Source organism: Lentilactobacillus otakiensis DSM 19908 = JCM 15040 (genome assembly GCF_001434145.1).
GTDB lineage: Bacteria > Bacillota > Bacilli > Lactobacillales > Lactobacillaceae > Lentilactobacillus > Lentilactobacillus otakiensis.
Genome location: NZ_AZED01000008.1, coordinates 57,672 through 114,806, shown reverse-complemented (window position 1 = coordinate 114,806; position 57,135 = coordinate 57,672). Strand labels below are relative to the sequence as shown.

The 57,135-nt window shown below is 42.8% G+C and carries 60 protein-coding genes and 1 riboswitch (2 of these 61 running past the window's edge); of the genes, 27 read left to right on the top strand and 33 right to left on the bottom strand.

Going from position 1 to position 57,135, the window contains the following annotated elements; translation table 11 throughout:
* The 6 genes from FD05_RS03375 to FD05_RS03350 form a co-directional block, all read right to left on the bottom strand.
* Positions 1 to 1,186, bottom strand: partial view of a D-serine ammonia-lyase gene (locus tag FD05_RS03375; RefSeq protein ID WP_039933167.1) — the 5' portion only. It extends 110 nt beyond the left edge of the window; 1,186 of the gene's 1,296 nt are visible here — the first part of the coding sequence; it begins with the start codon at positions 1,184 to 1,186; the stop codon falls past the left edge of the window.
* Between the two features lie 157 nt (positions 1,187 to 1,343).
* On the bottom strand, positions 1,344 to 2,126 hold the full coding sequence (locus FD05_RS03370; protein ID WP_020281744.1) for a DUF6612 family protein: 783 nt from the start codon (positions 2,124 to 2,126) through the stop codon (positions 1,344 to 1,346).
* Positions 2,127 to 2,145: 19 nt separating this feature from the next.
* A complete protein-coding gene (locus FD05_RS03365; protein ID WP_039933166.1) occupies positions 2,146 to 2,670 on the bottom strand; it encodes a hypothetical protein in 525 nt (174 codons plus the stop codon).
* Between the two features lie 31 nt (positions 2,671 to 2,701).
* Positions 2,702 to 3,574, bottom strand: a complete 873-nt coding sequence (locus FD05_RS03360) for a hypothetical protein (protein WP_020281742.1) — start codon at positions 3,572 to 3,574, stop codon at positions 2,702 to 2,704.
* A gap of 176 nt (positions 3,575 to 3,750) precedes the next feature.
* Entirely contained in the window at positions 3,751 to 4,974 is a 1,224-nt protein-coding gene (locus FD05_RS03355; protein WP_039933164.1) for an ABC transporter permease, read from the bottom strand.
* Positions 4,967 to 5,863 carry an ABC transporter ATP-binding protein gene (locus FD05_RS03350; RefSeq protein ID WP_039933162.1) on the bottom strand — a complete coding sequence of 299 codons (897 nt, stop codon included), beginning with the start codon at positions 5,861 to 5,863 and terminating at the stop codon, positions 4,967 to 4,969. Before FD05_RS03350 ends, FD05_RS03355 begins: the two co-directional genes overlap by 8 nt.
* 233 nt (positions 5,864 to 6,096) lie before the next feature.
* Between FD05_RS03350 and FD05_RS03345 the strand changes: the two genes are divergently transcribed.
* Positions 6,097 to 9,348 (top strand): fibro-slime domain-containing protein, encoded by a 3,252-nt coding sequence (locus FD05_RS03345; RefSeq protein ID WP_020281739.1) that lies wholly within the window; start codon positions 6,097 to 6,099, stop codon positions 9,346 to 9,348.
* A 41-nt stretch (positions 9,349 to 9,389) separates the two neighbouring features.
* Here the strand turns inward: FD05_RS03345 and tenA are convergent, their stop codons facing one another.
* Positions 9,390 to 10,088, bottom strand: a complete 699-nt coding sequence (gene tenA / locus FD05_RS03340; RefSeq protein ID WP_020281738.1) for a thiaminase II — start codon at positions 10,086 to 10,088, stop codon at positions 9,390 to 9,392.
* Between the two features lie 60 nt (positions 10,089 to 10,148).
* Positions 10,149 to 10,247: riboswitch (TPP riboswitch) on the bottom strand.
* A gap of 118 nt (positions 10,248 to 10,365) precedes the next feature.
* Here tenA and FD05_RS03335 point away from each other — a divergent pair.
* Entirely contained in the window at positions 10,366 to 10,743 is a 378-nt protein-coding gene (locus tag FD05_RS03335; protein WP_020281737.1) for a hypothetical protein, read from the top strand.
* Positions 10,740 to 11,102 carry a hypothetical protein gene (locus FD05_RS03330; protein WP_020281736.1) on the top strand — a complete coding sequence of 121 codons (363 nt, stop codon included), beginning with the start codon at positions 10,740 to 10,742 and terminating at the stop codon, positions 11,100 to 11,102. Before FD05_RS03335 ends, FD05_RS03330 begins: the two co-directional genes overlap by 4 nt.
* 85 nt (positions 11,103 to 11,187) lie before the next feature.
* Here FD05_RS03330 and FD05_RS03325 read toward each other — a convergent pair whose 3' ends face one another.
* The gene (locus FD05_RS03325) at positions 11,188 to 11,742 is read right to left on the bottom strand and encodes a phosphoribosyltransferase family protein (protein ID WP_020281735.1); all 555 of its coding nucleotides are present in this window, start codon (positions 11,740 to 11,742) and stop codon (positions 11,188 to 11,190) included.
* 532 nt (positions 11,743 to 12,274) lie between these two features.
* Between FD05_RS03325 and nrdJ the strand changes: the two genes are divergently transcribed.
* The 6 genes from nrdJ to FD05_RS03295 all read left to right on the top strand — a co-directional run bounded on the left by nrdJ (position 12,275) and on the right by FD05_RS03295 (position 19,484).
* Positions 12,275 to 14,524 (top strand): ribonucleoside-triphosphate reductase, adenosylcobalamin-dependent, encoded by a 2,250-nt coding sequence (gene nrdJ, locus FD05_RS03320; RefSeq protein ID WP_020281734.1) that lies wholly within the window; start codon positions 12,275 to 12,277, stop codon positions 14,522 to 14,524.
* A gap of 322 nt (positions 14,525 to 14,846) precedes the next feature.
* Positions 14,847 to 15,386 carry a cob(I)yrinic acid a,c-diamide adenosyltransferase gene (locus FD05_RS03315; RefSeq protein ID WP_020281733.1) on the top strand — a complete coding sequence of 180 codons (540 nt, stop codon included), beginning with the start codon at positions 14,847 to 14,849 and terminating at the stop codon, positions 15,384 to 15,386.
* Positions 15,387 to 15,508: 122 nt separating this feature from the next.
* Positions 15,509 to 17,128 carry a malolactic enzyme gene (locus FD05_RS03310; RefSeq protein ID WP_020281732.1) on the top strand — a complete coding sequence of 540 codons (1,620 nt, stop codon included), beginning with the start codon at positions 15,509 to 15,511 and terminating at the stop codon, positions 17,126 to 17,128.
* Between the two features lie 13 nt (positions 17,129 to 17,141).
* Positions 17,142 to 18,524 (top strand): class II fumarate hydratase, encoded by a 1,383-nt coding sequence (locus FD05_RS03305; RefSeq protein WP_020281731.1) that lies wholly within the window; start codon positions 17,142 to 17,144, stop codon positions 18,522 to 18,524.
* A 128-nt stretch (positions 18,525 to 18,652) separates the two neighbouring features.
* Positions 18,653 to 19,036, top strand: coding sequence for a DUF805 domain-containing protein (locus FD05_RS03300; RefSeq protein ID WP_020281730.1), 384 nt, complete (start codon positions 18,653 to 18,655; stop codon positions 19,034 to 19,036).
* A gap of 184 nt (positions 19,037 to 19,220) precedes the next feature.
* Complete coding sequence (locus FD05_RS03295) at positions 19,221 to 19,484, top strand: hypothetical protein (protein ID WP_039933160.1); 264 nt, start codon at positions 19,221 to 19,223, stop codon at positions 19,482 to 19,484.
* Between the two features lie 12 nt (positions 19,485 to 19,496).
* Here FD05_RS03295 and FD05_RS03290 read toward each other — a convergent pair whose 3' ends face one another.
* Positions 19,497 to 19,853, bottom strand: a complete 357-nt coding sequence (locus FD05_RS03290) for a DUF6483 family protein (protein WP_020281728.1) — start codon at positions 19,851 to 19,853, stop codon at positions 19,497 to 19,499.
* 161 nt (positions 19,854 to 20,014) lie between these two features.
* On the opposite strand from FD05_RS03290, the gene FD05_RS03285 reads away from it, so the two are divergent.
* Positions 20,015 to 20,590, top strand: coding sequence for a helix-turn-helix transcriptional regulator (locus FD05_RS03285; protein WP_020281727.1), 576 nt, complete (start codon positions 20,015 to 20,017; stop codon positions 20,588 to 20,590).
* A 26-nt stretch (positions 20,591 to 20,616) separates the two neighbouring features.
* Here the strand turns inward: FD05_RS03285 and FD05_RS03280 are convergent, their stop codons facing one another.
* The 10 genes from FD05_RS03280 to FD05_RS03240 form a co-directional block, all read right to left on the bottom strand.
* The gene (locus FD05_RS03280) at positions 20,617 to 21,246 is read right to left on the bottom strand and encodes an SAP domain-containing protein (RefSeq protein WP_020281726.1); all 630 of its coding nucleotides are present in this window, start codon (positions 21,244 to 21,246) and stop codon (positions 20,617 to 20,619) included.
* 14 nt (positions 21,247 to 21,260) lie between these two features.
* On the bottom strand, positions 21,261 to 21,797 hold the full coding sequence (locus FD05_RS03275) for a hypothetical protein (RefSeq protein ID WP_039933158.1): 537 nt from the start codon (positions 21,795 to 21,797) through the stop codon (positions 21,261 to 21,263).
* A gap of 105 nt (positions 21,798 to 21,902) precedes the next feature.
* Positions 21,903 to 22,019, bottom strand: a complete 117-nt coding sequence (locus FD05_RS11705; protein WP_020281723.1) for a putative metal homeostasis protein — start codon at positions 22,017 to 22,019, stop codon at positions 21,903 to 21,905.
* A gap of 27 nt (positions 22,020 to 22,046) precedes the next feature.
* Positions 22,047 to 22,316, bottom strand: coding sequence for a 30S ribosomal protein S14 (gene rpsN / locus FD05_RS03270; RefSeq protein WP_020281722.1), 270 nt, complete (start codon positions 22,314 to 22,316; stop codon positions 22,047 to 22,049).
* Positions 22,317 to 22,434: 118 nt separating this feature from the next.
* On the bottom strand, positions 22,435 to 23,091 hold the full coding sequence (locus FD05_RS03265) for a CPBP family intramembrane glutamic endopeptidase (RefSeq protein ID WP_039933156.1): 657 nt from the start codon (positions 23,089 to 23,091) through the stop codon (positions 22,435 to 22,437).
* Positions 23,092 to 23,383: 292 nt separating this feature from the next.
* Positions 23,384 to 24,166: a hypothetical protein gene (locus tag FD05_RS03260; protein ID WP_020281720.1), complete on the bottom strand. Its 783-nt coding sequence runs from the start codon at positions 24,164 to 24,166 to the stop codon at positions 23,384 to 23,386.
* Positions 24,159 to 24,872, bottom strand: coding sequence for an ATP-binding cassette domain-containing protein (locus tag FD05_RS03255; protein WP_020281719.1), 714 nt, complete (start codon positions 24,870 to 24,872; stop codon positions 24,159 to 24,161). The genes FD05_RS03260 and FD05_RS03255 overlap by 8 nt, the downstream gene beginning before the upstream one ends.
* On the bottom strand, positions 24,869 to 25,243 hold the full coding sequence (locus FD05_RS03250) for a GntR family transcriptional regulator (protein ID WP_020281718.1): 375 nt from the start codon (positions 25,241 to 25,243) through the stop codon (positions 24,869 to 24,871). Before FD05_RS03250 ends, FD05_RS03255 begins: the two co-directional genes overlap by 4 nt.
* 137 nt (positions 25,244 to 25,380) lie before the next feature.
* The gene (locus tag FD05_RS03245; RefSeq protein ID WP_020281717.1) at positions 25,381 to 26,016 is read right to left on the bottom strand and encodes an ABC transporter ATP-binding protein; all 636 of its coding nucleotides are present in this window, start codon (positions 26,014 to 26,016) and stop codon (positions 25,381 to 25,383) included.
* A 28-nt stretch (positions 26,017 to 26,044) separates the two neighbouring features.
* Positions 26,045 to 26,860 carry a hypothetical protein gene (locus FD05_RS03240; protein ID WP_039933154.1) on the bottom strand — a complete coding sequence of 272 codons (816 nt, stop codon included), beginning with the start codon at positions 26,858 to 26,860 and terminating at the stop codon, positions 26,045 to 26,047.
* A gap of 167 nt (positions 26,861 to 27,027) precedes the next feature.
* On the opposite strand from FD05_RS03240, the gene FD05_RS03235 reads away from it, so the two are divergent.
* On the top strand, positions 27,028 to 27,222 hold the full coding sequence (locus FD05_RS03235) for a helix-turn-helix domain-containing protein (protein ID WP_020281715.1): 195 nt from the start codon (positions 27,028 to 27,030) through the stop codon (positions 27,220 to 27,222).
* 101 nt (positions 27,223 to 27,323) lie between these two features.
* Here FD05_RS03235 and FD05_RS03230 read toward each other — a convergent pair whose 3' ends face one another.
* The gene (locus FD05_RS03230) at positions 27,324 to 27,941 is read right to left on the bottom strand and encodes a hypothetical protein (RefSeq protein WP_020281714.1); all 618 of its coding nucleotides are present in this window, start codon (positions 27,939 to 27,941) and stop codon (positions 27,324 to 27,326) included.
* Positions 27,942 to 28,098: 157 nt separating this feature from the next.
* On the opposite strand from FD05_RS03230, the gene FD05_RS03225 reads away from it, so the two are divergent.
* From FD05_RS03225 to FD05_RS03210, 4 genes are all read left to right on the top strand, one after another.
* Positions 28,099 to 28,995: a 3-hydroxyacyl-CoA dehydrogenase gene (locus FD05_RS03225; protein ID WP_020281713.1), complete on the top strand. Its 897-nt coding sequence runs from the start codon at positions 28,099 to 28,101 to the stop codon at positions 28,993 to 28,995.
* Between the two features lie 149 nt (positions 28,996 to 29,144).
* Complete coding sequence (locus FD05_RS03220) at positions 29,145 to 29,687, top strand: hypothetical protein (RefSeq protein WP_020281712.1); 543 nt, start codon at positions 29,145 to 29,147, stop codon at positions 29,685 to 29,687.
* Between the two features lie 12 nt (positions 29,688 to 29,699).
* Positions 29,700 to 29,918 carry a helix-turn-helix domain-containing protein gene (locus FD05_RS03215; RefSeq protein WP_039933151.1) on the top strand — a complete coding sequence of 73 codons (219 nt, stop codon included), beginning with the start codon at positions 29,700 to 29,702 and terminating at the stop codon, positions 29,916 to 29,918.
* 39 nt (positions 29,919 to 29,957) lie between these two features.
* Positions 29,958 to 31,145 (top strand): CPBP family intramembrane glutamic endopeptidase, encoded by a 1,188-nt coding sequence (locus FD05_RS03210; protein WP_223602615.1) that lies wholly within the window; start codon positions 29,958 to 29,960, stop codon positions 31,143 to 31,145.
* Positions 31,146 to 31,324: 179 nt separating this feature from the next.
* Here FD05_RS03210 and FD05_RS03205 read toward each other — a convergent pair whose 3' ends face one another.
* From FD05_RS03205 to FD05_RS03185, 5 genes are all read right to left on the bottom strand, one after another.
* Positions 31,325 to 31,825, bottom strand: coding sequence for a hypothetical protein (locus FD05_RS03205; RefSeq protein WP_020281709.1), 501 nt, complete (start codon positions 31,823 to 31,825; stop codon positions 31,325 to 31,327).
* A 32-nt stretch (positions 31,826 to 31,857) separates the two neighbouring features.
* Positions 31,858 to 33,255, bottom strand: coding sequence for an MFS transporter (locus FD05_RS03200; RefSeq protein WP_039933148.1), 1,398 nt, complete (start codon positions 33,253 to 33,255; stop codon positions 31,858 to 31,860).
* Between the two features lie 81 nt (positions 33,256 to 33,336).
* A complete protein-coding gene (locus tag FD05_RS03195) occupies positions 33,337 to 33,804 on the bottom strand; it encodes an ASCH domain-containing protein (protein ID WP_020281707.1) in 468 nt (155 codons plus the stop codon).
* Positions 33,805 to 34,053: 249 nt separating this feature from the next.
* Entirely contained in the window at positions 34,054 to 35,268 is a 1,215-nt protein-coding gene (locus tag FD05_RS03190) for an aminotransferase-like domain-containing protein (RefSeq protein WP_020281706.1), read from the bottom strand.
* The gene (locus FD05_RS03185) at positions 35,265 to 36,281 is read right to left on the bottom strand and encodes a ketopantoate reductase family protein (protein WP_020281705.1); all 1,017 of its coding nucleotides are present in this window, start codon (positions 36,279 to 36,281) and stop codon (positions 35,265 to 35,267) included. The genes FD05_RS03190 and FD05_RS03185 overlap by 4 nt, the downstream gene beginning before the upstream one ends.
* 501 nt (positions 36,282 to 36,782) lie before the next feature.
* Between FD05_RS03185 and FD05_RS03180 the strand changes: the two genes are divergently transcribed.
* Positions 36,783 to 36,962 (top strand): hypothetical protein, encoded by a 180-nt coding sequence (locus FD05_RS03180; protein ID WP_020281704.1) that lies wholly within the window; start codon positions 36,783 to 36,785, stop codon positions 36,960 to 36,962.
* 42 nt (positions 36,963 to 37,004) lie between these two features.
* Entirely contained in the window at positions 37,005 to 37,532 is a 528-nt protein-coding gene (locus FD05_RS03175; RefSeq protein WP_020281703.1) for a GNAT family N-acetyltransferase, read from the top strand.
* Between the two features lie 45 nt (positions 37,533 to 37,577).
* On the opposite strand, the gene FD05_RS03170 is transcribed toward FD05_RS03175, so the two are convergent.
* Entirely contained in the window at positions 37,578 to 38,561 is a 984-nt protein-coding gene (locus FD05_RS03170; protein ID WP_020281702.1) for a TDT family transporter, read from the bottom strand.
* Between the two features lie 109 nt (positions 38,562 to 38,670).
* Here FD05_RS03170 and FD05_RS03165 point away from each other — a divergent pair, with 109 nt between their 5' ends.
* A complete protein-coding gene (locus FD05_RS03165; RefSeq protein ID WP_020281701.1) occupies positions 38,671 to 39,477 on the top strand; it encodes a LysR family transcriptional regulator in 807 nt (268 codons plus the stop codon).
* A 149-nt stretch (positions 39,478 to 39,626) separates the two neighbouring features.
* Here the strand turns inward: FD05_RS03165 and FD05_RS03160 are convergent, their stop codons facing one another.
* Together FD05_RS03160 and FD05_RS03155 are read right to left on the bottom strand one after the other, a co-directional pair.
* On the bottom strand, positions 39,627 to 40,955 hold the full coding sequence (locus FD05_RS03160; protein WP_020281700.1) for an aspartate kinase: 1,329 nt from the start codon (positions 40,953 to 40,955) through the stop codon (positions 39,627 to 39,629).
* Positions 40,952 to 42,133, bottom strand: coding sequence for a homoserine dehydrogenase (locus tag FD05_RS03155; RefSeq protein ID WP_039933146.1), 1,182 nt, complete (start codon positions 42,131 to 42,133; stop codon positions 40,952 to 40,954). Before FD05_RS03155 ends, FD05_RS03160 begins: the two co-directional genes overlap by 4 nt.
* 103 nt (positions 42,134 to 42,236) lie before the next feature.
* On the opposite strand from FD05_RS03155, the gene thrC reads away from it, so the two are divergent.
* The 4 genes from thrC (at position 42,237) to FD05_RS03135 (ending at position 46,685) form a co-directional block, all read left to right on the top strand.
* Positions 42,237 to 43,742, top strand: coding sequence for a threonine synthase (gene thrC, locus FD05_RS03150; protein WP_020281698.1), 1,506 nt, complete (start codon positions 42,237 to 42,239; stop codon positions 43,740 to 43,742).
* A complete protein-coding gene (gene thrB, locus FD05_RS03145; RefSeq protein ID WP_039933145.1) occupies positions 43,714 to 44,619 on the top strand; it encodes a homoserine kinase in 906 nt (301 codons plus the stop codon). The genes thrC and thrB overlap by 29 nt, the downstream gene beginning before the upstream one ends.
* Positions 44,597 to 45,031 carry an ACT domain-containing protein gene (locus tag FD05_RS03140; protein ID WP_020281696.1) on the top strand — a complete coding sequence of 145 codons (435 nt, stop codon included), beginning with the start codon at positions 44,597 to 44,599 and terminating at the stop codon, positions 45,029 to 45,031. Before thrB ends, FD05_RS03140 begins: the two co-directional genes overlap by 23 nt.
* Before the next feature lie 298 nt (positions 45,032 to 45,329).
* Positions 45,330 to 46,685, top strand: coding sequence for a threonine/serine exporter family protein (locus tag FD05_RS03135; RefSeq protein WP_020281695.1), 1,356 nt, complete (start codon positions 45,330 to 45,332; stop codon positions 46,683 to 46,685).
* 219 nt (positions 46,686 to 46,904) lie between these two features.
* Here the strand turns inward: FD05_RS03135 and FD05_RS03130 are convergent, their stop codons facing one another.
* Positions 46,905 to 47,819, bottom strand: coding sequence for an NADP-dependent oxidoreductase (locus FD05_RS03130; protein ID WP_020281694.1), 915 nt, complete (start codon positions 47,817 to 47,819; stop codon positions 46,905 to 46,907).
* Between the two features lie 192 nt (positions 47,820 to 48,011).
* Between FD05_RS03130 and FD05_RS03125 the strand changes: the two genes are divergently transcribed.
* Positions 48,012 to 48,842 (top strand): undecaprenyl-diphosphate phosphatase, encoded by an 831-nt coding sequence (locus tag FD05_RS03125; protein ID WP_039933143.1) that lies wholly within the window; start codon positions 48,012 to 48,014, stop codon positions 48,840 to 48,842.
* 39 nt (positions 48,843 to 48,881) lie between these two features.
* Here FD05_RS03125 and FD05_RS03120 read toward each other — a convergent pair whose 3' ends face one another.
* Positions 48,882 to 49,634 (bottom strand): alpha/beta hydrolase, encoded by a 753-nt coding sequence (locus tag FD05_RS03120; RefSeq protein ID WP_020281692.1) that lies wholly within the window; start codon positions 49,632 to 49,634, stop codon positions 48,882 to 48,884.
* An 18-nt stretch (positions 49,635 to 49,652) separates the two neighbouring features.
* Complete coding sequence (locus FD05_RS03115; RefSeq protein ID WP_020281691.1) at positions 49,653 to 50,429, bottom strand: CHAD domain-containing protein; 777 nt, start codon at positions 50,427 to 50,429, stop codon at positions 49,653 to 49,655.
* A gap of 348 nt (positions 50,430 to 50,777) precedes the next feature.
* Between FD05_RS03115 and FD05_RS03110 the strand changes: the two genes are divergently transcribed.
* Positions 50,778 to 51,242, top strand: coding sequence for a hypothetical protein (locus FD05_RS03110; RefSeq protein ID WP_020281689.1), 465 nt, complete (start codon positions 50,778 to 50,780; stop codon positions 51,240 to 51,242).
* Between the two features lie 150 nt (positions 51,243 to 51,392).
* Here the strand turns inward: FD05_RS03110 and FD05_RS03105 are convergent, their stop codons facing one another.
* Positions 51,393 to 51,926 carry an HTH domain-containing protein gene (locus tag FD05_RS03105; protein ID WP_020281688.1) on the bottom strand — a complete coding sequence of 178 codons (534 nt, stop codon included), beginning with the start codon at positions 51,924 to 51,926 and terminating at the stop codon, positions 51,393 to 51,395.
* A gap of 387 nt (positions 51,927 to 52,313) precedes the next feature.
* On the opposite strand from FD05_RS03105, the gene FD05_RS03100 reads away from it, so the two are divergent.
* Together FD05_RS03100 and FD05_RS03095 are read left to right on the top strand one after the other, a co-directional pair.
* Positions 52,314 to 53,774 carry an APC family permease gene (locus FD05_RS03100; RefSeq protein WP_020281687.1) on the top strand — a complete coding sequence of 487 codons (1,461 nt, stop codon included), beginning with the start codon at positions 52,314 to 52,316 and terminating at the stop codon, positions 53,772 to 53,774.
* Between the two features lie 17 nt (positions 53,775 to 53,791).
* Positions 53,792 to 55,144, top strand: a complete 1,353-nt coding sequence (locus FD05_RS03095) for an aspartate aminotransferase family protein (protein WP_020281686.1) — start codon at positions 53,792 to 53,794, stop codon at positions 55,142 to 55,144.
* Positions 55,145 to 55,545: 401 nt separating this feature from the next.
* Here the strand turns inward: FD05_RS03095 and FD05_RS03090 are convergent, their stop codons facing one another.
* A complete protein-coding gene (locus FD05_RS03090; RefSeq protein WP_020281684.1) occupies positions 55,546 to 56,613 on the bottom strand; it encodes an endonuclease/exonuclease/phosphatase family protein in 1,068 nt (355 codons plus the stop codon).
* 136 nt (positions 56,614 to 56,749) lie between these two features.
* Here FD05_RS03090 and FD05_RS03085 point away from each other — a divergent pair, with 136 nt between their 5' ends.
* Positions 56,750 to 57,135 carry the 5' end (the start) of a histidine phosphatase family protein gene (locus FD05_RS03085; RefSeq protein ID WP_020281683.1) on the top strand. It continues 775 nt past the right edge of the window, so only the first 386 of its 1,161 coding nucleotides appear in the window; it begins with the start codon at positions 56,750 to 56,752; its stop codon lies off the right edge, out of view.

Sequence of the window (57,135 nt, the reverse complement as noted above, 5' to 3'; positions counted from 1 at the left end):
GAACTTCAGTAATTGCCCGATCAATTGCGGTGAACCCCGCTGCAGCTGAAGGTTCAACCGTGATGTTTTCAGTGTCCATGAGTTGGGCCTCATACTTGTAAATGGTTGGATCTTGGAAAGTGACACTCCCAAATAACAGGGTTCGCATGACTTTTCCGGCAATCCGAGATGGTCGACCAACTGCCAAGCCATCAGCGGCAGTCTTGCCATCCAAGCCAATATCAAATACTGAAATTTCATTATTGAGCTTAGTCATCATCCCCAAGGTCACTGATGGCACATGGGTTGGCTCACAGAAGATTGCGTGAATATATGGGCCAATGATCATCTTGAGTCCAAAAGTCACCCCACTGGGACTGCCGCCAACTCCAGCTGGCAGGTACACGATCACTGGGTGGTTGCGATCAACTTTGATGCCCTGCTTATCAAACTGCTGTTTGAGCCGCACACCGGCAACAGCATAGCCAATAAACAGATCAGACGAACCTTCATCGTCAATAAAATGAACGTTGGGGTCTTCGGCGGCAGCTTGGCGAGCCTGTGGGATCACGGATGAAAAATCCGTATCCAGTTCAACCACGTCGACGCCATTTGCCCGGAGCTTAGCTTTCTTCCACTCCTTGGCATCGCGTGACATATAAACTGTTGTCTTGAAACCAAACGTCGATGCAGCAATTCCCACACTCAACGCCAAGTTCCCGGTAGAGGCCACCATGACACCGTATTGAGCAAATACTTGTTTATACTCGGGCGATTTTAAAATCGCGTAGTTGTCAGTCTGCTTGAGCGTTCCTTTAGTCATTGCCACGTGTTCAGCGAATTTCAATACTTCATAAATCCCGCCACGAGACTTGATCGACCCAGAAATTGGCAGCTCACTATCGGCTTTTAAGTACAAACTTCCTGCCAGTGGTGTTTCGTGCTCGTCATTCCAAGCCTTTTTCATCTGATCGAGTTTGATTAGCGGTGATTCAATCACCCCATGCATCTTCTTTGTTTCTGGAAAAGCAGCCTCGATGAACGGCGCAAAGCGATCCCAACGGGCAACAGCATCCAAAATATCTTCTTTAGAAAATGGCAGCTTAGCACTCTGCCCGTAATCTGGATTCTTCCAAAAAATTGGTGTTTCATTCATTAAATCTTTCACTTGTGGATACTTAACTGCTAATGCTTGTGTATTATCCATTTCCTTGATCTCCCCCAAAAATAATTTAAGCATATTGTAGCGCTAATTGATCCGGACAATTCCCCGCCAGATCAACCTTTACTAAGCCTTAACCATGCTGGCAAGGTCGTGTCATTTAGAAATTTGTTCGTTTGCAACATCACCATGACAGGTTGGCTTATTCGTTCACTTGGTTCGTGCTGGGTGCGTTCTGCTTGATATCAGCAGGGACCTTGAATTTCTTAACCTTGTTCACATTGGTATATGTCTCGGTTACTTCTTCAGTAATTGACTTTTTCGATGATCTGTCTTGATACTGCATATAAATGTAAGTATTGGTTGGCAGATCAGTCTTCTTATCCAAAGTATATTTATAAGTAAATTTGGTAATTTTGACCTTTTTCAAGACATTCTTAGTGCTCTCACTGTGGTTGGCTTCAGCCAGAATGATCTTCTTAGCGACCATTGAACCCAACTTGCCATGGCCATTATATGAAAGCGTATCGGTGGCTTGATTCTTCTGAAGTTTCAAATGATTTTTTAAATATGCCATTGCCCTAACTGCTGCACTTGCCGAAACCTGACGCTTAACACTCTTAATCAATGGGCTCTTTTTCGGTAAACGTTGTTTGGACCAATTATTGTCAGCGTGAATATAGACCGTCCGACCTTCAATGAAATAATCATAGTTTTTGACCAAACCGGCAGTGTTGTTGAGTTTGGCCTGAACGATCATTGGCTTAAGATAGAATTTTGCGGCAATCTTGCCGGTAGAAGTCTTTTTGTTCTGGGTATTTTTAGTCACCAGCAACACATTCCCGCTCTTAATGCTATGAGCGGCTTTTTGTGCCTGGTTGACGACTTTGACAGCCTCGGAAGGCTTACTGGTAGATTTACTTGAAGAACAGCCTGCCAAGCCGATTCCCATGATGGCAATGGCGGCAATGATTACTTTTTTCATGATAATCTCCCTTTAAAATTTAAATCAGGCTAAACATCGACCAGAGAACAACGTAGGCACCGGTCACCACGGATAGTGACAGCCAGTGCGCCTTCATTACCCGCTTAACGGACTTGAACCACTTTGAAAAATAATAGACTGACCGATTTTTCTGAACAACATTAATAATCTGAAATGCGGTCATAGTGGCACAATATATCAAGACCGTGTAAGCAATGACAAATAACAGGTCCATGGCAATTCCCCGCCAGTGACCACTTAAAATGACCATGCCGAACTGCCAGAGATATGACCCCAGCAGGCCGAAATAAAAAAAGCTGGGAATTACGATCGCCATTCTCGCGGGAATGATAGTGAAAATTACATATGCCAAGAGCAATAAAAGTCCTCGCAATAATCCCTGCAGGAGGCGGCGATCGTTAATTGAAAAATTGACTGTGAGTGGCTGGACTTTAAAAATTGCAGCCGCCACAAAGAAAGCCACGACACCCCAGACTATAAACAAAATGTATGTTGAGCGACGTAACTTTAGATTTTCCAGCAAACGAACACCTCCTTTATAGGTTAATGAGTGTCTAGTCGGTCACAATCGTAATTTGTGGTTTCCAGGTTTTGGCAGTCGTATCCGGTACAATATACAACCCGTAATGGCCGTTAACCGAATTGCCGGTCAGACCAGAAACATGACTGGCGACAACTGCTGCGTAATAGTGCAGGGCGTTAGTGGTGCGATATTTGGCCCAATATGAATAGTAACCGGTCATTGTCTTGGGATCGACTTGTTTAACCGTAAAATTAGTGGTTTTGGGATTGGTAACCCCAGCTTTAACGGCAGCATCCCGAGTACTGATATCTTGAGTTGCCAGAATCTTGGCCATGGCATCTAGTTTGGTATCAGAAACACTCTTAGTCAGTTTGGCAGCCACCTGATCGGTCACCAATTTTTGGAATTGACTCTGTGGCAGGCTTGCCAAGGTCGTTAAATTATCTTGGAAGAACTGTAGTGAGCGTTCTGATGATAACTTAATCACCCCTTTGGCAGCTAAAGCCCGTTGGGAAGGATTAACCCCTTTGGTCAAATATCCGCGCCAAATAAAACCATCTGCGGCGTTGCCGTAGTTATAGACTTCATAGTAAACGTGGCTCTTATTGCCATGTTGCATGACGACACTATTTTTAACGTACCAAGTGGTATTTGGATAATTTTTTAAATTGTGGACGCGTTTAGTATGGGTCGCATTCCACAGATAAACTGCGCTTTTGGATTTGGCATGATAGGCCACGGCGGTATTGCGACTCAGCACCTTGGTCCAAACGTAGCTGGGATCAGTTGTGGTGGCTGTGGTGGTGGTGTTCGGCGTCTTAGTGGTCGTGTTTCCTGAAACTGGAAGGCTCGTTGCGGTGACGAGTCCAAGCGTCACCAGCGCAAGCAAAAATAACTTTTTCATGATGTTTTCCTCCTATGTACTAGCCAACTAATTATATCAGAAAAACGGTTTAAAATATGCCCTCTGGTGAAGATATCCGCAAAAGAGTGCGCCGCAAGCCGGTTAGTCTTTGTAGAAGCAGACAAAAAAGAAGCAAGCGACCCAGGGATCTGGCAGCTTGCTTCTTTAGACTACAGTTACTTTTGATAGGATAGGCCTCTTCTAAGACGTTTCCAAAAACTGGTATCGTCCGTCTGCAGAATCAACCCTTCATAAATCTGGCCAATGTACCAGGTCAACAGGCCGATACTTGCAACTAAAATCAGCAAAGAAAGGCCAATCTCCATCCCACTTGCGTTGTCGTTAATAATTCTCATCGGCATGAAGTACGAAGAGAAGAATGGCACGTAGGACAAAATCCTAGAAATTAAGGCATCCGAATTGCTTTGGAATGGCATCGTTAAAAAGAAAGCAATCATGCTCAGATAGATAGCCGGCTGGGCCGCTTTTGGCGCATCTTCAGCCTTGGCAACCAGCGCGCCGCTGAATGCCGAGATAATCGTGTAAATGATGACCCCGAGGAAGACAAACAGCAGGTTAATGCCCAGCATATTCTTGATGACGCCATTGACCAGTGACTGGTTGTCGGTGATCAACTGCTTGATGTTATCCAAATGCATCGCAATCTGGAAGAAGCCGTACCCACCAACAATGTAGACGACAATCTGAGTCAGGATAACGCCAAACACACCCAGAATTTTACCCACAAAGTACTTGGAGGCTTTAGTACTGGAAAAGATAATTTCCATGACCTTGGTCCCCTTTTCAGAGGCAATCTCCTGTGCGGTGACGGAAGAATAGGTAATCAAAACCATGTAAATCATAAATACCAGTACCCAAAATGAAATGATTTTCGCCAAATTGGCACCGCCATGACTGGCTTTAATTTTTTCTTGAAACGCCGGTTGGACAGCAAGTGACTTCACCTGTTTGGAACTCAGCTGAGCATTGGCCAAGTTCAACTGCTGTTGAGTTTGCGCCAGAAAAGCGTTGATTTTAACTTTCATCCCGCCGCTTAATGAATCGCTGGAATGGTAGACCCCGGTGACTTTGGCTTTGTCAGCCGATAACACGAGATACCCCGACAAGTTATTGTTATCGACACTCTTTTGGGCAGCGGCAGCCGAAGTGACACTTGCTTTCACGTCATCGCGATTCGCCTTGATGAATCGTTGACGAAGTGCCGGTTGCTCCGAGACCACCGCGATCCGCTGTTGATCCGAGCTGGATGTGGCACTGGTGTAACCAATCCCCAAAGAAATCGCCAACAGGATAAATGGGGACAGCACCAGCATAATGAAACTCCAGGATTTCACTTGTCCAAGATAAGTTTCCATGGCGACAATTAACGTTTTATTCATGTTGAATCCCCGCTTTCATTCTGAAAATTTCATCAAGGGTCGGTGGCTGTTGACTGAATTCTTCGATGTATTTGCCATCAGTCAGTTTCTCAAAGACTTCCGGGCCTTTGCTGGGATCATCAATCTGCAATAAGAACCGATTCCCACGGATGTTTTGCACTTTGATCACATGGGGTAATTGCTTCAGCTGATCTTCCGTCCAGTCAGTTGTCACGTAGATTTCCGACTTACCAAATTGATCCCGGACTTCGCTGATTGTACCGTTCAAAACAACGTCTCCGGTTCGCAGCATCACCAGCCGATCGCAAACTGCTTCGACGTTGGCCATATCATGACTGGAGAAAATGATGGCAGCGCCTTGATCACGAGCTTCCAGAATCGCCTTCTTCAATAAATCGGCGTTAACTGGATCGAGGCCACTGAACGGTTCGTCTAGAATAATTAACCTGGGGTGGTGAATCAGAGTCACAATTAATTGAACCTTCTGTTGATTTCCTTTTGAAAGATCTTTAATTTTATCAGTCTTCTTGCCTTTTACAGCAAACTTCTCAAGCCAGCCGTCAATTTGCGGCCGGATTTCCTTGGCGGGTTTGCTTTTAAGTCGGGCTAAGTAAATAATCTGTTGTTCAATCGTTAATTTGGGCATCAAGCTTCGTTCTTCGGGCAAATAGCCAATCGAGTCAAAATCTGCCTCCTTGATGGGTTGACCGTTCCAACGAATTTCGCCATCGTACTTGAGAAAGTTCAAGATACTATGAAAGGTTGTTGATTTACCAGATCCGTTTTGGCCGATCAAGCCGGTAATTTGGTTGTCGGGGACGTCGAAACTGACGTCGTCTAAAGCTTTTACAGAACCAAATTGTTTACGAAGATGTTTGATTGAGAGCATTTGTTCAGCCCCTTTCGTTTTTTTAATCATACCATAAGTCAACTTTTTTTCGAATCTTTCGTCTATTTAATTGTATCCGTTCACATTGTTATTTGCTCGCCGATTGTCATGATATTTGCTACTCAAATTTTTATTAATCCAATTTTAATTCAAACTTTATTCGAATTTAATTCATAAGTGTTTGCTAATGTAGTCCTTGTATCAAAAACCTAATTAATCTTGGAGGATCGCTTATGAACAAAAAGTTTAGAAATAATGTCTTACTCGCAACTGGTGTTTTAGTAGGACTATCAACAACCTCAGCAATCGACCAATCAACTGCCAACGCAGATGAAACAACACCGACCGCCAATACCACGGTCGACAATTCAGCTACGGAGAACGCAACGGCTACTTCCACCTCAGACACAACCACTTTTCAAAAGCCGGCACAATCATCATCGACAAAAGTCGAAAGTAATGTGCCACAGGCTTATGAAGAATCAGCTGAAGAGCAACCGCCTGCTACAGATCAGCAAACCACGACCGATGTTCAACAAGCCGAAACGCCGCAGACACAAACAACCCCCACTGAGTCGAATGCGGCTGATCAAGCCCCTGTGAATGAGAAGCCGACTCAAGCGGTTCATAACACCCCAGCACCCAAAACAACTCCTGTTTCAAAACAGCAAACGACCCAGAAAACTCAGAGCACCCACAAACAGGCTTCACAAACTGAAACTAAGCAGTCAGCCGACAAGGACGTAAAGGATTCGGTTACGCCAAAAGCACAAACGAAAAAATACATCCCTTATGAAGATGCTACCGGCGAAAATCAGTACAGACGAATTATTTATCGTCAAACCGATTCATCAAAATCAACCAATTACTATCTCTACGACGAGGAAACCAATAAGTATTTTGAAATTTCCGACCCGGACATTCTTGAAGAAATCAACGAAGCAGACGATGCCAGTGTCATTAGCAAGCATTATTTTGGCGAAGAAGCTGAAGTTAAGGGCGATGCTTTGACCAAGCTCCAAAGTGCCGTTGAAAACAAAGACGATAACATCGATGAATATAAGGTTGTCACCACAACAGAAAAACCAGCAGACAACATTTTGGTATACGAACATGTTGGCAAAGAATATTTTGAAGTTGGTCAAGGACCGTCAAACGCTGAAACTGTGGTAGCTGTCGAAGAGGACGGCAAATATTATACGTATGCAGAAGACGAAAATGGCCAACCTGTCTACACAGAGATCACAGATGAATACCTCGAAGCCAAAGAAAAAGCACAAACAATTAGAGCAACTACTGACTTGGCAACAATTAAGGGCGCGTATGAAGCAGCCAAAGAGAACGGAATTGTGTTAACGAAATATGACCAGTACAAGGTGGTCACAACTACCGAAGATCCGGGATTACCTGAGGATCAGCAATTCACTTCTGTTGAAACAACCCTATACCACCCAGATGAATCCAGCATACCTGATGGCACAACTATTGTCACCGTCTTTGAAGATGCCAACGGTGCCCTTTGGAAGTATGAAAACGAACAACTGGTGGGATTAGAATCCGCAGAAATTCAGCAATACTTGGCAGCCAAAGGCCAACTTTCCGAAACCCATCCTGATGGCGCAGTAAAAGTTGATACCCTGAAGGATTCAGATGGATCAACTGCCAACAGCGACCAGATTAAGGCTGCGCTTGAAGCCGGAAATAATATCGTTTCTGTAGATGGCAAACTCTACAAAATTGTTGGGGTTCATAATAAGTCGACCATCGACAAGCTTGGCGAAGACGTTGCGTACTACTTAGACATGGAACCATACGTTGAAATTGAAAGTACGGTTCCAAGCGACACAACCCTGACGCCAATCCAAAACCCTGCAACTGGTGGTGTCGAAACAACCATCACCGATTACTGGGTATCAAGTGAAAATGAGGATAAGAAGGCATCACTGCTAACAAGTGGGATTAATGCTGGTCATACGCTTAAATTCTCTGGTGGTAGTGGTGACGGCAATCCTTGGAACTCATACGATCAAAATGGGATTACAACCGGAATTGTGGCCAAAGATCTGGTGGATGGCTATCCAGTTCTTTCAACAAATTCCGGAGAAACTTTACCTGATGGTCAATCCCCTGAATCATTAGCGTACTTGTTCAACGGTCTCTCTGATGAAGGAAGTGAAACCAGCACCGGTTCGCGTAGAAACTATGTAGCCGGTAAGGAGCTGCCATTATTCATTAGTGATGGTAAAGGTAATTACGAATTCAACAGTGCTGCGCACTATGCCCAACTCCAGAAGGACGAAAACGGACAGTACAAATTGGTGGTCTATAATTTGGCAAGCAAACCAAATGCAGATACTAATGGCCAATTTTTCCCGTTTGATGAAAAGGACATGTTCTTCGATAATGACGGAAACCCAAAAGATTATCCAACCAGTAGTTCAAGTAAATCCACTCCCAATCATTACTTTGGGGTCAAGATGGAACTTGAATACATTCAGCCAGAGAATGGGATGATCACGGAGACAACCAAAGATTCGCCAGAGGTTGCGGAGGGCAAACCAATGACCTTCCATTTCAGTGGCGATGATGATTTCTGGTTATTCATTGATGGCAAGTTGGCGTTAGACCTTGGTGGTATCCACGGTGTTGCATCCGGAACGATTGATTTCAACAGCGGCGATGTGACGGTTGTTGACGCATCTGGTGAACGGGTTCAGACCACGCTGGATAAAGTCTTTGAAGGCAGTGATATCAACTGGAAAGAAGCCGGCTCACAACATCAAATGAAGATTTTCTACCTTGAACGCGGGAATAACTTGTCCAACTTAAAGGTTCAATACAATCTTCAAATCCCAACTTACAACTATGCTCAGCAGCAGTCTTATGGGGTTCACGACGCCACATCCTACGTTTACGCAGAAAACCAGCAGTATGACAAAACCGAAACACCGTTATACACGTATGGCGTAAATGAAAAATACGGTGTGGAATTAGTAAATGAAACTGTTCCGCCGGTAACGCCACCTGTCACACCTCCAGTGACTCCCCCTGTGACGCCACCGACGACCACCCCAGAAACACCCGAAACTCCTGAGGTGCCTTCAGTTCCAACACCACCCGTTGAAGAATCCCCATCCGTTAATCTTCCAGAAGACATCGAAGATCCAATGGGCATCCCATCAATTGAGGATGAGGATAACAACCCAACTGCTAACAATGTTACAGCTGAACGCGACGACGGTGTCATGCATCTAAAGAGCAACACAGATACCAGCGTTCAACCCAAGACCAGTCAGTGGAAGTACCAGAGTTCATCACCTACAAAAGTGAATTTGGATAAATCAAATGTCACAAAAGCAGGCCTTGGTTCCTCTCAATTACCTCAAACTGGTGATAGCCATCAACTTAGTTGGTTATCAGTATTAGGCCTTTCATTGTTAGGATTGCTTGGGCTCTCAAAACTAAAATTAAGAAAACACGAATAAATAAAAAAACAGGATTCCATAATGGAATCCTGTTTTGCATTTTAACGATATTGCTTCATTGGCTTCACAAAATGCCAACTCCGCTGGTGATAAGCTTGATCCCAGAACTCCCACTCCAGTTCACAGCTCTTCAAAAACTCTTCTTTAACGACATCCAAATGATGCTGATCATAGTGCTCAGCTTCTCGGTCAATCAAGGCAAACATTTGCGATAAAATGCTGTCATCTTCATCCCCCATATCGGCATAAAAGTCGATCCATGGTTTGAAGACATTGTCGTCGCTATTCTTGCCCTGCTTCACAAACCGGTTTGCGATTTCCAGATACGTCCATGGGCACGGTGTCATCGCCGCCACGATGTCAATCAGGTCACCAGTTCGCGCAGCCCGGTACATATGCTCATTGTATAGGTAAGTGCCGGGGGCTTGCGGCTCGTGCTGCAACGTTTCATATTTCACCCCGGCAACGTTGCAGAAGTTGTGGTGGGGATGAATTTCACTGTTCAAAATAAAGTCAATTTGTTTGGCAAAGATTGCCATATCAGCTCTGGTTTGCGATTTCTGAATTGCATCAGCATAGACCTTGATAAACGCATTCAGGTAGTTGTAATCCTGGCCGACATAAAACGTCAGTGCTTCTTTTGGTAAATCCCCATTGCCAATGCCTTCGACAAATGGGTGTTGATAAATCTCGTGTAAAATTGGTTGTCCAGCTGCGACTAATTCTTCAGAAAATTTCATGAGTCAATACTCCTTAAAGCAAAATTTTCAAACAGAACGCGACCAGACTTGGTACATGTTGTTGTCATTTTTCCACTTCCCTACGTTGGTATTAACCAAATCAGGTTCAAAGGGATTGGCAAATCGCCATCTCAGCACAAGGCACCCCTAGTGATCTTATTTGAATAACCAAATTCTAACATATTTTGAATCAATTTTACGATTTTCTTCATATATGATACGCTGTAACCAACAATTTTCTGAGGAGTGGGGGAATTTTGTTAAGGAGAGTTGTTTTATGAAATTCAATTTGAAGATTGCCCTGGTTTGTTTTTTGCCATACGTTCCTTTAATCGTTCTTTATTTCCTGGTTCACCTATACATATCGAACAAAGTGATTGCCTTGCTGGTTGGTGTGGGAATTTTTTCAATTTTGTATAATCTTGTTCATTATCAATACGCCAAGCCATTTTTCAAACGACATCCTGAATTGGATCCCCACAATCTGGAGTTAACCACAATGGCAAACATTGTCGTTGGACTGGGATTCGTCGCTCTTGTCGGACTGACGCTGACAGGCATGTATTGGGACAATCCAGCGGTCATCTTGTTGTCGTTTGGTTTATACTACTCCGTAGTTAACGGCTTCAAATCATACAGGGGAACGACAAAATGACATTTAACTGGAAATACGCAGCCTTCACGAACACCCCGTTATTCATCACCTTGGTCATCTATATCGTCATGAAGCTCTTCAAGATTGATCCAATCTGGCTAATCCTGGTCATTATTCTTACTTGGATTCTTTGGTACGCCTATGCAGGTTGGAAAATTTACAACCGCCATCCTGAATTCAATTATCACAATTACCAGAGAGGACCAATTTCGATTTTGCTAGCCACCTTGGGGACAATCGGTTTCCTATTCTTAATCATCAAACTTGATTTGATTCAAAATATTGCACTTTTCATTACCTGGTTACTCATTTCAAACTATTTAGTGGACGGGTTTGCAAGATATAAAAGTCTTCAATAATTAAGTATCCTCAACAAAAAACAGGAGCCACAAATCTCAAACGAGATTCGTGACTCCTATTTTTGCGCTTTTGTTATATGGATAATTAAGCGTTCTTCACCGCAAACATGGGCAATGTGTTCAAGAAGACACAATCATCCCGGTTAACAGCGGGACCTTCCGCCAAAATCGAGCAACGTTGGACAACCTGAGCGCCGACTTTCTTCAATAAATGTTCCGCGGAAGCCAGCGAGCCACCAGTGCTGATTACATCGTCGACAATGATGACTCGTTTGCCACGCAACTTTTCAGCGTCACAACCATCGAGGACCAGTTTCTGGTGATAGTCAGTCGTGATTGAGCGCATGCCAATCGCAATTGGATTTCTCATGTATGCCTTGACGCTTTTACGCAGAACAAAGTACCGCGGATGATGGGTGATCAAGCTGAGTTCTTGAGCCAATGGAATCCCTTTGCTTTCCAAAGTCACCAAATAATCAAATGGGATGTTAATCCGCTTGGCTAACTCCTTAGCCGCATAATGGGTGAGTTCAGCATCCCCCAACAAAACAAATGAGGCAATCGCAGCCGTGTCGGTAATTGGGATAATTGGCAACGTTCGCTTTAACTTTCCGATTGTGAGTTCATATTCCTTTTGCATTGTTATCCTCCAACCTCTATATATAGAAAGAAAGGTATGAAAATCATTTCAAAATAATTGAATCGTTATGATTTGAATTGTGATATCTGTAAACTAAAAGTACCTATTCAGCATTATTGTTCGTCTATGAATTAAATAATACTCTATTTAAAACAATATATCCATCATATATTAGCAAAACACGAAATATATTCCAAATACATCAGATTGTCGTTTTCAGCACACAATCCGTTGGTCAAGCCGACACACTATGTGGTTATCTGATAGACCCCACCACCAGATATTGACTATATATAGGGAAAGATCCACCAAATCAGCACAACTATTTGTCATCCTTAAGACCACCCTCAGTGTGATTTAAAATTTTTTAAATTCGTCCAATCCGCGCCTTTACGCCATTATGCACGGTACAAGCAAATCTGGCGGATACACAATATATTGATTCTGAAACCGGTTAGATATACTATATATAGTATCAGTTCGAGCAATTCAAACGAAATGAGAATATAATGTACATATGGGAGGAATCATTATGCAAGCTATGAAACTTTCATCAGTTTCACTATCTGATGAATTTATAAACCAAGTTAAAGATGAAGTTACACCACACTGGGGAGAATTAGGCTGGGTTACCTACAAACGGACTTATGCGCGTTGGCTGCCTGAAAAAGGCCGGACCGAGAACTGGGACGAAACTGTTAAGCGAGTTGTCGAAGGAAATATCAACCTCGACCCTCGTTTGCACGAAGACAACGTTGATCCACAAGTTGTTGATGACTTAACCGAAGAAGCTCATAAATTATACAAATTAATCTATGGCCTCTCAGCTACCCCATCAGGCCGTAACCTTTGGATCTCTGGTACCAGCTACCAAGATCGTAACGGTGATGCCCTGAACAACTGTTGGTTCATCGCTGTTCGTCCACAATCATATGGTCACAGCCACATTTTACCAGAGTATCTCCAACCAGAAACTCCCGCAGTTTCAATGCCTTATTCATTCATGTTTGACCAATTAATGAAGGGCGGCGGTGTTGGTTTTTCTGTCACTAAAAACAACATTCATAAGATTCCATTAGTTGATAAGACAATTAACTTGAAAGTCATCATCGATAAAAACAGCAAGTCATACAAGGATTCCCTTGATATGGGTGCGACTGACAAAGATGAATGGTTAAAGAATCATTCAATCAAAGACGTTCGTTACTACCGTCTGCCAGATACTCGTGAAGGCTGGGTTATTGCAAATGCCCACATGATCGATATGCATTTCAACGGCACCAACGCTGATGGTAAGACCGACTTGGTTCTTGATATGAGCGACATCCGTGAAAAAGGTGCCAAGATCAAGGGCTTCGGTGGAACTGCGTCAGGTCCAATGCCATTGATCGAAATGTTATTTGACATCAATGATTTACTCAACTCACGCGTTGGCCGTCATTTGTCATCCGTTGATGCAACTGACATTGGTAACTTGATTGGTAAAACTGTTGTTGCCGGAAACGTTCGTCGTTCTGCTGAATTAGCTTTAGGCTCAGCTGATGACGAAGACTTCATTACCATGAAGCAAGACAAAGACAAGCTTTACCATCACCGTTGGGCATCCAACAACAGTGTTGCCGTTGATTCAGAATTTGATAACTACGGTCCAGTTGCTGATTCCATCCAACATAATGGTGAACCCGGAATCGTTAACTTGGAACTTTCCAAGAACTATGGCCGTAAAATCGATGGTCTGCAAAAAGACATCGATGCCAACGTTGAAGGAACTAACCCCTGTGGTGAAATTTCATTAGCCAATGGTGAACCATGTAACTTGTTTGAAGTCTTCCCTTATGTTGCAACTCAACAAGGCTGGGACCTGAACGAAGCCTTCACTTTGGGAACACGTTTCTCAAAGCGGGTTACCTTCAGTAACTATGACTGGGAAGTTTCTCGTAACGTCATTGAAAATAACCGTCGGATCGGTATTTCAATGTCAGGAATTCAAGACTGGATCTTGGCAACCTTTGGCAACCGAGTTGTAACTGGCTATGAAGATGCGACTGATCCTGAAACCGGTGAAGCAATCAAGAAGCCTATTTATGACCCACGGATCGTTAAGGAAGTTGATGGCCTTTACAAGGCAGTTGTTGCCGCTGATAAGAATTACTCCGATACACTTGGATGCAAACCATCTATCAAGCACACGACTGTTAAGCCATCCGGAACTGTTGCTAAATTAGCCGGTGTTTCTGAGGGAATGCATTTCCACTACGCTGGTTACTTGATTCAACGGATTCGTTTCCAAGATTCAGATCCATTGCTGCCAGCTTTGAAGGCTTGTGGCTACCACGTTGAACCAGACGTTTACACCAAGAGCACGATGGTTGCAGAATTCCCAATCCGCGCATCACACGCTGACAGCGATAACTTCGCCTCAGCTGGTAACGTTTCGATTGCAGAACAATTCGCAACCCAAGCCTTCCTGCAGACTTATTGGTCAGATAACGCGGTTAGTTGTACCGTTACCTTCCAACCAAACGAAGGCGACCAAATTGCCCCATTGATGAGACAATACCGCTTCACAACCAAGTCAACCTCATTGCTTCCTTACGTGGGAAATGAATTCAAACAAGCCCCTAAGGAACCAATCGATGAGAAGACTTATGAAGACAAAGTCATGGAAATCCACGGCGATGTCGCAACGGTCTTCGCAAAGCAAAACGATAACCATGATAAGAAGGGTATCGAGTTGGTTGACCAAACGGATTGTGCAGGGGGAGCTTGCCCTGTGAAGTAGAGTAGAGTGTGACGAGCAACGGGTGATGCGGTTTCTAAGGGTGCTTCGGCTTAAACCCTGGTTCTGGGTTTGAGTCGAAGCGCACTTAGAAGTTAGCATCAGTTGCGTCGGAACAAGTTTCGGCTAGGTAAAAGTGAACCAAAACGAAACACCCCAGCCAAACCAACTCCACCAGCACCACTAAACTAATGTGTTCCACCTTGGTCTTCCGGCCCCCATCGAAAGGCCAAGTTAAAAACAATCATTTGCACGGAATGAGGTCAGGACAAAAGGTTATTTTGCCTCTGACCTTTTTCATTACATAAATCACGGAGGTACAACAATGTTAAAGATTTATACAAAAGTCGGCGATCACGGTAAGACGAAGCAAGTCACCGGCAAAATGGTCCCAAAGTACGACTTACAAATTGAGGCCTTAGGCGCCCTGGATGAGCTTGATTCTTATCTAGGCTATGTAGTCTCAGTACTATCACCAAAGAGTGCAGAGCTCGCGCCTGCTATCCAAACTGTCCAGCGAAACCTATACGAACTCCAAGCCGATATCACCGTCAAACGTCATCACAACATCACCTTCGACGATACCAAGCAGTTAGAGTCAGAAATTGATCGCATTATGGATAAGCTGCCAGCCATTAAGGCATTCATCCTCCCCGGCGGCAACCAGGCTGGCGCTTCGCTGCAATATGCCCGGGCATTGGCTCGACGCGCAGAACGAATGGTAATTGAACTTAACGATAAACAGCAGCCCCTCAATGATGAAATTTTTGAGTATTTGAACCGCCTTTCTGATTACCTATTTGCACTTGCACGTTATGCAAATTTTCTAGAAGGTTATCAAGAAGTTGAAAGTAAAATGAAATAACTTACTATCACAACTCAGCCAATTTGAGAATTGGTTGAGTTTTTTTGTCTTTATGCCATCGAGGTTATGAGGTATGATTGACCTTATTAATACGACACGATTAGGGAGAGGACGAATAAGACATGACTGATTCAATTTTGAATGACCCTTTCAAGAATAAGGGAACAGGCTTCACTGAGGAAGAACGCGAACAACTGGGAATTGTGGGCATGCTGCCACCGAAAGTCCAAACAATTGATGAGCAGGCCAACCAAGTCTATCAGCAATATCAGTCAAAGTCGTCTGCACTCGAAAAACGGTTCTTATTGATGAGCATTTTCAATGAAAATCGAACGCTTTTCTTCAAGGTCTTTTCACAGCATGTGGCCGAGTTCATGCCCATCGTGTACGATCCAACCATCGCGACAACCGTCGAAAAGTATAGTGAATTTTTTGTCCAACCACAAAACGCAGCGTTCCTCTCCATTGAGAATCCAGAATCTATTGAAGCAACCTTGAAAAACGCTGCTGGTGATCGCGATATCAGACTCCTGTGTGTCACCGATGGCGAGGGAATTCTGGGAATTGGTGATTGGGGCACTCAAGGTGTCGATATCACAGTCGGTAAATTGATGGTATACACGGCCGCTGCCGGGATTGACCCCAGTCTGGTACTTCCGGTTGTGATTGACGCAGGTACCAACAACGAAGCCCTCTTAAATAACCCACTTTATTTGGGATTGAAAGAACATCGGGTTCGCGGTGACCGTTACTACACTTATATCGATCAATTTGTGGAAACTGTGGAGAAGCTATTCCCAGATGTTTATCTTCATTTCGAGGATTTCGGTCGCTCAAATGCCGCAAATATCTTAAACAAATATAAGGATCATCAACTGGTATTCAATGACGATATCCAAGGAACCGGGATCATCGTTTTAGCTGGAATCATTGGCGCTTTAAATATCTCAAAACAAAAATTAATCGATCAAACATACCTGTGTTTTGGTGCCGGCACTGCTGGTGCTGGAATCACTGAACGCATTTATAATGAAATGGTCGCTGCCGGATTGTCTCCTGAAGAAGCTCGCAAACACTTTTATATGGTGGACAAGCAAGGGCTGCTCTTTACTGATACCCCCGGTCTGACCCCAGAACAGAAACCGTTTGCCAGATTGCGAAGCGAGTTTGCGAATGCCGATGAGCTCACTGACTTGCTTGCGGTTGTAAAGGCAATTCATCCAACTATCATGGTGGGAACCTCAACACAACCTGGCACATTTACTGAAGAAGTTGTGAAGGAAATGGCCGCTCATACTGACCGTCCGATCATTTTCCCAATTTCAAATCCAACCAAGTTAATCGAAGCACACGCGGCAGATCTCATCAAATGGACAAACGGTAAGGGTCTCGTCGCAACCGGCGTCCCTTCTGATGACGTTGAATACAATGGCATTAGTTACCAAATTGGCCAGGCAAACAATGCGCTTATTTATCCCGGCTTGGGAATGGGTGCAATCGCAAGCTCAGCATCCGTCTTGAACGACCAAATGATTTCAGCAGCTGCCCATTCACTTGGTGGAATTGTCGACCCAGATCAACCAGGGGCTGCGGTATTACCGCCAGTTTCCAAACTAAGTTCATTCTCAGACACCGTTGCAGCGGCCGTTGCCCAAAGTGCTGTTGATCAGAAACTTAATCAGAAACCGATTCAGTCGGTTTCCGATGTGATTCAAGCAACTAAATGGGAACCTAAGTATTAAATGGAGGTAAAACATGACTGAATATCGGATGGAAGAAGATACCCTTGGCAAAGTCAAAGTTCCTAAGAATGCTTTGTGGGGTCCACAAACTGAACGGAGTCGCCACAACTTCCCGACTGGACCATTGATGCCAACCACAGTTATCCGCGCCTTAATTCACATCAAAATGAATGCGGCCGAGGTTAATCACGGGCAGGATAATTTGGACGAACAAAAAGCGGACTTGATTCAGCAAGCTGCAGCTCAGTTGCTCATTTTAGATGACTCACAGTTAATGGCTGACTTTCCCCTCCACGTTTATCAAACGGGATCCGGAACGCAAACCAATATGAACGTGAACGAAGTGATTGCCAACCAATGCAAGCAGATCGATCCATCAGTTCGGATCACCCCAAATGACGACGTTAACCGCTCGCAAAGCTCTAACGACACATTTCCAACTGCCATGAACATTGCCGGCATTTGTGCGCTTAATAAACTTACACCCGAAATCGAACACCTGGTTTCCGTTTTGAAACAGAAACAGGCTGAATACTGGAACGTCGTTAAAATTGGTCGAACTCACCTCCAGGATGCCACTCCGATCACCTTCGGACAGGAAATTAGCGGCTGGGTCGGTGCACTGGAACACGATCTTCATTTTATTCAGGAAACCAGTCAAGCCTTGCTTGAATTGCCAATTGGTGGTACGGCGGTCGGTACCGGACTAAACACTTTACCAGGTTTTGACACCAAAATCGTTGCTACATTATCAAATGATTACTCGACCAATTTCACGACTGGCAACAAATTTTACGGCCTGGCCAATCATTCAGGATTAACCGTTACACATGGTGCAATCCGGACACTAGCAGCAGACTTATTGAAGATTGCCAATGATATTCGTTTCTTAGCCAGCGGTCCCCGGGCTGCTTATGGTGAATTGCACATCCCCGCCAATGAGCCCGGATCATCCATCATGCCTGGCAAAGTCAATCCAACTCAAGCAGAGGCCATGACCATGGCTGCCACCCGAGTGATGGGAAACGACACTACGATAGAGGTCGCTGCCAGCCAAGGTAACTTTGAGATGAATGTCTATAAACCAGTAATCATCTTCAATTTTCTTGAGTCGGTTGAACTGCTCACGGGCGTCATGCATAACTTCACCGATAAAATGGTCGCCGGCATCACCGTCAATCAAGATCGAATGAAGCAACTGGTTGATAACTCGTTGATGACGGTCACCGCGCTCTCACCACACATCGGCTATCATAAAGCGGCTGAGATTGTTCAAAAGGCCCATCAAGATGGAACCAAGTTGAAAGTAGCCGCCGTAAAGCTTGGGTACGTCACTGCAGAAGATTTTGACAAATGGATGAAACCAATTGATATGACCAATAATCATCGAAACTAAATAAACTGGATTGGAAGTATAGTTCCTATTTCATGTGATTTTTTTAAAATGGAACTATAGTTCCATTTTTATAAAACGTACACAGTAGTAAAAATCAATGACATGCACTTTTTCTATGGGAGTAAAACATGCAAAGCTATACAGAATTTTGGACGCATCTATTTACCTGGAACGCCAAAGCAGATCGAAGTCAGTATTGGATTCCAGTGATTGTCAATTATCTACTGGGTGGTATGATACTAGCCATCATCGAAAAAATGTCCGGTCATCCGATTGACCACATCTACAACTGGACGGATGAAAGCTTCGCTCTAGTAACCCGGATTGTCGTATTCTTGGACTGGATTGGCAGCTTCACCGTTAAAGCCCGCAGGCTCCACGATACTGATCGAAGCGCATTGTGGATTCTGATCGAACTCATTCCAATCATTGGAACGATATGGTTCTTCATCTTGATGATTCTACCCGGCGTGAAGAATTCCCGATGGAGGAAAAATCAGACGCAAGTTTAATGTAAACAAAAATGGTCATTCTCGTTGATGAGAGTGACCATTTTACTTATGCTGATTTGCCTGACAATCCATATTTCTGCTTAGTAAATACTAGTAATTATACTTCTTTCCATGATGTCCTTGTCCAAATTCAATTTTTCTTGTAAGGTAAAGGAAGATTTTCTGTTGAAGGAGGCCAATTTCAATGATTAGAAAAGCAGTCCACGATACTAATGCATTGCTTATAATTACCATCCTGTTTGGAATCCTGTCCATTCCATTAGATATGATATTTCAAAGAAAAATTCAAATTTTTGACTTGGTCCAAACTTTTTTGAACAATGGATTGGCCAGTTTTACGGTCTGCATGATTATCCTCATAATTGTTGGCTGGATAGTTCCGTTTGTGTTCATCTTATTTTTTCATTGGCTCAGTAAGCTTGCTGGAAGTCACGACTATTATAAATAAAAGATGGGAGCCTTATTTAATCTGCTCCTTTAACTTTGAAAGATGATCGTAGATTTGAATTTTGGAGTAGTCACCACGGCGGAGCTCATCGTCCGTAAACTGATTCAATGTGGAAAAAAACCACAAGCACAGATTAAAGTATTTTTCACCAGGAATCGTGAATTCCAACCTGGAAAGTTGTTCTGCAGCCTCACTAAATCTGTGTTGGTCAATCAACGTTTGCAAATCAAGTTGATGTGGTAATTGTTCACTTTGCTTTTTCGGGAATATAATTTGGCTACCACCCTTATCCTTTCCACCAATCGTGTATGCCAGGCCAGAGCCAATTGCGCGAATCTGTCTTGTTAAAAAGTCTTCATTCTGCTCCATTCCGATACCTCCACTAGAATCTGTGTGCCAATTTATATACAAATTAACATGTCCAAGTCAGATGTTCTAGAGGTTAGTACCAACTTCGACCAAATGTAAAAGACATTGTACATCGCACTTCGAAATCACAAACCAAGCACAGACAGGAAGGACTGGTACAGATGTTCGTTACGAAACAGTTAATCCATTTTCGCAAACTAAATGGTCTAACTCAGGACGATCTGGCAAATAAAATTCACGTTTCCAGACAAACTATTTCACATTGGGAAACAGGAAAAAATTACCCGGATATCCAAAGTCTGTTGTTACTTTGCGATGTGTATGATATTTCACTTGACGACTTAATTCATGATGATGTAAAAGCATTAAAATCGAAGTCAACGTTAAAACAGACAAGATGGGTACTGGCGGGAAGCATCATTTGTATTGTGATAACCTATTTATCACTGATTAGTATGAAATGGTTCCCCTTTTTATTTTCGGTCATGCTTCTGTCAATCAGTTCGACATTAGGCGTGGTATTTTTGATAATTCTCATAACGAAAACAAACTTTTTGCAACTTCATACTTATCAAGAAATATCGCATTACATTAAAACGGGAAAAATTATTTCAAAAAGGAAGATCAGTAAAAGACACAATCTCATGCTGGCAATTCTTGGAGCGCTAACAGGACTAGCAATTGGGTTGTTGCTAACACTTTTAATTGGTGTTTACTGGTTGCACTGGTCTTTCTAAAGAACGAGATGTAAAGATGGTAATTCTCAAGACTGAGAATTACCATCTTTTATGTTTTCTAAACTTGATGCGTATTGGCTTAATAGTTGATAGGAATACACTTTTGGATCATCCGATAATTTAACTTTATTCCAAAGAATAGCTGCTACTGCCATTTTGTTAGTATATTTTGCAGTTGCTGGATCAGAAAAAAAGTCTTTCACAAAATTGTTCCACTGGTAGGTAGACTCTTCAGGTGAGTTTATAACCTTCTGCTTTTCGCCACGATTCAGAAATTCGATTAGATCACCAACCGTGATTTCTGTATCATTCTCTCTTTCTGCCTTTCGCATTAGAGCAGCCATTTGTTTTGTGAATGAAAAGTGGGTTGTCCCAAAATAGTTGCAAAAGAATTGTCGAGAACCGGAGTTGAACTTGAATCCTGATCCGACAAGTGGCGTATCCAACTTAATCTTGTCTGCAGTTAAAGCCTTCTGATGAATTAAGGATCTAGCTGGCTTAATATCAGAGGATGGAACTCCTGATAAGTACTTAAGGATATATGTATTGAGTTCCGCCTTTGTCCCATATGTCGGCAGCCCATACTTTCGACACAGTTGAACTAACTCGGTTTTATAAAAATATGTGGATTTGAATTTCTCAACTGTTAGAGACATGTCGCCCTCCGATTTTACCCTGCAAATAATGTCACGATCAAATAAAATGCATACGCCGCCAATAGCCACTGCCAATATTCACCCAGTGACATCTTCACTGCACCGGCCCACCTAACAAGATAGTGATCATTTTTGATAAACATGTTGTTATGAATAATTCGTAAACTTACCAGCGAGAAGAAGTAGATTGCGGCCCCAAATCCAAGCGCCCCAATGAAAAACATCAGTGCAGGAATAAAATCCCCTCTAATGATATCCACAATTACGCCAAGCGCATCCACCAGCCAGATTGAATAATACACTGTAACTGGAAAGAGGACGGACCATTTTGTATGGATGAGTGAAATCACGAGAAATACCAGTGGGAAATGCCAGGCATTGTAGAGTACGGCGTCCAATCGATATTGGGTAACACCAAAATTGCTTGGATCATGCAAGGCCATCAAGTCTTTGAAATTGGGCAGGATTATCATGATCCAGAAAAGCCACACGAGTGCGCCGAACCATAGTAAAGCCTTCACCACTGGCTTATTAATCCGAATTTTCTCCATCCACCACACCCTCTTACTACCAAATTATCTACTTTCTAACATACCATTAATCTCAAAAAATAAAACCCGACTACCACACTTCGTGGGTGATCGGGCTTCTTCATATTACCTTTGTGGCTTATTAGCCTTAGCATCGTGAATAATCTTTAAAGCTCGCTTGCGAATCTTAATGCTGGGGCTCTTCAGACGGCGATAGGCACTTGCTAAATCTTGTTTTTCCATATGAGTCGCTCCTTTACAGAATGAAAATTACCAGCTGGCCTTATGAACACCAGGGATCTGACCAAGGTGGGCATACTTCCGGAAGTTCAGGCGGGACATGCCAAATTTTCGCATGTAACCACGAGGACGACCGTCCAATTCATCACGATTACGCAGTCGGTTAGGATTAGAATCCTTTGGCAACTTGGCTAATGCCTCGTAATTGCCTTCCTTCTTGAGCTCGCGACGAATGCTGGCGTACTTCTCAATCAATGCTTCTTGACGTTTGTTCTTTTCAATCTTTGACTTCTTTGCCATGTAATACCTCCAAATAAAATAGTTAATCAATTTGTGGGTTTTAGGTTATTTTGTGTACACTCAATAGTAACGGTTACTATTATGGCAAGAAACAAGCAATGTGTCAAGAATTGTATGTTTAAATGAACAAAGTCACCCCAGTATCCCACACACAATGCAAAATCGTGCTGGGCCACAGGTTCTTGGTTCGATAAAACATCCAACCAAAGATCAATCCCAGCGGCAAAACATTAGCAATATTAATCAGCCAAGCCGAGAACGTTAAGCCTTCCAAATAATATAGCGGAAAATGACTGATCTGAAACAAAACTGCCTGAATAATATTGGCAGTCACAACGCCATAATGTTTCATCAAAAAATTCATGAAGAACCCCCGAAACAGGAACTCTTCAATTAAGCCGGCACCCAAAGTCACACTGAGGAACTCGCCGCTTTTAAATGGATCAGACTGAATATAGAAACCATGATGAGCACCGAACATCAAGAAGATCAGGTAAGCAATGAACATCCCCAGAACAACCCAAAACACCATCGGAAAGTTTCCGTTATACAGTTTGCGTTCGGGGACCCACAGTTGAGCGTTGGTCCGGCTGATCCAAAACACACCAAGCCCCACCATAATGACGGCTTTGATCGCCAGACTAGTCAGATCACTAGCCATTCCGTTGGTATAGTTATGTTCAATAAAATTAATCAGTTCCCGACCAAAGAACCACAGCACAATTAAAAGTCCGAAGTTCAGATAAAATGTCGTCAGTGACCATGGTTTTCTCAAAATTGCAGCCTTCCGTTTCGTTTGATTTAGATTTTGATTATATCACTAAATCTGATTAACAAAAAATGGGAGTGTGAAGAAAGGTGGGGTTGCTTCCGCCGAGTAGGCTAGGCATTTCATGGCCGTCGTAGCATAACCTAGAATCACTTTTTGAGCTGAAAGCTCGGAAAGTGGTTCGTAGTTATGCCTAGGAAGCAGCCTTTCGGAACACGTTCTGGCTATATAAAAATAAAAAAAGAGCTGTGAACAAAACATTAGTTTTGTCACAGCCCCACAGGTATTTCATTAAGGATTAGTCGCCAGTTTCTACCCAACGTTTCAAGAGATAGACACTCCCAACCGATTCCAAAGCAGCAAATCCCAGCAGATAAACCGCCGCATAGTAAAGACTGGCAATCGTATCACCGTTTAGATTAAAGAAGTGATTCAAGACGCCATCAACCCGATTGACAACAATCGAAGAGATGTATAAGAACGCAACAATCACGACCACATACAAGATAAATCTAAAGAACTTCTGACGTGAATCCGGCAGAAAAGCGGTCAACGCATTTCCGGTCAAATGAATCAGTGTGATTGATGTCCACAGCAGAATAGTTGCAGCAATTCCAAGGACTAGGCCACCGATTGAAGTATAGATCAGATTCGGGATAAAGTTCGGTTTGTCAGCGCTATAATGAGCAAATTGTTTTAATGAATCCATGACTTCATTCCAGAATGGAATTGAGGTCAGTAGGAAGAAAAACAACTGGACAAACCCTGCATAGAAGATTGCAATGAACGATGACAGCAGGTTAACACTATAGAGTTTTGTATCGCTGGCGGGAATCAATCGATATGAGTCACTCACAAAGACGTGCTCACTATTCCGCGAAAGGACGACAAACGCAACCATTTCAACAAAGACTGAGTAAAATAGGGCAATTCCAATTGGGCTATCGGACGTCAAATCACCACGGTAAACTTGATACAACAGTGTCAATACAATGGCAATGACATCAATTAACAGGATCCGATTCATCATTCGAAGTTTGGGCCGAGATAATGATTTCAATAAATTATAGAAACTAGTCATTTGTGTCATTCCCTTCATAGATACTTTCGTAGTATTGCTCAATTCCTTCAGCGTATTTTGACCGAATTTCTTCGGCACTCTTTTGCGTGTAGATCGTCCGGTCTTTGATGATCACCACTTCGTCGAGGATGCTGGCAATTTCGGAAACATAGTGATCGGAAACCAGAATCACCGCATCGTCGCTCTTCCACTTGATAATGCTTTGGATGATCTTCTTACGAGACATGCTATCAATCCCACCAAAGGGTTCATCTAACAGATAGACTTTGGTATCTCGTGATAACGTCAAACCGATAACCAGTTTCTCTTTCATCCCTTTAGACAAGGCAGATAAACGCAAACCTTCATCGATCTGCAGGAATCCGGCCATCTGGTTATATTTTTCAGTGGAGAAGTCTGGGTAGACGTCTTCATAGAAGCGAATGATCTTATCAATTCGCATGCTGGGATTGAACCCATCCAACTGCTCACTGAAGCTGATAAATGATTTCTTTTCTGGTACGCCATTCTTACCAGCAACGGTAATGCTGCCGGAAGCACCTTTGGCAACTCCGGCAATCAATCGCATCAACGTTGTCTTGCCGGCGCCGTTCTCTCCAAGCAGCCCCACCGTCTTGCCAGATTCAATGTTCAAGTTAACATCTTCCAGGATGCTGCGATAGTTCTTGCGATAATTCAAATTCTTAATTTCAATCGTGTTCGTCATGATTGCACCTGCTTTCTTTCGTTAATATAATCTTGCAAATAGTTCAGGATTTCCTGGTCTGTCACATTCAGTTTGTGGAGGTTCTCATACAATTCTTTTAGTTGGTCTGTAATCAATAGTTTTTTGAGTTTCTCAATCGTTTGTTTATCTTCAGTCACAAAGTTGCCTTTGCCTCGTTGGGGTTCAATAATCTTTTCTGAAATCAGTTCGCCCAGCGCACGCTGCACGGTGTTCACATTGACGGTCAAATCCACGGCTAATTGGCGGACGGCCGGGAGCTTATCGCCGGGTGCTAATTCGCCAATGATGATCTGGCGATAAATATAGTTCTTAATCTGGTAGTAAATTGGGATCTTGTCATCGAACTTCATTGTGCCACCTCCCTAGTGTTATATTTTACTATTACACTATAACTCCATTCATCCAAAAGTACAAGTGAAAGACTCATTATTTTATATTTAGGGCAAAAGAAAACCGCTGCATCGGTACCTGCAACGGTCATTGGGAATTAATTATTAACAATTTTGCCACCATCTATCTGAATCACTTCATCGCTCAAATATGCAATGTCCTCTTTATCGTGGCTAGCGAGAATGACAGTACTTCCCGCATGGGCAATTACCTTGAGTGTATTTCTTAGAATCCAAGTACTTTCTTCATCCAAGCCATTCGTTGGTTCATCCAACAGAAGCAACTTCGGTTTCTCAAAAATTGCTTGGGCGATACTTAATTTCTGACGCATTCCTAGGGAGTAGTTGGCAACCTTTGTGTTCCAGTCATTCTCGCTTAACCCAACTTTCCTAAATGCATCCTTGATATCCGCCGTTGTTGCAGTTTTCTTAATTTTAGACAATGACACCAAATTCTGAAACCCGGTAAGATCCCTGGGAAATGTTGTATTCTCAATCGTGACACCCATACTACTAGGAAAATCGATTTTGTCATGGAGAACATCACCATCGACGATCACTTGCCCTGACGTTGGAATCAACAGCCCGGCGATTGCTCTAATTAGCATCGTTTTTCCGGACCCGTTTCGACCAGTCACACCGTATATCTTTGGCGAATCAAAATGAAACGACACATGATCCAAAACTTGGTTCCGCATGATTGTCTTAGAAACATTCACTAATTCAACTGTCATTGGCGCTCCTTTCATTTCACACTGCAGGTTACTTTGCATAGATATGGTGGCTTTGTAGCCGAACAATCCAGTTGCCAACCAGTATAACTGCCCCACAAATAACCAAATAACTTAGCATAGATAAACCATATTCTTTCCAGTCATACTCGATAAATGGCTGCATGAAATATGACGAACTATAAGGCAATGCAAACATCATAATCCAAAGTCCCAATGAAACAAGGTAGACTAAAAATGTTTTCCTTAAACTCAATGCGAGCACATAAGTGACGACGGCATAAATTCCAAAAGCCACACTAACAACGAAGATAAAAATAAGATACGTTAAGTAAGGATGTGATAGTTCCAAACTCAATAGATGAGAATTGATGGTCGCATCCTCCACCCCTTTAAAACTGGTGCCTCTATGAAAGAGAACAATGTTTATTAGAAAATCACCAGCAAATAAGGCAATGTAGAGCAGCGTGAAAATCGTAAACTGTACCAACTGTCCGTTAATCAGTGATTTGTTTAAATTTCCCATTCTAGTATACAGGACAAAAGTGCTATTGTCCTGACTTCGCTCAATTGACCGTTGAATCGTGATCAAGATTAGAAACATTGGCATTAATAACATCAAAATGAGCTGCAGAAACTCTCCCGAAGAATTCAATGAGAGGAATGCTGCTGTCGGTGGATTAATAATCTGGGACGCTGGGACTCTATGTGGATAGCCGGCAACTGACTGGAAAAAATACGATTTCCAGGTGAGGAATTCTCCCAGCAGAATCATTATAATTGTGTAATAAATGGTTTTGCGACTGATTTTTGAATTTTTAATTGCGCTGATTTCTGATGATAGCAAGTGGCGGCCTCCAAACCTGATAATGAATCGTTTGGTTTGTATTATCAACAAAATCCACATAGAAAACAAGAAAGCATTACTTGCGTGGAGATAATTTCCCAAACTTCACAAAATATTCACATAAGTATGATTAAATGTAAATATGCCATACTAGATTTGGAGGCGTTATGATCAATCTAAGTGCTAACTTAAAAAAGATCCGCAACAGACGTGAAGTTTCGCAAATGACCGTCGCTAAGAAACTGGGCGTAACTCGCCAAGCCGTTTCCCAATGGGAACACAATATAACTTATCCCGATATTGAAAACTTGGTTAAGTTGAGTCAGATCTTTCATTGCGATATTAATGAATTACTATTTTAGAAAATCATAAAGCCATACTAAGCAGAAATTAATCTGGTTAGTATGACTTTACGTTTAAGCTCATTTTTTGGAATGTAAGATAAAGACGTGCTCTTAAACTTTTAATTATGCACCAGTCCCGGCAATTGCTTCCCATTCGCATCAATCGCCAACCGGACCAAAACTAATTTAGTGGAATCCACCGGCACGCCATCGATGTAGACTTCCCGGTGCTGGTCATCATGCAGTCGGGTAAAGCCTTGCTTCTGAATGGTGTCAGTCAATACCTTCAGTGCTTCGCTTTCGGTTGTCACGGCCCCAGTATTGACCGTCTGAATTTCGATGCCTTCAGCTAAGCGCTCAAATTTAATTTCACCTAGATCAAAGTCTGAGAAATCAATCTGAGTTAACGCTGCGTCAAAGTCCTTTTCATTAATGAACAGTGGCTGCTTAATCCAGATCTTGAAATCCTCACCATCCCCTGTGTCCGTCCAAACTGCTTGGAGTGGATATGGTCGGTATTCCTTAAAGCCTTCTACCGGAATCCCCTTATCAGGGCCGCCACTAATCGTCTTGGCAACTTCAGCAGCAGCATTGGCCAATCGCAAAAAGTCGGGGTCATCCGTATGCTTGGTCGCATGCCCCTCAGCGGTTACATAACTTCGTGTGGTCAGATCCACAAAACTTGGTTCTGGATCGCGGCTGTACTCGTCTGGTTCGAATGTTTCCCAATTAAACATAGTAATTCCCCCTTTGATTTCGCGGTCAATATAAGCCTATTTAACAGTGAAAGCAAGGAAATAGAATTAAGAATGCATTTGATTGCTTTCCATACCCGACCACTTATAATTAAGGTGAATCACGTAACCGCTTTCATTTAATAAGGGGGATTTAACCATGACAATCAAAAACGTAACGGTTGCAGGTAGTGGTGTTCTGGGAAGCCAGATTGCTTTCCAAACCGCGTTTAAGGGATTTAATGTGACTGTTTATGATATTAACGAGGATGCAATTAACACGGCTAAAGAGCGGATCAAGGGGCTGCGTCACATGTATAAGCATGACATAGCTGCCACGGATGCCGATTTTGAAGCCGGTTTGTCACGAATTAGTTATACTTGGGACTTAGCGGAAGCAGTGAAGAATGCTGATCTGGTCATCGAAGCCATTCCAGAACGTCCGGATATTAAGAAGGACTTCTATACTAAGATTGCCAAAATGGCACCAAAAGAGGCCATCTTCACCAGCAACTCATCAACTTTGGTACCAAGTATGTTCATGGAAGACACTGGCCGGCCAGGTCAGTTCTTGAACATGCATTTTGCCAACCAAGTATGGCTGAACAATACCGCTGAAATCATGGGCTCACCAAAGACTGATCCTGCTATTTACAAGGAAATCGTCCAATTTGCCCGTAACATCGGCATGATTCCAATTGAGTTGAAGAAAGAACAACCCGGCTACATCTTGAACTCTCTATTAATTCCACTGCTGAGTGCGGGTGAAGGTCTCTGGGTTAAAGGAGTTGCTGATCCACAAATGATCGACAAGACCTGGATGGCAGCCACCGGTGCACCAATGGGACCATTTGCCATCTTGGACGTCGTCGGAATTCGGACTGCTTACAACATTACTTCAGCCCAAGCCAAGGCTGACAACGATCAAAATGCGCAGATCCTTGCTGACAAGTTGAAGGAACTGCTTGATGCAGGTAAGTTGGGGATGGAATCTGGCGAAGGATTCTACCACTATCCAAATCCGGAATATAAGAGTCCAGACTTTTTGAAGATTTAAGTTAAAAATTGAGTCATTATTGAATACCTCCAAGTTGAAAAACTTGGGGGTATTTTTTGTGAATGATATTTTTGCGAGGCAATAATTAATTATTGTCTTGCAATAATTTGTTTCTGCGATACAATAATATCGAAAGGAAAGTGGTTATTATGATTAAGAAAGAACCAGGCACATTTATAAATTTTCTATACATTATCAGTCTATTAAGTTTAGCCTCCCTTGTTATTGCTTTTGGGACCTTGGGAATCATTTTTGTTATTTCAGGAATTGCCTATTTGCTCATCCCCGCATCACGAAATGGCGTTGTTCATGAGATTATCAGCGGAATTGGTGGCTCGTCAAACATTTGGGTCATTTTGCTATCATTCATATTTCTTTTACTTATGTTGGGATTCATCACACTGGTTTCCTTCTCGGTATTCAAGCTCATTTCAAATGTCCGCCAGACCATTTACTTTAAACCCGTGAATTTAAAATACATGAAGGGAATCCTATGGGGTTATGGTGGCATGCTTCTGACGAGTTATTGCGGTGACGTATTAGGGAGTGCCTTTAATATAAACTCATCATCAATTTCTCCGGACCAGGGAAGTGAAGGGACGTCTCTCCTAATTTGGTTTGCCTTCTACGTGATCTATATCATGTTCAAATATGGTATTCAACTGCAAGAAGACTCCGACAAAATTGTTTAGGCGGTGATATCTTTGATCAAAGTAAATTTAGACAGAGTATTACTGGATAAAAGCATTACTTCAAAAATGTTAGCTGCAGAGATCGACATTACCCCCGCCAACTTATCAATCCTTAAAACTGGCAAAGCCAAGGGGATTCGCTTTGAAACCCTTTCAAAGATTTGTGAAGTTTTGGATTGTCAGCCGGGGGACATTTTGGAGTATGTGTCAGATAATGAAGCAAATGAATAGGGCACCACAAGTCAAAGCAAATAATAGGAGATAGTTAAATTGACCAAAAATCGAATGCTTCTAGTTTTCAAGTTAGAATGCTTCTTGGCGTTCATCATCATTGGTACTGCATTTCTGCTTAAAAGTAGTAGCTCACAGTCACCACAAAAGGAAATTATCATTGCTGGAATATCGCTTGTGTTCGGGACTTGTCTTCAAGCGGAACCCGCAAAGCGTCTTGCTGCATTAGTGAATAACTTATTGAGAATCATCTTAGTTGCATTATTCCCTTTCACACTTATGAGTGCAATATCAATTCTTGCACATCCATTCATTGGGACACTAAGCATTCAAAAGTGGACAGTATTAATTATTTCACTTGTCGTATTTATTTTCTTGCTTATTCCCTACGTTCAATTGGTAATTGTACCAACATCTGGAATTACCTTACGAATACTTACCGCATATGTACTCACATTATCGTTCACGTCAATTGCTATTACATCGAAAACATTCGGGTTTCAGTTTTCATACACTGCACCAATTGTTCCATTTGCCATCATCTCGATATTTGTGATTTTAATATATACAATGAAAGCTTGGGGTTACAAGCTCCCAAAGTTAGGAATCAACTCAAAGGTCAGTTACTGGTGGCTACTTCTAACTATATTTACCGCGTTATTGAATTTTGGGATGAATGCAGGAAGCTGGGCACGACTATTTGGCCATTTTGATCTTGCTCTGGGTCAAACATCCTTAGTCGGGATTACATTGATGATCGTGTGGACTGGGTTCAAGGAAGAATTTATGTTTCGGTACATTGCTCTTTGGGCTTTGCTGACGGCAAAGATCAAATCGGATAAGAACCGCATCCTAGTAGCCATACTAATAAGCTCTGGACTCTTTGGTATTTCCCATGCATCCAATATATTGAACGGTCAGAGCATTATTGAAACGTTCTTACAAATCTTTGCTGCATTTGGTGTTGGTATGCTTTTTAGTGTAATCACACTGTATACAGGAAACATTTGGATTGTTGTGGCACTTCATTCAATGATTGATTTAATCGGCTACCCGATGACAAATGGTGGTCCGTTCTCCGGCTCTATGTCTTCGTACGAGATAGAATTTATCATCATCACAAGAATCATCGAACTAGTCGTGGTTTTCTTAATGCTCAACAATCACAAGGTTCAAGAAGCGTTTAAGCAAACGCTGGGGAATATCAGGTCAACGAGCAAAAACTGATTCTATTCAACTGAAATTCACTTGTAAACATTTAGTTCTAGTTCAAAAATTATTCATATAGCTTAAGAAAGATAGTAAAAAGGCATCCTAAAATCTAATCAGAGATTTTGGGATGCCTTCTTAATTTGTAGATTCATATGAAACTATTTATCTAACCCCCGAAACTACCAAGAGCTAACTCAGCTCGACGGCTTTCCAATAATTAGACCATACCAGTTCAATTTGGAATGATCTGTTATGGATTGGGAAGTCTTAACATTGTTCACAATGTAGATTCCCAGATGATACCCGGACAGGTTATCCCGCTTGGCAGCTGGATAACCTGATTTTGCGAGTAATTTTTTGACGCCAGCCAACTTTTTAGCATTTGATTCATTTCGATGATTCATTAAATAGTTGGCAATTGGTTTGAACGACACGATATCCGTGTATCCTTTAACTGGATCGGGATCAAAGTCATCACCATCCCATCCCGGGTCACGTTCGATACCATAGTTTTCCGCAGCATAATATGAAAGCTGATAGTCAACTGGTGTATTGGGGAACAACTTAATAATCTCTCTGGCTAATTTTTGATGATTATTATCTTTGACGTAGTTTAGATAATCACTAGTATTATCAAAATCCGAGAGATAAACAACCACATTGCCATGATAATTTTTGGAACGGCCCTTGGCCATTTGGCTGGCTTAGTTTATTCTCAAGCATTCTATTACTTGCTACTCTTAAACAATCTCCTAAACAAGAAAAAGTTAATCACACCAAATAGTGCCAACATCCCAAATGCCAATCGACTACCTGCCACAATGTTTTGAACACGTGAAAAATTAGCAATGTGGATTGAGGTCATCATTGTTGCGATTACCGTGGTTCCAAGTGATCCAGCCAACATATTTCCTGTTCCATAAATGGCATTTGCGTCCTGTTGCTCATTTCTAGGCAAATGTTTCAATCCATATGCCATACTATTTCCAAAAGCCATCGAGCGGCCAGTTGCAAAGACTGTATACAGAATTGTTACAACCAGAACAGACATCTGCTGGCCCATGACCATCATGATCACGATTGGTACCAGAAATAGTGAATTACCAAGATATAGCGGCAGCTTACCGCCAAAACGGTCGAGCATCCAACCATAAATCGGCTGTCCTAATCCATTGAGCACACTGCCGGGCAACAGAATCAGTCCACCAATAAAAGCGGTCGCTCCGTTGACCATTTGAACATAACTTGGCAGCATGAAATTCAGGCCGATGTTTGAGTACTGGAGAAATATATATGGTAGGAAACTGAACAAAAATACCGGCCGCTTGAAGACCGAAAGTTTAAATAAGGCCTTGTGGCTGTGTTTTGACAACCACCCAAAAAGAACGAAAAGTGCCAGACTGACGACCATATAACAAAGAAATTTCACTAGGACACCTGGCTGACCCATGATGTTAAAGCCTAACAGCAAGGTGATCATCCCCATTGCCAGGACACCAAACCGCAACCAATCAAACTCATAACGTTCGGTCTGCGTATACTGTCTGATAATAAAAATTCCCAGCACTAACAAAATTAACGTGATCGGAACGGTGATCCAAAAAATCATCCGCCAGCTGGCAAAGGACACCACGGCTCCACCAAACGTTGGCCCCAGTGCTGGCGCAACCAAAACAATCAGGTTCGCCATCCCCATGTAGGTACCTAATTTGTGGGGTGGAACAATATCCAAAATAATGTTATTCATCAAAGGACCAGTGAGGCCAACACATCCTGCCTGGATCAATCGGCCGACCAGCAGCACCCAATAACTGGGAGCAAGACCACACATAATATCACCAGTAATGAACAGCAACGCCGCCGAGACGAATAACTGCTTATTTGTGAATCGCCGCTTTAAAAAGGCCGACGTTATTGTTAGCAAAGCCACCATCAACAGATACCCAGTCGTCACCCACTGGACCGTTGGCAGCGAAATGTTGAATTGTTTCATTAAAGTTGGAAACGTGACGTTCATTGAAGTTTCCGTCAGAACACCCATGAAAGTCATGAACGCCACAATGGTAATGACTAGAAATGGATGCTTTTTAGCATTATCATTTTGCTCGTTAGCTGTGGATTTCACCTTGTTGCCCCCATAGAATTTATTAGCAGTCGAATTAACTCGCAACTAATATACTATCATTTATTCAAGGGGGTGAGACAATTAAATCTGTGGGAGATCAATCACCTCGAATACCTCACAAATAACTGGGCTTTCCAGTGAGAACGACTTGCCACGAAATTTGGCCTGTTTACGGAATAGTTGCTTATGCAGCTGACGCCAATACTTCAGTGAGCGGTTCCCTTCACCTTCCAAATAGGCGTGTTCTTGTGAAACCCACTTAAACGGAACGATTTCGACAACTCTCAATTGAACAATCCCGGCTGGATCACCATTCTGCCGTAGTATCATCCGGTAATCACCGACTGTTGGCACAACCTGATCAGCGTCATAAAAATCAAACCAGGAGCTGTATGCGGTTTTCTGTCCACGGACAACCATTTCAACCAACATATCAGCTGAGTTCGGTCGATCCGTGAATGACCAGGTTTCAAAGTTTGCGTGGTGAACCTGATTGCGGCTCATAAAATCTTCCCAATATTCAGTTGCATCCATTTTTAAAATATCCATTTTGAATCCTCCATTCATTTTTAGTTGATGAATGAAGTTTACTTTGGGGAACTTAAATGAAGCTTATGTATCAAAAAAGTCCCCACATGCCTGCGGGAACTTCCAATTTCATTTCATCATATTATTCTCATGTTTCTTCTATACTATGTGTCAGGATTCTCCTGCAATCATCACTATGTCGATCGTTTTCTGAGTTGGTCAATTTTCTATATATAAATGCTGGTATCAACCCCCTTAAGGAATCTTCGATTAATGCTGAGCCACACTGGATGTTTCGTTTTGTTCAATCGTTTCTTTAATCGCACTGCCTAAGCGCTCAATTCCGGTTTGAATTTGATCTTCAGACATGTTGGAGTAATTCAATCTGAATGTGCCCGGGGTGACCTTATCGGGGTAAAATGGTTCGCCTGGTACAAAGGCCACATTATGCTTAATGCAGGTGTTGAATAATTTGATCGTGTCAACGTCACCGGGAACTTCGACCCAGATGAACAGACCGCCTTCAGGATGACTGTAGTTAACGCCGGCTGGGAAATACTTCTCGATGGCCGCCATCATGACGTTTTCACGTTGACGGTAGACTTTGCGAATCTTGTCAACATGTTCATCAATGTTGTATTCGGACATAAATTTGGCAACAATGTGTTGCGTTAAATTATCTGAATGCACATCAGCGGATTGTTTCATCACGCTGTACTTGGGCATTAAATCTTTATTCATGACGATCCAGCCTAATCTTAAGCCAGGTGCTAAGATCTTAGAGAACGTGCTTAAGTAAATCACACGTTGTTCTTTGTCATAGAACTTCACTGGTTCGATGTCGTCGCCCGCAAATCGAATGGCGCCGTATGGATCATCTTCCATAATCATGATGTCATATTTATTGGCAATTTCAATCATCTGCTTACGGCGTTCAGCGGACATGGTTCTGCCAGTTGGATTTTGGAAATTAGGAATCGTGTAGATAAATTTAGTGTTCGAATTCTCAGCAACGGCTTTCTCTAATTGATCCATCTTCATGCCATCCTCGTCCATTTCAACGCCAACAATATGGGCACCGTAACTGCGGAATACATCTAAGGCACAGAGGTAGGTTGGTTTCTCGACAATCACTGTATCACCAGGATTGATAAACATTTTAGCTGTGATGTCGATTGACTGCTGTGAACCGGTGGTAATCATGATATTATCAACGGTTGCCTTGATGCCCTGCTTGTTCATCCGTTGGGCGATCTGCTGACGTAAAGCCGGATACCCAATTGCGGAGGCGTACTGTAAAGCTTCTCGACCGCTTTCATCAAAAACTTGGTTGGTAACTTTCTTTAAAGCCTCAATGGGAAATAATTCCGGGGCTGGTAACCCACCAGCAAAGGAAATGACATCTGGACTGCCGGCAACCTTTAAAATGTCGCCGACTGGATCGCTATCGTTTTTGGGAACCCGTTCTGAAAATTGGAAACTCATACGCGAACACCTGCCTTTTGTGAATCGTCGTTCTTATCTGCAACGTTAGTTTGTGGTTTGTGATATTTCCGCATCATTTCTGCCATGTGAACTTCCTGAACAACAAACTCATGCGTTCGGCAGACGTAATCATGTTCCCGACCGATTTTGGCAATGTAACCATTGATATAATCAACTTCGGTTGGCCGACCCTTTGAGAAGTCTTGATACATTGATGGATAGTGATACTTGTATTCCTTACTTACAGTGATCACTGAATCAACTTGTTCTTGACGAGTGGCGATCAAGTAAATGCCAGCCCGCTCACAAGCATCGTAAGCTTCATCAAATAATTGCTGAGACATTTTACGTACACCAGGATATTCGATAAATTGACCCATTTGCATTTCAAACATTGTACATAATGTGTTGGTCACGGCGTTGAAGACAACCTTTGACATGCACATGCCTTTCCATTCATCAGCGAAGACTGGTCCTAATTTGGCATTGGTGAAATCATCGAAAATGGCTTTGGTCTTAGTATCTGGCTTTTCGTTATTGTAACGCGCCATGTGCATGACTTCGTCGCCTTCAGCTCCCATAAAGTCGATATCAGCAGGTCCATCCATTCGAGTGGCAATCATCGCGGTCCCACAAATGATGTTATCTTTGGGAAAATACTTTGCGATTTTCTCAAAGTGGCCCATGCCGTTCATTGCTGAGAAAACATATTGATCATCATGAAAGATGCCAGCTTTATTGTCGCGCTCGAGTTCTTCAGCTAATTGCATTTGCTTCTTAAAGACGATCCAAACGTCTGGGTGGCCTGTATATTCTTCTGGATAGTAAATGTTGATTGGAACAACCCGCCGATTTTCGTGATCACGGGCAACCGTAACGCCACCTTGTTGACGAATCTTGTCAACGTTGGGTTCCCAAGTATCGATGAAATCAACGTCGACTCCGGCGTTTTCTTGTAACATTACGCCATACCTAACTCCCATTGCTCCTGCGCCAATAATACCGTACTTCATAATGACCACTCCTTTTATTTTTTATTAATCCGACTAAAAAAACGCCCTCTGGTTATAAAAACCAAAGGACGTTAAGTTAACGCGGTACCACCTTAATTTGAGTTATTCTCACAAACAACTCCTCGAAGCGTACAGGAAGAAAACTTCCGATACGCCCGCACGTTAATGGGTGCTACCATCTCACCTCGAAAAGTGAACTTATCGAATTCGATCTTTCAAATCGGAGTTTTAATGCCCTCACACCAACCAGGCACTCTCTTTGTAAAGCTAGGATTCTAATCCACCGGACCAAATCAATTAGTCGTATTTAAATGTTGAATGAACTATAGCTCATGAACGGAGAGTCTGTCAACAACCTTTTTAAATTTTTATGAGAGAAATCTCATTAAAATGCCATCTTATCAATGGATCTGGGCGTTTAAAAATCTTTTGAAAGTTTTGAAATTGGGTGGTACTTTCGGTTATACTCGATGTATTAGATAATTTATGGAGGTAAATTAAATGCGGGCATTAATTGGGTTTGCAGGCTTAATTTCAATGGTAATGTGTATTGCTGCCGTGATCTTCTTGATTATGGGCAACCGGACAGTCGCTGTTCCATTGGTAAGTGTTGGCTTAGTTATTTTGATCGTCTGTTACGGTGCAGCATCGTACATTACCCATACAGATCATAAAAAATGAGACTAGGATTAAATACATAAGTTGAATTGGAGGGGTGTCTGCATGTTGATGATTAGAACAGTTCGCCAAAGTGATTACTCTGCTGTGAGTGACTTGATCCGAACAGCGTTTTCAAAAACGGCAAACGGATATCGTCACGAAGCCGAATTAGTGGATAAAATTCGGGAAGATCCCACTTATCAAAAACGACTGGAAGTAGTTGCTGAAAATGGTGTTCAATTACTTGGCCATGGCCTGTTGAGCGAAGTTCGAGTTGTGGACGGCGACACTTCAGCAACCGGACTGGCTTTAGCACCTTTGGCAGTTGCCCCGGCCGCCCAAAAATCCGGCGTTGGCGGTTTGATTATTGGCGAGCTCGACAACCGGGCAATCAAACTTGGCTATAAGTTCATTGTTGTCACTGGTTGGCCAGACTATTATCCAAAGTTCGGCTATCAAAAGGCAAGTCAATTTGGCATCAAGTCACCAATGCCGGTTCCTGATGATGTATTTATGGCTAAGCCGCTTATCGATGGCGGGCTGGATGGGGTTCATGGAACGGTTCAGTATTTAAAAGCCTTTGATATGTAAATTAAAAAACGGAAACCAGTTTGTGACTGGTTTCCGTTTTTTGGTTTATTTGGTAATTGTCTCATCTTCAGAGACAGTCACTTTTTTAGTTTCAGTTGCTTGGCTGGCAAGATTAACCAGGAATTGCCCATACTTGATCACCACGAAGACAACCATGAAGGTTGCGATTGTGATTTCCAAGTTTGCGACCATTCCAATGATTGAGTTCAGGCCGTTTGCCATGTGGAAGCTGTTATTAAATAAGTTTAAGGCAGTAGCTGAGATCACCAATGGGAAAGTGAAGGCGCCAAAACTAGGGTAGAAAGATAAGCGCACGTATTTGAAAATCTTAGTCAAAGTTCCCCAGTATAATGCTTGAGCCAACAGAACCATTGCCAGTGAGAAGCCCCATGATGGGTTGGCATTCATTGACAAGTAGCCGGTCAAACAAAGTGATGCCGGGGCTGCCATGATTGTCAGTAAAGGCAAAGTAGCTTCGAACATGAATTCACGTCTTAACAAGCGAATGCAGACGATTGGCAGCAGGATGGCATATAGTCCTAATGACAACCAAAGGACCGGTGTGCCGACTGCTGGGATGAAGTTATTGGCTGTTACCGGGATAACCCCGATCCCAACGAAAAGTACAAACCAACTTGGGTAGACGTGATCGAGTTCAACGGTTGGACGTAGTAAATGGCGATAAATGAAATAACCCATAATAACGAATTGCAAAATCACTGCGAATGTCCAAACGGTAATTGGTAATACTGGAATGCCCCATGATTTCAGAAAAGTGCTGATAATCATCAGGGACATCGTGAAGGTTGGGGCAACTGATGCAATAATCGGATCATTTAAATCATTGAGACTTAATTTGAAATGAACCCCAATCTTTGCGATCACCAGGAGAATTAGTACGATTGATAGAATTCCAAATGCGTTCCCGACGATTGGTAACCCAATGGTCTTAAATAAATTCCCCAATGACACAATTCCAAGTATTAATCCACAAATTGGTAAAGGTAACTTCTTCAAAAATAACTTCATGCGGTCGTCTCCTCTCTTAGATGAGCTTAATAATAGCATGTGTGGTAGAATAAATAAAATTGATATTATGTATATTTATTATAAATGAAATCTATAAGGAGCCGACAACATGTTCAAATTCTTGGAAACCTTCATGGTCGTCTATAAAACCCGCAGTTTTTCGTTAGCTGCTCAACAGCTGTTCATCACCCAGCCAACGGTCTCTAATCAGATCAAGCAGCTCGAGTTACAACTACACACAGAGCTGTTCGAACGTAAGAGCCGACGTGAGATTGTGCCCACAGAAGCCGCCAAACTGCTGTACAAACGTGCTGGCAAAATCCTTAAGAACTGGCAGGACGTCAACGATCAAATCACCCGCTTGGGCGCTGAGGGCAACGAAAAGGTCAAGTTTGGCATTTCCCAAACCGTTTCACGAATTTTGTTTGCCAAGATTGCCAATCAGTTAGTAACATCCCTTCCCAATCTCGATTTTGACGTCACCGTCTCCAACTCTGAGGGCGTCTTAAATCAATTAGAGACTTATAAAATTGATATCGGGATCATCGAAAAACCGTTGGTCACCGAAAACATTTCTCGAATTTCGATCGGCAAAGATCAGTTAGTTAAAGCCGGTGTCGACAATGGTAACTGGATTACCAGAGAACCCGGTTCCGGGATTGGCTACTACACCGAACAGTATTTCCGAGAAGCTGATGTCCAGCCAGCCAAGCTCATTCACGTCAATAACAGTGGCTTGATCCGCCGAATGGTGGCGCAAGGAGTTGGCCAGGCACTGCTTTCTGATAAGGATCTGCCGGCAAATGTTCCTGTTGAATCTCTTGGCGAACATTTCGTTCGTGATTTCTATTTATTGGTGAGAGAAGAAAGTAGTCGGGACGAGATTCTGAATTCTATCATTCAGCTCATCAAGTAAAGCAAAAGAGAGTGGGAAAAGAGGCGTTTTGATCCCTTAAATGGCCGGGATCAGCCGATTTGAGCACGTTTCGACTAAGTAATAATGGAACCACTAAAAAGCTGAGGCAAAAGTTTGCACTTTTGTCCCAGCTTCCTATTTGCGTGCACCTATATTACCATCTTAAGCCTGGTCGCACTTACAGCAGTGCTCCGATAAATCTTCTCAATGGTTTTTTCGTAGTCGCTATTGGCAACCCCGAAAACAACCTTGATGTCACTACCTTCTTGAACTACCAAATGAATTTTGATTTGGCTGTTATCGAGAAGGTCAAGAATCTTACCAGCAATCGCTGGCCGTTTACCAAGTTGTGAGGAAACAGCGGCAACCATGGCAATATTCTTTTCCAACTTCACACTGTCCAAGTCGCATTCTGACTTCAATGCATTGACGATCGCCATTAATTGGCCGTCAACATCTGCACGTTTTGCCAGGAAACGAACGGAATCAGTACCGGCTGGAACGTAATCAAATTTAACATTGAATCGTTGAATGACGGAAAAAACCTTGGCCATCACATCGAGACGTTTGTTTAATTGATATTTTTGAATGGAGATCACAACGTAATCTTTCTTACCGGCAATTCCTGTTACCAGTTGGTGAGACTTGTGGTCTGCGGAATCGACAACCAACGTTCCATCTTCTTCAGGATGGTTGGTGTTCAAAATTGCAATCGGAATCTGCTTTTCTTTAGCCGGTTGAATAGCTTCTTCTTGGAAGACGCTGATGCCCATGTAGGACAGTTCTTGAAGTTCCTCATAAGTAAGTTCGTTGATCTTACGGGAGTTATTGATAATCCGCGGATCAGCCATCTTGATACCAGAAACGTCAGTCCAATTCTCATATAAGTCAGCATCAACAAAGTTTGCCAACAAGGCACCGGAAATGTCACTTCCTCCGCGAGGCATCAAGTGAGTCAACCCATTTTCGTCAACACCGTAGAATCCAGGAACCACAATATGATCATCATAGCTCATGAAGTCACGAAGCCGGTTGATTGATTCACCGTAGTTAACGCCGTTTTGGTCAAATACCAAGAAGCGGGCAGCATCAATGAATTGGTAGCCCAAAAAGTCAGCCATTAATTTGGCAGTTAAAAATTCACCACGGGATACCAGATAATCATGGCTGCAAGTTGGAATCTGTTTGCCGATCTTCTTCAAGTCGGTTTCGATCGCCACCTTCAAACCAAGTGCATCCCTAATTCCAACAAATCGACTTTGGATGTGATTGAACACTGGCATGTAATCTTCACCCGCGTCTCTCAATTTTTCCACTTGAATCAGTAAATCGGTGACTTTAATGGCCTCACTATCACTCTTACCTGCGGCACTCACCACGATTACTTTTCGATCTGCATTTGCTTCAACGATTGCACGAACCTTTTTGAACTGGCCCGCGTCTGCAACTGAACTTCCACCAAATTTAGCTACTATCATTTTACTGCTCCTCCTTTCTTAGTTGGTAAACTTGCCATAAACGCGGTTTCATCGCGTTGTAGCACTTGTCTCATCAATCGGTGCATCTCGCCCACCGGAATGTCGTGAACGACTAGGTAGTCGCCACGAAGCTCGGGGGCAAAGTCGCCAAACAGCTGCGAGCAATCGATTTCTGATCTGACAATGTAATTATTCTTGGTCAAATTAGGTTGGAACTTGAATGTACTCTTGAACTCGCGCTTCAAATGTTCCTTGCCTTGGAAAATATCGAGAATATCTTGAATTACCGCATTGGCAGTTGGTAATTGACCAGCTCCCTGACCCATAAACTTCAAGGTGCCAATGGTTTCCCCAATTAGAGAGATCAAATTGTAATTGTCACGGGTATGGGCTTCAAGGGTGTCGCCGTAATACAAGGTCGGTTCAACCACGTAGTCGAATTCATCTCCACGCTGATGACTCTTTCCCATTAATTTAATGGTCATTCCCAACTTATCAAAATGCGTCATATCATCTTCGGTAATATTCCGAATTCCAAAGATTGGCAAATCGTCGGTGGGTCTAATGAAGAGATCGTAAGCAATGTCCACGCTGATACATAATTTGTTGGCAACGTCGAGACCGTCGATATCAGCACTTGGATCGGCTTCAGCATATCCTAATTGTTGAGCTTCCATCAAGACGTCGTTAAACGGCTTACCGGTCCGATGCATCTGATCCAGGATAAAATTACTCGTTCCATTGAAGATTCCATGAATCTTGTTCACATCGTCGACTCGCAATGCTCTTTCCAAACCTTGAATCCATGGGATCCCACCACCGACGCTTGATTCAAAGTAGAACTTGGCGTCATTTTCAGCAGCCACCTTGGTAAATTCATCCATATACTGCGCAATCACAGCTTTGTTAGCGGTGATCACGTGTTTCTTGTGCTTCAGCGCATCCACTATGTATTGATGGGCAGGCTCGATGCCACCAATGACTTCGACCACCACATCGACATCCTTGTCGTTCAAAATCTCATCAATACTATCAGTCATTTCCGGTAAATCCGGTTTTTTATTCTTTCTGATTAAAATATGCTTTACATGGAGGTTTTGGGCTTGGCGCTTTGCATTTTTAATAATTTTGTAAACGCCGGAACCAACTGTCCCGAATCCTAATATCGCAATATTCACAGCTTCAACCTCCAATTTTCTTGTGTTCACAAATAATAAACACTTGTATTTAACATGAAAACAGATTATCATATAAATCATAGAAATGCAAGGAGTAAAGTTGATGAATAAATATTATACGAGTACCAGAAACGGTTCAGTACAAATTTCAGCCAAGAAAGCTATCAAGAAGGGCTTCGCTGATGACAAGGGTCTCTTCGTTTATCCTGACTTGGAAAAACTCCAAGTAAACTTCGAAAAATTATTAAAATTAAATTATCAAGATATCGCCCGAGCAGTCCTCACAATCCTCTTACCGGACTTCTCAGCCGATGAAATTGATGAAAGTATTTCCGCCGCATATCAAGACAGTTTTGATACGCAAAAGATCACCCCGGTAGTCGATGTGGATGACTTCCACGTCTTGGAACTATTCCACGGGCCAACGAGTGCCTTTAAAGATGTCGGCCTGCAATTGTTACCTCAATTAATGAAACATGTTTTAACCGACAATAATAAGGTAATGATCTTAACGGCTACCAGTGGTGACACTGGTAAGGCTGCCCTGGAAGGCTTTAAGGACCTGGCCAACATGGGGATCATCGTCTTTTATCCCGATGGTGGTGTCAGCAAGATTCAAAAGCTGCAAATGATCACAACTGGCGGGAATAATACCAAAGTTGCCGCCATCGAAGGTAACTTTGACGATGCCCAAACCAATGTCAAACGGATCTTTAACGATGCTGATTTGAAAAAGTCACTCGGTGATGACGTCAGCTTATCCAGTGCCAACTCGATCAACATCGGCCGGCTGATCCCCCAAGTTGTTTACTACTTCGATTCATACAAACAACTGGTGAACAACGGCTCGATTAAAGTTGGCGAGAAAGTGAACTTCACCGTGCCAACCGGAAACTTCGGTGATGTCTTGGCCGGTTACTATGCAAAGATGCTTGGCTTGCCCGTGAACAAGTTTGTCGTGGCATGTAACGAAAATAACGTCTTGGCTAACTTCTTCAACCACGGTGTCTATGACCGTAATCGTCCGTTCTTCCAGACAGTCGCCCCAAGTATGGATATTCAAATCTCTAGCAACTTTGAACGGTTACTCTACTATAAGAGTGGCGAAGATACCGAATATGTGAAACAGCTGATGGATGATTTAGAAGACAGCGGTAAGTATGAAGTTTCTAAAGAAGTTTTGGCCAATATTCAAGAAGACTTCTATTGTGGGTACAGCACTGATGCTGACATTGAGAGCTCAATTGCTGAGGTTTACGAAGAAAACGGCTATTTGATGGATCCACATACCGCCGCTGGTTACAAGGTCATGCGCGACTATCAGAAGATCGATCCTGACACACCGATGATCCTGTTGAGCACTGCCAGCCCATACAAATTTGTCAATGCGGTGGCTAATGCGGTTCTGCCCGAGACTTCAGATGATGTCCAACAAGTGATGAAGGATTTGCATGAAGCAACCAATGAACCAATTCCGGATAACCTGCAAAAAGTCTGGGACTTGCCTGTCCGCCACGAAAGTGTGATTCAAAAAGATCAAATGACTGATTATGTAAAACAAAAAGTTGAGGAGGTATTCTATGATAAAGATCAAAGTGCCAGCAACTAGTGCCAACGTCGGCGTCGGTTTCGACTGCCTCGGCTTGGCAGTATCGTATTATTCAACGATTGCATTTGATAAAAGTTTAGAGCATTTAGTAATCACCGGATCTCCGAAAGAATTTCAAAATGAAGATAACTTGGTCTATCAAGCATTTGTTAAGGGCTGTGATTTCTTAGACAAGCCGGTGCCGGATGTCAAAATCGATATTGAGGGCGATGTTCCGGTTGCCCGCGGTCTTGGTAGTTCTTCTGTCTGCGTTGTTGCCGGCTTGAAGGCTGCCAGCGTTTGGTATGACAATGCCATTTCAACGGATCAACTGCTGGTCCTGGCCACTGAGATGGAAGGCCATCCGGATAATGTCACCCCCGCCATTCTTGGTGGATTGTGCGTGTCATTTCTGAATGATCAGAATCAACCGGAAATCATTCAGTACGGTGTCAGCGACAAGCTGCACTTTGTTGCCCTGATTCCAGATTACGAGGTTAGTACGCATGCCGCACGAAAGGTATTACCAACATCAATGAGTTACGCGGACGCAATTCACCAAGTTAGCCACTGCGCTGCCATGACCAAGGCTCTGGAAATCGGCGACATCCACATGATTCATGAAGCTTGTGACGACCGGATGCACGAACCATATCGCGCCAAATTAATTCCAGATTACAGCCAGGCTAAGAATATTTCAGAACAGTTTGGCGGTACCATGTACATTAGCGGCAGTGGTTCGACCATGATGGCTATCACTGCAAATGAAAAGAACGCTGATCAAATCGTAGCCAATGCCAAAGCGGCATTCCCAAAATGGAATGTCCGCAAGATGGCGGTTGATTCGACCGGCGTAGTGAGTGAGGTAAGTGAACGTGGAAAAGTATTACATCGTTGATAGCTCAATTCTCCCAGAGTCGTTTGACAAGGTGATTCACGCCCGTCAATTATTGGAGAGCGGCAAAGTCAAGCAGGTCAGTGAAGCGGTCAAGGTTGTCGGCATTAGTCGAGGAACTTTCTACAAATATAAGGACCTGGTGTTTTTGCCGGAAGAAAATATGATGGATCGAAAAGCCGTCATTTCTTTGATGCTCGAAAACCAACGGGGAATCTTGTCAAAGGTCCTGACAACTATTTCGGAAACCAGTGCCAGCGTGTTGACGATTAACCAAAACATCCCGATTCATAACATCGCCAGTATCGTGATTTCATTGGACTTGAGCCATTTCACCGGTACTATCGACAGCCTATTGGGAAATATCCGGCTGGTGGATGGCGCTAGTAATGTGCAGTTGGTGTCAATTGAATAGAGTGCGACAAACAACGGTTTGACACGGAGAACTAAGGCTTCTCGGGTTTAAATCCCGGTTTTGGATTTTAACCCGAGAATCTTAGATCGCAGTGTCAGTTGTGTCGGAGCACGTTTCAACAAAATAACAGTAAAACAGCGAAACACCAATCCCCGATGCCCACATCAGGGATTTTTTATTTGCCAATTAATTAAACTTCCAACTGTAAGCCCTTACCAACTTGAAAGTTGTTTCACAGTCCGCATATAATACAATATTGTATGCATTTACCGATTTAAAAAGTATTCTGGAGGAAATCATGGCAAACAGCCAGCAACCAAATGTACCGAAAAAATTCCATTTATCTCAGAATCATCATATGACGATTCCTTGGAAATCGTTTACCACTGATGAGTCTGTTCCTGCCAAAGAAGCCGGTTTGAGGGAACGGGCTTCTATTGTTGGCCGAGTTGGTATTGTGATGCTTTCCTGTGGAACCGGAGCCTGGCGGGTTCGTGACGCTATGAATACGGTCGCCAGAGTGCTTGGCCTCACCTGTTCAGCAGATATCGGCCTGAGTTCACTTCAATTTACCTGTTTTATCAACGATCACAGTTACTCGCAAGTACTCGCTTTACCAAATACGGGTGTCAACACTGATAAATTGAATACGTTAGAAAATTTTGTGAACTATTTTGAACGAGACTTTGGCACAGCAACCGTCAAACAAATTCATACCAAGATCAGTGAAATTGAGCGACGACCCGTTCAATACAGTCCGATCATTTCGGGATTTGCAGCAGCATTGGCCTGCAGCGGATTTATTTTTTTGCTGGGCGGTGGCATTCCTGAAATGATCTGTTCCTTTATCGGTGCTGGAATTGGTCAATATTTCCGTGGCTCCATGGGTAAACAACACATCACGACCATTGCCAGCATTTCAATTGCAGTGGCGATCGCTTGTCTCGCCTACATGTTCTCATTCAAAATATTTGAATCCAACTTCCAAATTTTGGCGCAACATGAAGCTGGTTATATTGGCGCCATGTTGTTCGTGATTCCCGGATTTCCGTTTATCACCAGTTTCTTGGATATTTCCAAATTAGATATGCGATCGGGATTAGAGCGCATGGCATACGCTATCATGATTACGGCCGTTGCAGCCCTCGTTGGCTGGCTGGTTGCGCTTCTGTTCGATTTCCGACCAGAAAACTTTCTCCCTTTAGGATTATCACCATTGATGCTCATGCTGTTGCGGATTCCCGCCAGTTTTTGTGGGGTCTACGGCTTCTCGATTATGTTTAACAGTTCACAAAAAATGGCAATGACTGCCGGATTAATCGGAGCAGTTGCCAACACATTGAGACTGGAAATGGTCGACCTAACGAGCGTTCCACCAGCAGCAGCAGCCTTCATCGCGGCATTAGTCGCTGGCCTAATTGCTTCGTTAGTTAACAGATATAACGGATACCCAAGAATTTCATTGACCGTCCCATCAATTGTAATCATGGTTCCGGGATTGTATATTTACAGAGCGGTGTATAGCATCGGAATCAATCAAATCAGCGTCGGCGCACTCTGGCTGACAAAGGCAGCACTGATTATCATCTTCCTACCGATGGGCTTGTTTGTCGCCCGAGCATTGATGGATAGGGAGTGGAGACACTTTGATTAGAGTGCGACGAGACCCGGGAGATGCGGTTTCTAAGGGTGCTTTGATTAAAACCCGGGTTTCGGGTTTTGGTCAAAGCATCCTTAGAAGTTAGCATCAGTTGCGTCGGAACACGTTTCAGCCAACCAACAGTGAACCAACCACAAACTAAATCCAAATTTAACCAAAAAAGAGCCGAACTCCCACTATCAAGGAAGTTCGGCTCTTAACTTACAAAAAAGTCTAATGAACAATAATTACCCGACCATCATGCTTCTCTTCCAGCAACTGGTGGCCTTTAACAAACCCATCTCTATCAAATGGTAACTTGTACCCAATGTTAATATCAAGTTTACCCTCACGCATCAGCTCAATGACCGCCTGCATGGCTTCGCGATCACTCATCGCATCTGTTGGATGAATGTGGGCAAATTTCAATGGCTTATCCGTGACGGGTGAATTATGAGCGACGCTGGCAATAACACCATCCGGCTTCACTATCTTCACGTCATCGTCGGTACCGGCACCATTCATTGCCGTGTTGAGAACAACATCACCAGTATCGGCCAACTCTGTTGCTGGATCAGTTTGATCATAGGCAACAAACTGAGTCGCCCCGATGGATTCAACGTAGTCCTTATTATGACTGGATGCAATGCCAATCACATTGGCCCCCAAATCAGTTGCAATCTGAACTGCTAGTGAACCCACGCCACCAGAAGCACCTTTGACAATCACGGTCTGATCAGGCTGAACATCCGCAAAATATTTAACAGCTTTGTATGCTGTCAGGCCTGGTGTAATTAAGCCAGCCGCCCGAGTTGGGGTAATCCCATCAGGAATCACGACGGTTGCATCCAAATCACCAAGTACCAGCTCAGCATAGCCGCGTTCTGTGTGAGTCATGACCAATTCTCCAACACTCAAATCAGAAACCTGATCGCCAATTTTGATAATCTCACCGACGACGTCTCGTCCAGGAATATATGGTGATGACATAACGCCAAAGCCCCCAGCACGTTCAGCTCGCTCCCGATTGTTCAAACCAATTGCGATCGTTCGAATGAGCACCTGGTTAGCAGATGGGGCTGGTTCGGGAACTTCAAACTCTTGAAAAACTTCTGGATCTCCATGCTTTTCATATCCATATGCCTTCATAATATCTTCCTCCTCATTTGTGTTACTAGCGCAATTGTAAGCGCAATCATAGGCTTGGGCAAGCAAGTCGAATCGAAGCGTATAATGTAAAGATTAAGTGGATAAATTGTAAATAATAGGTAAATCACAACTTTCAAAGCACCTTTTATGGCATGCTTATCCCATAAATTAAATAGATTGGAAGTTGGCATGATGTTAGACATTATCAAAGCAATTATATTAGGAATCGTTGAAGGCATTACTGAATTTCTGCCAATCAGTTCAACTGGCCATTTAATCCTGGTCAATGAATTTATCAAAATGAGTCAGACCACCCAATTCACAGATATGTTCAATGTAGTGATTCAGTTGGGCGCAATCATGGCAGTTGTGGTTCTTTATTTCCACAAGCTCAATCCCCTCTCGCCAAGAAAAACTCATGTCGAGCAACATGAAACTTGGGTACTCTGGTTCAAAGTGATTGTCGCCGTGTTGCCTTCTGTGGTGATCGGTCTGTTGTTCAATGACTGGATGGATGCTCACTTGATGAACTGGCAGGTCGTTTCGGCAATGTTATTGCTTTACGGGATTTTGTTCATTGTAATCGAAAACCGGAACGCAAACCGGCAACCTCAGTTTACTGATCTCAGTAGATTATCGTATAGCACCGCCTTTATCATTGGTATGTTTCAGTTGCTCTCGCTGATTCCCGGAACTTCCCGGTCTGGCGCAACTATCTTAGGTGGAATCATAATTGGAACGTCAAGATATGTTGCTACTGAGTTTTCGTTTTTCCTTGCCATTCCCACCATGTTTGGTGCATCACTACTCAAGGTTTATAAATACTTCAGTAACGGTGGTGCCTTCACAGGTCTGCAAACGACTATTCTGCTAACCGGAATGCTGGTTTCCTTTATCGTTGCTTACTTTGCAATTCGCTTCTTGCTTAACTACATCCAGCACAATAACTTTAAAGTATTTGGCTGGTACCGAATTATCTTGAGTATCATCGTGATCGGCTACTTCGGATTTTTAGCACACTAGAGACAAAAACAGTTACCAATGCAAATTGGCAACTGTTTTTTAAATTGGTTTCCCATCCAATAAATTGACATGAAGCAGCCACGTCAGCATCCCCGGCAACATCTTTTGCCAGTATAACCAGTCGTGAGCACCTGTGCCAGTATAATAATCGACATCGAGTCCTAAGTCATTTTTCATATATTCTACGAACTGGTCATTCGATGGCTTTAGAACATCCTGGTCCCCAATACAATAATAATACCGGAGATTTCTCAGTGCGGAAGTCAGCACACTTTCCGCTAGATTTTCCAAGTATTTTTGGGGTCTGATTCCGTCCAAAATAGCTTGGTAATCCGGCATCATCTTTGGCAATTCGGTTAAATCCACCACTGGTGACATCGGCATCACTGCACTGAACCAATCAGGATGCGTGAAAGCTAACTTCAGGGCACCGAATCCGCCCATCGAGGCACCGCCAACAAAGTTGTCCTTTGGTTCTGTCGATAGTGGTAGTATCTTGCGCATTTCCGGTATGACCTCTTGAGTTAAATAATCCCAGTACGGTAAATCATTTTTCAAATTCATATAAAAACTGCGGTTCATTTCCGGAGTGATCACAGCCAGATTGGTATATTTGATCAGTACTTCCAAATTTGTCTTACGAATCCAGCCGCTGCCGTTATCTCCTAATCCGTGGAGCAGCCACAGTACCTGTAACTTTTGATTTTTCTGAACCTCGTTTGGCAAGATCACATGAATCGTGGTCTGTTCCTCTAAAGCTGACCAAGCGCGAGTTAAGCTAAGAATTGCCATTGAATTGCTCCTTCACGTTCATTCAAATTTTTTGAGTTGCTCATCCGCAATTTTCAATAACAGTTGCTTATCGGCGTCTTTGGTCATTTTGTCTGCCAACTGGCGCAGCCGCATATAGTTCACATGAGCGTCGGTAATTGTCCCAGTATCATCTTGAATATCCTTAGCCAGTTTGGCACTTTTATTGGCTTTGTTCGGTGCAAAGTCGCCAAAATACGTCGATGCATACCTGAGGGTTTTAGAACGTTTCCGCACATGATGAACTTCAGGATAGTCCTTAAAATTTAGTTCCTCATAAATCTTAACTAATTTGTGATTGCGACGGTTGAGTTCTTTAACAATATATTGATGCCAGCCAGTGGACTGGGTGAATTTGAGTTTGGTAAGTTGCTTATCAACCTGCTTTAACTCATTTTGAAACTTCTCTTGAGCTTGATCATTCAATGTCTGTCGCATTTCATCCCGTCTGTTTTGACGTAACACCGAAAACAAATGGAAGTAATCGGCGTCCTTATCCGGGTGATCATATGCGTACAGTCCAGCTTGTTCAATTAACACATCTAATTCCCTTAAGTCACCGAACAAGATGGCAGCCTGGCTTAAATTTGTGTCAATATCCGTATAAACGGCAGGATCGATCCGCCGTTTCAAAAATTTGATTAGTCCTCGGAGTGTCCGGATCATGACCCGCAAATCATGGGCCCGTTCCGGGTCGTATGGGTTATTAAGATACCGAGTGTTCTCGACCAGAATCGCTTGATATCTTCGCTTTAAAATCGATTGAATCGTTGTCATTTCACTGCCCCTTTTCAGCATCATCCCAACAACTCACCAGAAATAACTATCTACCTGTATTTTACTCATTCCCCACGCCGAAATACATTGTTTTGCACTTCAAAAAATTGCTCTTTTTTGGTGGCCTTAAGAATTTCTTAATAATTAGCTCAATCGTTTATCATAAAACAATTGTGTTCGTTTTCATGAAAACACCAACATTATTAAGTTTTAAATATAAATAGAAAACACCTTCAAAGCATTGTATACTCGCTTCAAATAAGGGTTTGGCTTGAAAACGATCGTTTGAAAACTTACGGACTGTTTTCAAGAGAAATCCTAAATACATATGCTCTAGGAGGTCTTGTCATGAAAGTATTTCTGGATATTACTGATTGTCTGATGCTTTATCTGCTGATTTCTCTTTGGATTGGCGACTTCTTATCAAAAAATTCTCTTGGAAAATCTTCATCTTACGTATCAAGGCTGGTCTCACAAGATGCTTCCCCTCTAAAGGTTGCGATTAAATACCCAGTTAGGCTGGCAGGAGAAAAATTGGCCTTCGTGACCAAAAAATTAAGAGGAATCAATCATTGGTACTGGCTTGCAAGCAAGACCAAATCAATGATCTTCTTACTTGTTTTGGAAGAATGGCTAGTGATGACCGCCAAGCAAAATTGGGGGCTCATTGCGGTTGAACTGACAATGCTTGCATTCTGTGCCATCATCTTGGCGGCCGACTTACGGGTTAATCTATTACGATCACAACTCGAAAAGGCCCTCAAACCATATGAAGACCGACTCTGGTTCGAATATCGCTTCAAAAAAGAATAATCACGTCATTAACAAAAAAAAGGAAGCAGGGATTTCTCCCCGCTTCCTTTTTGTACGAATTGACTAGCTGTCCAAATAATAGCTGTTAGTTCGGCCGACGCCGATATGACCATGAATGATAAATGCTATTCAAAAAATGAGTTAAAAATCTTATCTGCCAAACTGCCACCAGTGCTTTTTCTTCCCTGCTTCTTGAAATCGCGCATTGCTCGGCTGGTAGCTGTCAGGAATTTTGTCCTCTGAATGATCTTCTTCATTAACTGATTCTGGAATGGTTTGTTTTACTGAAGAAGTACCTTGGCTTTCCAACTGTTTGAGTTTGTTTTGAACATCCAATTGCAACCGTTGTGATTGGTCGAGAAGTTGATGTAACTCAGCAATTTGTTTGTCCTTTGCATCAATTTGTTTCCGTTGATCTTCGAGCTGCTCAGCTAAAAGGGCAGTCTGCTTATCGCCGCCCTTAACGGATAACTGGTTAGCGGTTTGCTTTGGCTGTTCGCTCTCGGTGTGTTCATTCTGGTTCTTGAATTGACCTTTGAGAACCTCAACACCCTCATCTTTGATCAGAATCTTGTTTCCCTTTTTTATCGTATATGTATCTCTGAACTTATCGTCCATATGTTTTCTAATTGCAGTTTTCGATACCGATAATTCGTCCGCCAACTCTTTGATAGTCAGTTCCATAATGTCGCCCCCAACATGAATAATTTTAGTTTGCAAACAGGCTGTTCGCAGTCACACATCACTATTATAGTGATTAAGGCACGGTTCGGCAAATGAAATCTGAAGTTTGTGTCTAATTTATTATAATAGTCTTCCTTTTAAAATGAGATTTTAATTAGATTTTATATTGACAATCTAATTAAAAATGCGTTAAACTACTCGCATGCTGAATGGAATTTGAGAGAAATTTTGTTTTTTTGTCATTATTATTTACATATTGTTGATCGAGGAAGGAAACCGCGATCGTTTTCGTATTTAGAAAGTGTGGTTTCCACAATAAATAAATTATCAGTGTTCAAAGTTTTCGTTTAGTATGCAAAATTTTGTACTGAGATTAGGAGTGATTATATGAGTAGTTTAACTGATAAAATGTTCCGAAAAGAAGATCCCCTTGTTTATCAAGATAAGGATTCACATTTGATTCGGAGCTTAACCACCAAAGATTTCCTGGCGCTTGGTGTCGGAACGATTGTTTCAACTTCTATTTTTACCTTGCCTGGAGTTGTTGCTGCACAACACGCTGGTCCTGCCGTTTCCCTTTCATTCTTGGCGGCCGCAATCGTTGCTGGAATCGTGGCCTTTGCCTACGCTGAAATGGCTGCCGCAATGCCATTCGCTGGTTCTGCTTATTCATGGATCAACGTTGTTTTCGGTGAGTTCTGGGGCTGGATTGCCGGCTGGGCACTGTTAGCTGAATACTTCATCGCTGTGGCGTTCGTTGCGTCAGGGCTTTCGGCAAACTTCCAAGGGTTAATTTCGCCATTAGGTGCAAAACTACCGACGGCATTGTCCACTGCGTCAACTGGTACGAACGGTGGCTTGATGGATTTAATCGCCATTGTTGTTATCCTATTAGTTACCACATTACTTTCTCGTGGTGCTTCCCAAACCGCCCGTGTTGAAAACACACTGGTTATTCTTAAAGTGATTGCAATTTTAATTTTCATTTTCGTTGGTGCCACTGCCCTTAAGATGAGCAACTATACCCCATTTATTCCTAAGTATCATGTCAACGCCGATGGTTCCGCATTTGGTGGCTGGCAAGGAATTTACGCTGGTGTTTCTGAAATCTTCCTGGCTTACATTGGTTTTGATTCAATCGCTGCCAATTCAGCTGAAGCGAAAGATCCACAAAAGACCATGCCTCGAGGAATTCTTGGATCATTGGTCATTGCCGTAGTTCTTTTCATCGCAGTTTCACTGGTATTGGTTGGAATGTTTAGATATTCTGCATACGCAAACAACGCTGAACCAGTTGGCTGGGCTTTACGTCAAAGTGGTCATGCATTAATCGCCACTGTGGTTCAAGCTATTGCGGTTGTTGGTATGTTTACTGCCTTAATTGGTATGATGCTTGCCGGTTCACGACTCATTTACTCATTCGGTCGTGATGGCCTTTTGCCAAAATGGCTTGGAAAGTTGGAAAACAACTTGCCTAACCGGGCTTTAATCGTGTTAACCATTATCGCCATTGCTTTGGGTGCCTTCTTCCCATTCACATTCTTGGCTCAACTGATTTCAGCAGGAACCTTGATTGCCTTCATGTTTGTTTCACTCGGCATTTATGCACTTCGCCCACGTGAAGGAAAAGATATTCCAATGCCAAGCTTTAAAATGCCGCTCTACCCAGTATTGCCAGCACTTGGCTTCTTGGGTGCCTTAGGAATCTTCTGGGGCTTGGATATTCAAGCAAAGACTTATGCACTCGGCTGGTTCGTTTTAGGAATGATTATTTACTTCGCATATGGCATGAGCCATTCAACAGCAACAATTGATAAGCAGGCTGAACACGAAAAAGATAAAGATTAATAAAGGTTGGTGATTTCATGGGTAAATTAGACAAAGCGTCTAAATTAATTGGTGAAGAAAACAAGTACTATGCTCGTTCCGCGCGAATCAACTATTATGATTTGGTGATCGATCACGCTCACGGGGCAACATTAGTGGACGTTGATGGCAACAAATACATTGATTTGCTGGCAAGTGCATCTGCCATTAATGTTGGTCACACCCATGAAAAAGTCGTCAAAGCTATTTCAGATCAAGCACAAAAATTGATTCATTACACCCCGGCATATTTCCATCATGTGCCGGGAATGGAACTTTCCGAAAAGTTGGCGAAAATTGCACCTGGTGATACGCCGAAAATGGTGAGTTTCGGAAACTCCGGTTCAGACGCAAACGATGCAATTATCAAGTTTGCGAGAGCTTATACGGGCCGTCAGTACATCGTTTCTTACATGGGTTCCTATCATGGTTCGACATATGGTTCGCAAACTTTATCGGGAAGTAGTCTCAATATGACCCGTAAGATTGGACCAATGCTTCCCAGTGTTGTCCACGTTCCATATCCCGACTCATATCGGACTTATCCAGGAGAAACTGAACACGACATTTCACTCCGTTACTTCAATGAATTTAAGAAACCATTCGAATCCTTCTTACCTGCTGACGAAACTGCCTGTGTCTTAATTGAACCAATCCAAGGCGATGGTGGGATCATCAAAGCACCCGAAGAATACATGCAACTGGTTTACAAATTCTGTCATGACAACGGCATCCTCTTTGCGATTGATGAAGTCAATCAAGGGCTTGGCCGGACTGGCAAAATGTGGGCCATCCAACAGTTTAAGGATATCGAACCTGATTTGATGTCTGTTGGTAAATCTTTAGCTTCCGGCATGCCGCTCAGTGCCGTGATTGGCAAGAAAGAAGTTATGCAGAGTTTGGATGCACCGGCGCACCTGTTCACCACTGCCGGCAACCCAGTATGTTCTGCGGCTTCACTGGCAACACTAGATATTATTGAAGACGAAGGTTTAGTTGAGAAATCAGCCACGGATGGTGCTTATGCCAAACAACGTTTTCTCGATATGCAAAAACGCCATCCAATGATCGGTGACGTCCGGATGTGGGGCTTGAACGGTGGAATTGAATTAGTGAAGGATCCTAAGACTAAAGAACCAGATAGTGATGCAGCCACCAAGGTTATCTACTATGCGTTCGCGCACGGCGTGGTTATTATCACTCTGGCAGGCAATATCTTGCGTTTCCAGCCGCCGTTGGTCATTCCTAGAGAACAACTCGATCAAGCGCTCCAAGTCCTTGACGACGCCTTTACGGCCGTTGAGAACGGTGAAGTTACCATTCCAAAGGATACGGGTAAGATTGGGTGGTAAGGAATAGAGTGCGAGAAGCAACGGGTGATGCGTTTTCTAAGCAAACTCTGATTGAAGCCCAGGTCTTGGGCTTGAATCAGAGTTTGCTTAGAAGTTAGCATCAGTTGCATCCGAGCACGTTTCAACAAACTAATAGTTAAAAACAAAAAGGCAAGAACCTCATTCCGAGATTCTCGCCTTTTAATATGTCCTCATGAATTGTGCTTCATAAATGATCTGTATATTTTAACCCCGTAATAAACGAATGCAATCGCGATCGCAATTACAATGATAAAAGTAATCACAACAAAAATAAAATCACCAACATCAAAAATCCCCATATTGATTCCCCCAATGCATCAACTGATGAATGTTCTCAATTCTATTAAGACACAATCCCCCCAATTTCAAGGGATTCAGAGCTATTTCAGTTCAAATTCCAGCACTTCCGGGTTATGATCTGAATTCTTAAATCCAAGTGACTTCACGTGAACCCGGTTGACTTGAATATTATCTGACAGCAGGAAGCCATCAATTAACGACGTGTATGTCTTACCTGGATGATAGGGCGTGCCATTTGCTCGAACGGATGGAACTTTCGCATCAGCTAACCCCTGCTTAGCGATTCTAAAGCCCTTAGGCAACTGGTCGGCCGGGAATGGATGCGTCCAATTCATCCGTTTGCCGGTCGTTCCGAAGACTTCTGGACTATTGCCTAACATATCATGGTTATAATCACCAGCGACCATGACGTAGTTGCCAGCGGCCTGTTCGATTTTCATTTTGGCGAACAGTTTCTCAATTTGTGCCTTCCGGACTTTTGCATTCTTAGTGAACGCCGACATATGCAGATTGATCACGGCCAACTGTTTCCCATTATTCACTGGTATGTGGGTGACAGAAATTGCCCGGTCCAAATCCATGAACTTATTAAAATCCGTATCAATCGGCAGCTGATACCTGGTACTATCACTTATTTTGGCTTTAGCTAATGTAACTAACCCCGATTTAGCTCTCCCAATCGGCCTGGTCAGTGGATAGAACAGATAGGCCGAATCATAATTCTGGGCGTACACACTGGAATAATTGCTCATCCGATCCCGCAGCCACTGAACTTCGTTGACGTGAAACGAACGATCACCATTCGTATCGACTTCTTGGAAAAACATCAAAGTGGGATCAACTTGTTGAACGGCTTTATGAATCCCATTCAAATCATTGAGCACCGACTGTTTACTAAATGCCCGTGAGTATTTCCCACCATCCATGAAGAATGAATAGTTTTTAGGATAGGCAGCATAACCAATGTTAAAGGTCATTGCCTTGTACTGATGATTCGTTTGCAATACCTGTGAGTTTCTGTTGTGCGGTTTGAGTTTCACGTTATCCGGAACACGGTGATACGTCAAATAAACATAGGCGACGTATACACCGACAATCAAGACCAATCCAGACAAGATGATTAATAGTGCCTTTAAGATTTTTTTCATAGCATACCTCCACACTTAATATGATATCAAAGTAACAGCCGAACGATTCAAAAATATTTGTAAATATTAGTATCGTTTACAAGGGTTTAATGCTAAAATTTAGGTATATTTGTTCATACTTTTAGGAGGGGTTAACATGAAGAAATCACATTTTTGGTTTGCGCTATTATTTGCTGGAGCTCTTAGTATTGGTGTTGGAACATCTTCGCAAAATGTTTCCGCCAAAACAGTTAACATCTATTTGACTCGTCACGGGCAAACAATGTTTAACGTCAATGGCCGTGGTCAAGGTTGGGCTGACAGTCCACTAACTGACACCGGTGTTTCGGTTGCCCACCAATTAGGCTATGGTTTGTACGGTTTGAAGTTCAAAGCGGCTTATTCTGCTGATAATATGCGGACGTTCCGGACTGCAACCTATGCATTACAGTCATCCGGCAATGGGAACCTGAAAGTCAACTGGACATCCAATTTACGTGAGGGTGGTTATGGCAGCTTTGAAGGTCAAAAGTACGATGACGT

What these genes read in the sequence shown, in the direction of transcription:
- FD05_RS03370 (WP_020281744.1), bottom strand. Translation starts at nt 2,126, where the DNA reads ATGAAAAAAGTAATCATTGCCGCCATTGCCATCATGGGAATCGGCTTG.
- FD05_RS03360 (WP_020281742.1), bottom strand. Translation starts at nt 3,574, where the DNA reads ATGAAAAAGTTATTTTTGCTTGCGCTGGTGACGCTTGGACTCGTCACC.
- FD05_RS03355 (WP_039933164.1), bottom strand. Translation starts at nt 4,974, where the DNA reads ATGAATAAAACGTTAATTGTCGCCATGGAAACTTATCTTGGACAAGTG.
- FD05_RS03350 (WP_039933162.1), bottom strand. Translation starts at nt 5,863, where the DNA reads ATGCTCTCAATCAAACATCTTCGTAAACAATTTGGTTCTGTAAAAGCT.
- FD05_RS03345 (WP_020281739.1), top strand. Translation starts at nt 6,097, where the DNA reads ATGAACAAAAAGTTTAGAAATAATGTCTTACTCGCAACTGGTGTTTTA.
- tenA (WP_020281738.1), bottom strand. Translation starts at nt 10,088, where the DNA reads ATGAAATTTTCTGAAGAATTAGTCGCAGCTGGACAACCAATTTTACAC.
- FD05_RS03335 (WP_020281737.1), top strand. Translation starts at nt 10,366, where the DNA reads ATGAAATTCAATTTGAAGATTGCCCTGGTTTGTTTTTTGCCATACGTT.
- FD05_RS03330 (WP_020281736.1), top strand. Translation starts at nt 10,740, where the DNA reads ATGACATTTAACTGGAAATACGCAGCCTTCACGAACACCCCGTTATTC.
- FD05_RS03325 (WP_020281735.1), bottom strand. Translation starts at nt 11,742, where the DNA reads ATGCAAAAGGAATATGAACTCACAATCGGAAAGTTAAAGCGAACGTTG.
- nrdJ (WP_020281734.1), top strand. Translation starts at nt 12,275, where the DNA reads ATGCAAGCTATGAAACTTTCATCAGTTTCACTATCTGATGAATTTATA.
- FD05_RS03315 (WP_020281733.1), top strand. Translation starts at nt 14,847, where the DNA reads ATGTTAAAGATTTATACAAAAGTCGGCGATCACGGTAAGACGAAGCAA.
- FD05_RS03310 (WP_020281732.1), top strand. Translation starts at nt 15,509, where the DNA reads ATGACTGATTCAATTTTGAATGACCCTTTCAAGAATAAGGGAACAGGC.
- FD05_RS03305 (WP_020281731.1), top strand. Translation starts at nt 17,142, where the DNA reads ATGACTGAATATCGGATGGAAGAAGATACCCTTGGCAAAGTCAAAGTT.
- FD05_RS03300 (WP_020281730.1), top strand. Translation starts at nt 18,653, where the DNA reads ATGCAAAGCTATACAGAATTTTGGACGCATCTATTTACCTGGAACGCC.
- FD05_RS03295 (WP_039933160.1), top strand. Translation starts at nt 19,221, where the DNA reads ATGATTAGAAAAGCAGTCCACGATACTAATGCATTGCTTATAATTACC.
- FD05_RS03290 (WP_020281728.1), bottom strand. Translation starts at nt 19,853, where the DNA reads ATGGAGCAGAATGAAGACTTTTTAACAAGACAGATTCGCGCAATTGGC.
- FD05_RS03285 (WP_020281727.1), top strand. Translation starts at nt 20,015, where the DNA reads ATGTTCGTTACGAAACAGTTAATCCATTTTCGCAAACTAAATGGTCTA.
- FD05_RS03280 (WP_020281726.1), bottom strand. Translation starts at nt 21,246, where the DNA reads ATGTCTCTAACAGTTGAGAAATTCAAATCCACATATTTTTATAAAACC.
- FD05_RS03275 (WP_039933158.1), bottom strand. Translation starts at nt 21,797, where the DNA reads ATGGAGAAAATTCGGATTAATAAGCCAGTGGTGAAGGCTTTACTATGG.
- FD05_RS11705 (WP_020281723.1), bottom strand. Translation starts at nt 22,019, where the DNA reads ATGGAAAAACAAGATTTAGCAAGTGCCTATCGCCGTCTGAAGAGCCCC.
- rpsN (WP_020281722.1), bottom strand. Translation starts at nt 22,316, where the DNA reads ATGGCAAAGAAGTCAAAGATTGAAAAGAACAAACGTCAAGAAGCATTG.
- FD05_RS03260 (WP_020281720.1), bottom strand. Translation starts at nt 24,166, where the DNA reads ATGACTAGTTTCTATAATTTATTGAAATCATTATCTCGGCCCAAACTT.
- FD05_RS03255 (WP_020281719.1), bottom strand. Translation starts at nt 24,872, where the DNA reads ATGACGAACACGATTGAAATTAAGAATTTGAATTATCGCAAGAACTAT.
- FD05_RS03250 (WP_020281718.1), bottom strand. Translation starts at nt 25,243, where the DNA reads ATGAAGTTCGATGACAAGATCCCAATTTACTACCAGATTAAGAACTAT.
- FD05_RS03245 (WP_020281717.1), bottom strand. Translation starts at nt 26,016, where the DNA reads ATGACAGTTGAATTAGTGAATGTTTCTAAGACAATCATGCGGAACCAA.
- FD05_RS03235 (WP_020281715.1), top strand. Translation starts at nt 27,028, where the DNA reads ATGATCAATCTAAGTGCTAACTTAAAAAAGATCCGCAACAGACGTGAA.
- FD05_RS03230 (WP_020281714.1), bottom strand. Translation starts at nt 27,941, where the DNA reads ATGTTTAATTGGGAAACATTCGAACCAGACGAGTACAGCCGCGATCCA.
- FD05_RS03225 (WP_020281713.1), top strand. Translation starts at nt 28,099, where the DNA reads ATGACAATCAAAAACGTAACGGTTGCAGGTAGTGGTGTTCTGGGAAGC.
- FD05_RS03220 (WP_020281712.1), top strand. Translation starts at nt 29,145, where the DNA reads ATGATTAAGAAAGAACCAGGCACATTTATAAATTTTCTATACATTATC.
- FD05_RS03205 (WP_020281709.1), bottom strand. Translation starts at nt 31,825, where the DNA reads ATGGCCAAGGGCCGTTCCAAAAATTATCATGGCAATGTGGTTGTTTAT.
- FD05_RS03195 (WP_020281707.1), bottom strand. Translation starts at nt 33,804, where the DNA reads ATGGATATTTTAAAAATGGATGCAACTGAATATTGGGAAGATTTTATG.
- FD05_RS03190 (WP_020281706.1), bottom strand. Translation starts at nt 35,268, where the DNA reads ATGAGTTTCCAATTTTCAGAACGGGTTCCCAAAAACGATAGCGATCCA.
- FD05_RS03185 (WP_020281705.1), bottom strand. Translation starts at nt 36,281, where the DNA reads ATGAAGTACGGTATTATTGGCGCAGGAGCAATGGGAGTTAGGTATGGC.
- FD05_RS03180 (WP_020281704.1), top strand. Translation starts at nt 36,783, where the DNA reads ATGCGGGCATTAATTGGGTTTGCAGGCTTAATTTCAATGGTAATGTGT.
- FD05_RS03175 (WP_020281703.1), top strand. Translation starts at nt 37,005, where the DNA reads ATGTTGATGATTAGAACAGTTCGCCAAAGTGATTACTCTGCTGTGAGT.
- FD05_RS03170 (WP_020281702.1), bottom strand. Translation starts at nt 38,561, where the DNA reads ATGAAGTTATTTTTGAAGAAGTTACCTTTACCAATTTGTGGATTAATA.
- FD05_RS03165 (WP_020281701.1), top strand. Translation starts at nt 38,671, where the DNA reads ATGTTCAAATTCTTGGAAACCTTCATGGTCGTCTATAAAACCCGCAGT.
- FD05_RS03160 (WP_020281700.1), bottom strand. Translation starts at nt 40,955, where the DNA reads ATGATAGTAGCTAAATTTGGTGGAAGTTCAGTTGCAGACGCGGGCCAG.
- thrC (WP_020281698.1), top strand. Translation starts at nt 42,237, where the DNA reads ATGAATAAATATTATACGAGTACCAGAAACGGTTCAGTACAAATTTCA.
- thrB (WP_039933145.1), top strand. Translation starts at nt 43,714, where the DNA reads ATGATAAAGATCAAAGTGCCAGCAACTAGTGCCAACGTCGGCGTCGGT.
- FD05_RS03135 (WP_020281695.1), top strand. Translation starts at nt 45,330, where the DNA reads ATGGCAAACAGCCAGCAACCAAATGTACCGAAAAAATTCCATTTATCT.
- FD05_RS03130 (WP_020281694.1), bottom strand. Translation starts at nt 47,819, where the DNA reads ATGAAGGCATATGGATATGAAAAGCATGGAGATCCAGAAGTTTTTCAA.
- FD05_RS03125 (WP_039933143.1), top strand. Translation starts at nt 48,012, where the DNA reads ATGTTAGACATTATCAAAGCAATTATATTAGGAATCGTTGAAGGCATT.
- FD05_RS03120 (WP_020281692.1), bottom strand. Translation starts at nt 49,634, where the DNA reads ATGGCAATTCTTAGCTTAACTCGCGCTTGGTCAGCTTTAGAGGAACAG.
- FD05_RS03115 (WP_020281691.1), bottom strand. Translation starts at nt 50,429, where the DNA reads ATGACAACGATTCAATCGATTTTAAAGCGAAGATATCAAGCGATTCTG.
- FD05_RS03110 (WP_020281689.1), top strand. Translation starts at nt 50,778, where the DNA reads ATGAAAGTATTTCTGGATATTACTGATTGTCTGATGCTTTATCTGCTG.
- FD05_RS03105 (WP_020281688.1), bottom strand. Translation starts at nt 51,926, where the DNA reads ATGGAACTGACTATCAAAGAGTTGGCGGACGAATTATCGGTATCGAAA.
- FD05_RS03100 (WP_020281687.1), top strand. Translation starts at nt 52,314, where the DNA reads ATGAGTAGTTTAACTGATAAAATGTTCCGAAAAGAAGATCCCCTTGTT.
- FD05_RS03095 (WP_020281686.1), top strand. Translation starts at nt 53,792, where the DNA reads ATGGGTAAATTAGACAAAGCGTCTAAATTAATTGGTGAAGAAAACAAG.
- FD05_RS03090 (WP_020281684.1), bottom strand. Translation starts at nt 56,613, where the DNA reads ATGAAAAAAATCTTAAAGGCACTATTAATCATCTTGTCTGGATTGGTC.